At 34.1% G+C, this 57,671-nt stretch carries 58 protein-coding genes and 1 riboswitch (2 of these 59 cut by a window edge); of the genes, 24 read left to right on the top strand and 34 right to left on the bottom strand.

Annotated elements, in window-relative coordinates; all coding sequences use genetic code 11:
* From JHL15_RS09085 to JHL15_RS09075, 3 genes are all read right to left on the bottom strand, one after another.
* Positions 1–587 carry the 5' portion of an HlyD family secretion protein gene (locus JHL15_RS09085; protein ID WP_200245208.1) on the bottom strand. Its footprint begins 529 nt before the window's first position, so 587 of the gene's 1,116 nt are visible here — the first part of the coding sequence; it begins with the start codon at positions 585–587; its stop codon lies beyond the left edge, outside the window.
* Positions 588–611: 24 nt separating this feature from the next.
* Entirely contained in the window at positions 612–1,922 is a 1,311-nt protein-coding gene (locus JHL15_RS09080; RefSeq protein WP_200245207.1) for a TolC family protein, read from the bottom strand.
* An 89-nt stretch (positions 1,923–2,011) separates the two neighbouring features.
* On the bottom strand, positions 2,012–2,857 hold the full coding sequence (locus JHL15_RS09075) for a helix-turn-helix domain-containing protein (protein ID WP_200245206.1): 846 nt from the start codon (positions 2,855–2,857) through the stop codon (positions 2,012–2,014).
* A gap of 71 nt (positions 2,858–2,928) precedes the next feature.
* On the opposite strand from JHL15_RS09075, the gene JHL15_RS09070 reads away from it, so the two are divergent.
* Together JHL15_RS09070 and JHL15_RS09065 are read left to right on the top strand one after the other, a co-directional pair.
* Positions 2,929–3,402: an Mpo1 family 2-hydroxy fatty acid dioxygenase gene (locus JHL15_RS09070; protein ID WP_200245204.1), complete on the top strand. Its 474-nt coding sequence runs from the start codon at positions 2,929–2,931 to the stop codon at positions 3,400–3,402.
* Positions 3,403–3,458: 56 nt separating this feature from the next.
* Positions 3,459–4,310, top strand: a complete 852-nt coding sequence (locus JHL15_RS09065) for a DUF4349 domain-containing protein (RefSeq protein WP_200245202.1) — start codon at positions 3,459–3,461, stop codon at positions 4,308–4,310.
* 96 nt (positions 4,311–4,406) lie between these two features.
* Here the strand turns inward: JHL15_RS09065 and JHL15_RS09060 are convergent, their stop codons facing one another.
* The 4 genes from JHL15_RS09060 to dnaA all read right to left on the bottom strand — a co-directional run bounded on the left by JHL15_RS09060 (position 4,407) and on the right by dnaA (position 7,616).
* Positions 4,407–5,105: an SAM-dependent methyltransferase gene (locus JHL15_RS09060; RefSeq protein WP_200245200.1), complete on the bottom strand. Its 699-nt coding sequence runs from the start codon at positions 5,103–5,105 to the stop codon at positions 4,407–4,409.
* A gap of 5 nt (positions 5,106–5,110) precedes the next feature.
* Positions 5,111–5,611: a nuclear transport factor 2 family protein gene (locus tag JHL15_RS09055; RefSeq protein ID WP_200245199.1), complete on the bottom strand. Its 501-nt coding sequence runs from the start codon at positions 5,609–5,611 to the stop codon at positions 5,111–5,113.
* A 1-nt stretch (position 5,612) separates the two neighbouring features.
* On the bottom strand, positions 5,613–6,062 hold the full coding sequence (locus JHL15_RS09050) for a low molecular weight protein-tyrosine-phosphatase (RefSeq protein ID WP_200245198.1): 450 nt from the start codon (positions 6,060–6,062) through the stop codon (positions 5,613–5,615).
* 99 nt (positions 6,063–6,161) lie between these two features.
* Positions 6,162–7,616, bottom strand: a complete 1,455-nt coding sequence (gene dnaA, locus JHL15_RS09045) for a chromosomal replication initiator protein DnaA (RefSeq protein WP_172277724.1) — start codon at positions 7,614–7,616, stop codon at positions 6,162–6,164.
* A 137-nt stretch (positions 7,617–7,753) separates the two neighbouring features.
* Here dnaA and JHL15_RS09040 point away from each other — a divergent pair, with 137 nt between their 5' ends.
* From JHL15_RS09040 to JHL15_RS09020, 5 genes are all read left to right on the top strand, one after another.
* A complete protein-coding gene (locus JHL15_RS09040; protein ID WP_200245431.1) occupies positions 7,754–8,179 on the top strand; it encodes an acyl-CoA thioesterase in 426 nt (141 codons plus the stop codon).
* 71 nt (positions 8,180–8,250) lie between these two features.
* Positions 8,251–9,099: a prephenate dehydratase gene (gene pheA, locus JHL15_RS09035; RefSeq protein ID WP_200245197.1), complete on the top strand. Its 849-nt coding sequence runs from the start codon at positions 8,251–8,253 to the stop codon at positions 9,097–9,099.
* A gap of 348 nt (positions 9,100–9,447) precedes the next feature.
* Complete coding sequence (locus tag JHL15_RS09030) at positions 9,448–10,155, top strand: hypothetical protein (protein WP_200245196.1); 708 nt, start codon at positions 9,448–9,450, stop codon at positions 10,153–10,155.
* 232 nt (positions 10,156–10,387) lie between these two features.
* Positions 10,388–12,508: a DUF2339 domain-containing protein gene (locus tag JHL15_RS09025; protein ID WP_234047725.1), complete on the top strand. Its 2,121-nt coding sequence runs from the start codon at positions 10,388–10,390 to the stop codon at positions 12,506–12,508.
* Positions 12,509–12,618: 110 nt separating this feature from the next.
* Positions 12,619–13,059, top strand: a complete 441-nt coding sequence (locus JHL15_RS09020; protein WP_200245194.1) for a hypothetical protein — start codon at positions 12,619–12,621, stop codon at positions 13,057–13,059.
* A gap of 50 nt (positions 13,060–13,109) precedes the next feature.
* Here JHL15_RS09020 and JHL15_RS09015 read toward each other — a convergent pair whose 3' ends face one another.
* Positions 13,110–14,387: a replication-associated recombination protein A gene (locus JHL15_RS09015; protein ID WP_200245192.1), complete on the bottom strand. Its 1,278-nt coding sequence runs from the start codon at positions 14,385–14,387 to the stop codon at positions 13,110–13,112.
* A 124-nt stretch (positions 14,388–14,511) separates the two neighbouring features.
* Between JHL15_RS09015 and yidD the strand changes: the two genes are divergently transcribed.
* The gene (yidD, locus tag JHL15_RS09010) at positions 14,512–14,730 is read left to right on the top strand and encodes a membrane protein insertion efficiency factor YidD (RefSeq protein ID WP_394369182.1); all 219 of its coding nucleotides are present in this window, start codon (positions 14,512–14,514) and stop codon (positions 14,728–14,730) included.
* Positions 14,731–15,162: 432 nt separating this feature from the next.
* The gene (lgt, locus tag JHL15_RS21200) at positions 15,163–16,029 is read left to right on the top strand and encodes a prolipoprotein diacylglyceryl transferase (RefSeq protein WP_262895625.1); all 867 of its coding nucleotides are present in this window, start codon (positions 15,163–15,165) and stop codon (positions 16,027–16,029) included.
* An 89-nt stretch (positions 16,030–16,118) separates the two neighbouring features.
* Here the strand turns inward: lgt and JHL15_RS09000 are convergent, their stop codons facing one another.
* Positions 16,119–17,636 (bottom strand): NAD(P)H-hydrate dehydratase, encoded by a 1,518-nt coding sequence (locus JHL15_RS09000; protein ID WP_200245186.1) that lies wholly within the window; start codon positions 17,634–17,636, stop codon positions 16,119–16,121.
* A 164-nt stretch (positions 17,637–17,800) separates the two neighbouring features.
* Here JHL15_RS09000 and mscL point away from each other — a divergent pair, with 164 nt between their 5' ends.
* Positions 17,801–18,181, top strand: coding sequence for a large conductance mechanosensitive channel protein MscL (mscL, locus tag JHL15_RS08995; protein ID WP_200245184.1), 381 nt, complete (start codon positions 17,801–17,803; stop codon positions 18,179–18,181).
* Between the two features lie 67 nt (positions 18,182–18,248).
* Here mscL and JHL15_RS08990 read toward each other — a convergent pair whose 3' ends face one another.
* The 3 genes from JHL15_RS08990 to JHL15_RS08980 all read right to left on the bottom strand — a co-directional run bounded on the left by JHL15_RS08990 (position 18,249) and on the right by JHL15_RS08980 (position 20,390).
* Positions 18,249–19,208, bottom strand: a complete 960-nt coding sequence (locus tag JHL15_RS08990) for a D-2-hydroxyacid dehydrogenase (protein ID WP_200245182.1) — start codon at positions 19,206–19,208, stop codon at positions 18,249–18,251.
* Between the two features lie 94 nt (positions 19,209–19,302).
* A complete protein-coding gene (locus JHL15_RS08985; protein WP_200245430.1) occupies positions 19,303–19,707 on the bottom strand; it encodes an LNS2 domain-containing protein in 405 nt (134 codons plus the stop codon).
* A 266-nt stretch (positions 19,708–19,973) separates the two neighbouring features.
* Positions 19,974–20,390, bottom strand: coding sequence for a carboxymuconolactone decarboxylase family protein (locus tag JHL15_RS08980; protein ID WP_200245180.1), 417 nt, complete (start codon positions 20,388–20,390; stop codon positions 19,974–19,976).
* A gap of 61 nt (positions 20,391–20,451) precedes the next feature.
* On the opposite strand from JHL15_RS08980, the gene JHL15_RS08975 reads away from it, so the two are divergent.
* The 4 genes from JHL15_RS08975 to gcvT all read left to right on the top strand — a co-directional run bounded on the left by JHL15_RS08975 (position 20,452) and on the right by gcvT (position 23,509).
* Complete coding sequence (locus JHL15_RS08975) at positions 20,452–21,327, top strand: AraC family transcriptional regulator (RefSeq protein ID WP_200245179.1); 876 nt, start codon at positions 20,452–20,454, stop codon at positions 21,325–21,327.
* A 113-nt stretch (positions 21,328–21,440) separates the two neighbouring features.
* Positions 21,441–21,950 (top strand): isopentenyl-diphosphate Delta-isomerase, encoded by a 510-nt coding sequence (idi, locus tag JHL15_RS08970; protein ID WP_200245178.1) that lies wholly within the window; start codon positions 21,441–21,443, stop codon positions 21,948–21,950.
* Positions 21,951–22,421, top strand: a complete 471-nt coding sequence (locus JHL15_RS08965) for a hypothetical protein (protein ID WP_200245177.1) — start codon at positions 21,951–21,953, stop codon at positions 22,419–22,421.
* Between the two features lie 11 nt (positions 22,422–22,432).
* The gene (gene gcvT / locus JHL15_RS08960; RefSeq protein WP_200245176.1) at positions 22,433–23,509 is read left to right on the top strand and encodes a glycine cleavage system aminomethyltransferase GcvT; all 1,077 of its coding nucleotides are present in this window, start codon (positions 22,433–22,435) and stop codon (positions 23,507–23,509) included.
* Between the two features lie 90 nt (positions 23,510–23,599).
* On the opposite strand, the gene JHL15_RS08955 is transcribed toward gcvT, so the two are convergent.
* The 5 genes from JHL15_RS08955 to JHL15_RS08935 all read right to left on the bottom strand — a co-directional run bounded on the left by JHL15_RS08955 (position 23,600) and on the right by JHL15_RS08935 (position 26,540).
* Positions 23,600–24,076, bottom strand: coding sequence for a DoxX family protein (locus tag JHL15_RS08955; protein ID WP_200245175.1), 477 nt, complete (start codon positions 24,074–24,076; stop codon positions 23,600–23,602).
* Positions 24,077–24,128: 52 nt separating this feature from the next.
* Positions 24,129–24,653, bottom strand: coding sequence for a Crp/Fnr family transcriptional regulator (locus tag JHL15_RS08950; RefSeq protein WP_449508518.1), 525 nt, complete (start codon positions 24,651–24,653; stop codon positions 24,129–24,131).
* Between the two features lie 169 nt (positions 24,654–24,822).
* A complete protein-coding gene (locus JHL15_RS08945) occupies positions 24,823–25,008 on the bottom strand; it encodes a hypothetical protein (RefSeq protein WP_200245173.1) in 186 nt (61 codons plus the stop codon).
* Positions 25,009–25,165: 157 nt separating this feature from the next.
* Positions 25,166–25,891: a hypothetical protein gene (locus tag JHL15_RS08940; protein WP_200245172.1), complete on the bottom strand. Its 726-nt coding sequence runs from the start codon at positions 25,889–25,891 to the stop codon at positions 25,166–25,168.
* A 295-nt stretch (positions 25,892–26,186) separates the two neighbouring features.
* Positions 26,187–26,540, bottom strand: a complete 354-nt coding sequence (locus JHL15_RS08935; RefSeq protein WP_200245171.1) for an arsenate reductase family protein — start codon at positions 26,538–26,540, stop codon at positions 26,187–26,189.
* Between the two features lie 116 nt (positions 26,541–26,656).
* Between JHL15_RS08935 and JHL15_RS08930 the strand changes: the two genes are divergently transcribed.
* The 5 genes from JHL15_RS08930 to JHL15_RS08910 all read left to right on the top strand — a co-directional run bounded on the left by JHL15_RS08930 (position 26,657) and on the right by JHL15_RS08910 (position 31,713).
* The gene (locus tag JHL15_RS08930) at positions 26,657–27,124 is read left to right on the top strand and encodes an acyl-CoA thioesterase (RefSeq protein ID WP_200245170.1); all 468 of its coding nucleotides are present in this window, start codon (positions 26,657–26,659) and stop codon (positions 27,122–27,124) included.
* A gap of 119 nt (positions 27,125–27,243) precedes the next feature.
* Positions 27,244–28,077: a GLPGLI family protein gene (locus JHL15_RS08925; protein ID WP_200245169.1), complete on the top strand. Its 834-nt coding sequence runs from the start codon at positions 27,244–27,246 to the stop codon at positions 28,075–28,077.
* A 20-nt stretch (positions 28,078–28,097) separates the two neighbouring features.
* A riboswitch (Fluoride riboswitch) is annotated at positions 28,098–28,165 on the top strand.
* 30 nt (positions 28,166–28,195) lie between these two features.
* Positions 28,196–29,500 (top strand): voltage-gated chloride channel family protein, encoded by a 1,305-nt coding sequence (locus JHL15_RS08920; RefSeq protein WP_200245168.1) that lies wholly within the window; start codon positions 28,196–28,198, stop codon positions 29,498–29,500.
* A gap of 64 nt (positions 29,501–29,564) precedes the next feature.
* Positions 29,565–30,443, top strand: coding sequence for a LysR family transcriptional regulator (locus JHL15_RS08915; RefSeq protein WP_200245167.1), 879 nt, complete (start codon positions 29,565–29,567; stop codon positions 30,441–30,443).
* A gap of 313 nt (positions 30,444–30,756) precedes the next feature.
* Complete coding sequence (locus tag JHL15_RS08910; RefSeq protein WP_200245165.1) at positions 30,757–31,713, top strand: YeiH family protein; 957 nt, start codon at positions 30,757–30,759, stop codon at positions 31,711–31,713.
* Between the two features lie 80 nt (positions 31,714–31,793).
* Here JHL15_RS08910 and JHL15_RS08905 read toward each other — a convergent pair whose 3' ends face one another.
* The 8 genes from JHL15_RS08905 to JHL15_RS08870 form a co-directional block, all read right to left on the bottom strand.
* Positions 31,794–31,982 carry a hypothetical protein gene (locus JHL15_RS08905; protein WP_200245164.1) on the bottom strand — a complete coding sequence of 63 codons (189 nt, stop codon included), beginning with the start codon at positions 31,980–31,982 and terminating at the stop codon, positions 31,794–31,796.
* Between the two features lie 168 nt (positions 31,983–32,150).
* Positions 32,151–33,395 (bottom strand): MFS transporter, encoded by a 1,245-nt coding sequence (locus tag JHL15_RS08900; RefSeq protein ID WP_200245163.1) that lies wholly within the window; start codon positions 33,393–33,395, stop codon positions 32,151–32,153.
* A 73-nt stretch (positions 33,396–33,468) separates the two neighbouring features.
* Complete coding sequence (gene rny / locus JHL15_RS08895) at positions 33,469–35,037, bottom strand: ribonuclease Y (RefSeq protein ID WP_200245162.1); 1,569 nt, start codon at positions 35,035–35,037, stop codon at positions 33,469–33,471.
* A 225-nt stretch (positions 35,038–35,262) separates the two neighbouring features.
* A complete protein-coding gene (locus tag JHL15_RS08890) occupies positions 35,263–35,550 on the bottom strand; it encodes a cell division protein ZapA (protein ID WP_089029699.1) in 288 nt (95 codons plus the stop codon).
* Entirely contained in the window at positions 35,550–35,852 is a 303-nt protein-coding gene (locus JHL15_RS08885; RefSeq protein WP_200245161.1) for a hypothetical protein, read from the bottom strand. Before JHL15_RS08885 ends, JHL15_RS08890 begins: the two co-directional genes overlap by 1 nt.
* 137 nt (positions 35,853–35,989) lie before the next feature.
* Positions 35,990–36,772, bottom strand: a complete 783-nt coding sequence (gene porT, locus JHL15_RS08880) for a type IX secretion/gliding motility protein PorT/SprT (protein WP_200245160.1) — start codon at positions 36,770–36,772, stop codon at positions 35,990–35,992.
* Between the two features lie 3 nt (positions 36,773–36,775).
* Positions 36,776–37,507 carry a bifunctional demethylmenaquinone methyltransferase/2-methoxy-6-polyprenyl-1,4-benzoquinol methylase UbiE gene (ubiE, locus tag JHL15_RS08875; protein WP_200245159.1) on the bottom strand — a complete coding sequence of 244 codons (732 nt, stop codon included), beginning with the start codon at positions 37,505–37,507 and terminating at the stop codon, positions 36,776–36,778.
* A complete protein-coding gene (locus JHL15_RS08870; protein WP_200245158.1) occupies positions 37,504–38,073 on the bottom strand; it encodes a hypothetical protein in 570 nt (189 codons plus the stop codon). Before JHL15_RS08870 ends, ubiE begins: the two co-directional genes overlap by 4 nt.
* 100 nt (positions 38,074–38,173) lie before the next feature.
* Here JHL15_RS08870 and JHL15_RS08865 point away from each other — a divergent pair, with 100 nt between their 5' ends.
* The 3 genes from JHL15_RS08865 (at position 38,174) to JHL15_RS08855 (ending at position 41,383) form a co-directional block, all read left to right on the top strand.
* Entirely contained in the window at positions 38,174–39,241 is a 1,068-nt protein-coding gene (locus JHL15_RS08865) for a 3-oxoacyl-ACP synthase III family protein (protein WP_200245156.1), read from the top strand.
* Between the two features lie 69 nt (positions 39,242–39,310).
* Positions 39,311–40,516: a metallophosphoesterase gene (locus JHL15_RS08860; protein WP_200245154.1), complete on the top strand. Its 1,206-nt coding sequence runs from the start codon at positions 39,311–39,313 to the stop codon at positions 40,514–40,516.
* 39 nt (positions 40,517–40,555) lie between these two features.
* Positions 40,556–41,383, top strand: coding sequence for a class I SAM-dependent methyltransferase (locus JHL15_RS08855; RefSeq protein WP_317193025.1), 828 nt, complete (start codon positions 40,556–40,558; stop codon positions 41,381–41,383).
* 2 nt (positions 41,384–41,385) lie between these two features.
* On the opposite strand, the gene JHL15_RS08850 is transcribed toward JHL15_RS08855, so the two are convergent.
* From JHL15_RS08850 to JHL15_RS08840, 3 genes are all read right to left on the bottom strand, one after another.
* Positions 41,386–42,138 carry a polysaccharide deacetylase family protein gene (locus JHL15_RS08850; RefSeq protein WP_200245151.1) on the bottom strand — a complete coding sequence of 251 codons (753 nt, stop codon included), beginning with the start codon at positions 42,136–42,138 and terminating at the stop codon, positions 41,386–41,388.
* An 84-nt stretch (positions 42,139–42,222) separates the two neighbouring features.
* Positions 42,223–43,188, bottom strand: coding sequence for an NAD-dependent epimerase/dehydratase family protein (locus JHL15_RS08845; protein ID WP_089029690.1), 966 nt, complete (start codon positions 43,186–43,188; stop codon positions 42,223–42,225).
* Positions 43,189–43,293: 105 nt separating this feature from the next.
* Positions 43,294–46,140, bottom strand: coding sequence for a TonB-dependent receptor plug domain-containing protein (locus JHL15_RS08840; protein WP_200245150.1), 2,847 nt, complete (start codon positions 46,138–46,140; stop codon positions 43,294–43,296).
* 215 nt (positions 46,141–46,355) lie between these two features.
* Here JHL15_RS08840 and ggt point away from each other — a divergent pair, with 215 nt between their 5' ends.
* Together ggt and JHL15_RS08830 are read left to right on the top strand one after the other, a co-directional pair.
* Positions 46,356–48,044: a gamma-glutamyltransferase gene (gene ggt, locus JHL15_RS08835; RefSeq protein WP_200245149.1), complete on the top strand. Its 1,689-nt coding sequence runs from the start codon at positions 46,356–46,358 to the stop codon at positions 48,042–48,044.
* A 146-nt stretch (positions 48,045–48,190) separates the two neighbouring features.
* On the top strand, positions 48,191–49,471 hold the full coding sequence (locus JHL15_RS08830; RefSeq protein ID WP_200245148.1) for a dicarboxylate/amino acid:cation symporter: 1,281 nt from the start codon (positions 48,191–48,193) through the stop codon (positions 49,469–49,471).
* A gap of 120 nt (positions 49,472–49,591) precedes the next feature.
* Here JHL15_RS08830 and JHL15_RS08825 read toward each other — a convergent pair whose 3' ends face one another.
* The 6 genes from JHL15_RS08825 to gyrB all read right to left on the bottom strand — a co-directional run.
* On the bottom strand, positions 49,592–50,443 hold the full coding sequence (locus JHL15_RS08825) for a diacylglycerol/lipid kinase family protein (RefSeq protein WP_200245429.1): 852 nt from the start codon (positions 50,441–50,443) through the stop codon (positions 49,592–49,594).
* A 45-nt stretch (positions 50,444–50,488) separates the two neighbouring features.
* On the bottom strand, positions 50,489–51,310 hold the full coding sequence (locus JHL15_RS08820) for an RsiV family protein (RefSeq protein WP_200245147.1): 822 nt from the start codon (positions 51,308–51,310) through the stop codon (positions 50,489–50,491).
* A gap of 74 nt (positions 51,311–51,384) precedes the next feature.
* Positions 51,385–51,798 carry a DUF5684 domain-containing protein gene (locus tag JHL15_RS08815; RefSeq protein ID WP_200245146.1) on the bottom strand — a complete coding sequence of 138 codons (414 nt, stop codon included), beginning with the start codon at positions 51,796–51,798 and terminating at the stop codon, positions 51,385–51,387.
* 66 nt (positions 51,799–51,864) lie between these two features.
* The gene (locus JHL15_RS08810) at positions 51,865–53,793 is read right to left on the bottom strand and encodes a transglutaminase-like domain-containing protein (RefSeq protein WP_200245144.1); all 1,929 of its coding nucleotides are present in this window, start codon (positions 53,791–53,793) and stop codon (positions 51,865–51,867) included.
* 2 nt (positions 53,794–53,795) lie between these two features.
* Positions 53,796–55,688, bottom strand: a complete 1,893-nt coding sequence (locus JHL15_RS08805) for a DUF3857 domain-containing protein (protein ID WP_200245143.1) — start codon at positions 55,686–55,688, stop codon at positions 53,796–53,798.
* Between the two features lie 116 nt (positions 55,689–55,804).
* A protein-coding gene (gyrB, locus tag JHL15_RS08800) for a DNA topoisomerase (ATP-hydrolyzing) subunit B (RefSeq protein ID WP_200245142.1) crosses the window boundary here: on the bottom strand, positions 55,805–57,671 show its 3' portion. It continues 68 nt past the right edge of the window; the window shows 1,867 of its 1,935 coding nt (coding positions 69–1,935); its start codon lies beyond the right edge, outside the window; the stop codon is at positions 55,805–55,807.

Raw genomic sequence — 57,671 nt, 5'->3', positions numbered from 1 at the left:
ACTAATGTTTCATAAGCCGCTTTTTGGGCATCATATTCTGTTTTTACCTGATCATATTGTTGTCTGGTCACAGCTTCAGAAGTCAAAAGATTTTTATACCGGTTTAAATTTTGTTCAGCATTCCACAATCTTGCTTTTGCACCTGCAATATTAGACTCCATTACATTGACATTATTGGAAACTGTATTTACGGATGAACTGGTAGCAGAACGTTGAGCCAGGGCATTCTGATAAGCAGCTTCCGCCTGTCCTAACTGTGTTATAATTTCATTCTTGTCAAGGATCACTAATGTATCCCCTTTTTTTACCTGTTGATGTTCTATAAATTTTATTTCTTTGATGTATGCAGAAACTCTCGTATTGATTGGGTTAATAAATTCCTCCACCTGAGCGGCTTCTGTATAGCTTTTATCACCAATATGAAAATACTCACGAACCAGCCAGAATAGTCCAAATCCTATCACCAGAAAAACAATAATATTAGAAATAATTGCTCTTATTTTATTTTTTCTAGATTCCTTTTTCTTAGCAACCACGCTTGATTCTGTGGGTGTTGTTTGTGTATTTTGTTCTTCCTTGTTTTCCATTATCTTGATTTTCAGTTTTAAGAATTAAAGTGTTCCTGTAGATTTCAAAAGATTATAATACTGATACAAAACATTGATTTCAGCATTTGCAAAGTCTAATTCAGATTGTAACTTTTGATTCTGAGCATCGATCATTTCTGCTTGTACAGCCAATTGGTTTAAGTATTTGGCTTCGGTGATCTTGTAGTTTTCTTCTGCCAATTGTTTAGCGTCATTAAGAATATCAGCCTGCTGAATGGACTCCTGGTATTTTACATAAGCAGCATTCACTCCCATATCTACATTTTGTTGAATTAAAGTCCTGGTATCATCTGCCTGTATTTTTTGTATTTCGCCAAATTTAATTTTTTCTTTGGTTTTATAAAGGTTATCAATATTATAACTTAAAGAAACACCTGTCTGCCAACCTCCGGAATACATATCCAAAACAGGGTTCCTTGTAGTAATAGGCCGCTGTAACATATAACCACCAAATCCTGATAATGTTGGGAGCTGATCTGTTTTTATAATTTCTATATTCTTAGCTGCCACATCAATACTGGTCTTTGCAGATTTTAATTGTGGATTACTGTTATGTGCCAGATCCATATAATAATCCATCCCGATACCTGCTTCTTTATCTGCAAGACTTTCAATAGGAACAATTTCAGTATTATTCGGTAATCCTAATGCAATACTCAAATTGTAATTGAGAATTTTTCTGTTATTTACTAAGGTTAAAATCCCCTGATCTAAATTTTTTATCGCCAGCTCACCACGGATCACTTCATTTCGGGTGACCATCCCCTGCTGATAGAATTTTTGAATGTTCTTCAAACGCTCCTGCGCTAGTTTTTTGTTATTCTGAAAAACTAATTCCTGATTAAGAATTTTATAGACATCCAGATAATTGGAAATAACCAATAGCTTAACATCCTGTTTATTCTTTTCTAAATCTAGTTCAGAAAGTTGTTCACGTAACCCAGCCAGTTCAATAGATTTGCTCACTAACCCTCCTTTGAAGATTAATTGAGTAGCCTGCACTGCGTAAGAACTCCCGTAATGAGGCATTTGAATAGTAGTGGAACTTGAAAAATCTTTATCGATTGCCACTGCATTCCCTAAATAAAACTGACTTGTGGAAGCCGTAATATTAGGCAGCTTTTGAAGTTTTGTAATATCTGTCTGTTGTTTAGCAATAGTAATATTGTGGGCAGAAACTTTTAGCTGCTGATGATTTTGAAGTGCCAGTTCGGCGACCTCATTCGCTGTCATCTGTCTGACCTCCTGCGAAAAAAACAGCGCAGGGAATATAGCTATCAGAAGTGATAGTGCTGTTTTTAAATGATGTATCATTTTACCTTGTTTTTACAAAGGCAAAGTTACGGTGGCCAAGCAATCAAACAAATGTTTGATTTTTGGAAAAAGATGTTCAAATGTAGGATTTAACCTTCAAATTGATTTCTATACTGACTGGGACTTAATTCCAAATGTTTCTTGAAAAAATGAGAAAACGAGTACTGATCACTAAATCCAAGAATACCTGCAATATCTGAAACAGTCCTTTTAGACGAGTTTAAAAGAACTTTAGCCTCATTCATAACAATCAATGCTATGATGTGGCTTGCGGACTTTCCTGTAACTGATTTTACGACTGATGAAAGATGTCTGGTTGTAATAGATTGCCGGGCGGCATAAAACTCAACCGTTCTATCTTTAAGATGATGGGCAGCGAGATCATTTAAAAATACAAAAACAATCTCTTCCTGCCTTGACATTTGCCCCATAGAATAACTGTCTTCCTTAGAAATAATTCCTGCCATCTGATAGCAAAAGATAGAAAACAAGTGTTCAACAATTTCTTTCTTATACATCATATCCGCTTCAAAATCTAATATATATTTAAGAAAATTGACACTTTTCCACACCATTTCCATTTCTTCCTCCTCAAAAGGCACCCCTTTATTCATTTGCTGTCTGAAATACCGGTACCCAATCAGGCGGTTAAACTTCAATGATAAAGCAGAAATAAACTCTCTTTTATAAGAAACCATTCGCGATTGAAAATCATCACTTACGGAAACCATCTCATAAACAGTTTGGGGATCGGTCACCATAAACATATTAGGAGTAAGCTCCAGATCACTAAAATGCTGACGGAGTTTTATCGTTCCGGTTTTCACAAAAATAAACGCCGGATTATCAGGACGAAATGGTTTTTCGGTCGAGATTCTCTCGAAAATATTATGTTGGGTGAAAATCTCAACTCCAAATTTTTCTAGGACAGACATATCGCAAAAGTATTCAATCTCTTGGCTGCATCCAAAATTTTATTAATTTAGTATAATCCAAATTCCATATTATGAGAAAGATAGACTTATTCTTCGCAGAATATTGTAAAAGTCACAAAAACAAAACCAACAAAATAATCCATTGGATTTGTGTTCCTCTGATCTTCTGGGCTATTTTAGGTTTTGTCTCTTTGATTCCATCGCCACACATGTGTTCTCCTTATTTTGGTTGTGTGAGTATAGTAAGTGTAATTGCCATCCTTCTGATTACTGTATTTTATTTGAGATTATCATTACTCATCAGCTTCATTATGCTCCTTATAATGATATTAATGGAAAAATCAGTCTATACTGTCAATATCCATTTTTGGAAAAACTCATGGATTATTTACCTTTCAATATTTGCCATCACATGGGTTTTAAGATTTCTGGGCCATAAAATAGAAGGCAAAAAACCATCTTTCATAAAGGATCTGCAGTTTCTTTTAATGGGACCTATCTGGCTTTTAACTTTTATTTTCAAAAAAACAGGAATAAGATATTAATCCCCTGATCTTTTAATTTAAGCATAGTTTTTGATAAGATTCATGAAAAAACATTCATGAAAAACTTAATTTTACTTTTAATATCCTTCACATTTATTCATTGCAGCAAATCCGATGGTATTGCTGAACAAAAAGTTAGCGCAGATCTTGTAGTATCAGATAAACTTGTCAATTTTTCCGAAAGCGAACCAGCTCCACCCCCACCACAAGAAGAGCCACAGCAGCGAACAACTAAAAGAATCGATACCATTTCTAAAAAAATTATTAAAAATGGAGATATGCGGATCCAGGTGGGAGATATTAAGAAATCCCAGGGTCAGGTGAACGAAATCTTAAAGAAAAACAATGCCTATATTCAGACTGAAGATTTCCGAAATTCCGATGCAGATGAAAATCTAAATCTTACTATCCGTGTCCCACATAAAAACTTTGATGCACTCATCAATTCCTTTTCAGATGGGATCGGTTCTGTTTTATCAAAAAATATATCATCAGAGGATGTAACAGAAGAATATACTGATGTTGCTATAAAACTTGCCAACAAGAAAATCTATCTTGAAAAGTATCGAGACTTGCTTAAAAGAGCGTCTAATACAAAAGATATGCTTGAAATTCAGGAGAAGATCCGCGGTCTTGAAGATGAAATAGACGTTGCTGAAGGCAAGCTTCGCTTTATCGATGACCGGGTAAATTACAGCACACTAAATTTAAGTTTATACAAAGAAAAAGTAAGAAGTTCTGCAACTTCAAAAATAGGTTTTGGAAGCAGGTTTGGGGATTCTCTTACCCAAGGTTGGAATAGCTTTATCAGTTTCATACTTGGAGTGATCTCTCTTTGGCCGTTTTTCTTAGCAATTCCGGTACTTATCTTCTTATGGAGAAAATGGAAAGGAAGAAGGAAAAAATAACATAAACCCGAATATGAATTTCATATTCGGGTTTTTATTGATGTAAAAACTATGCTTCGATTTGAGATTGCTTCGCCTTTCTGCTCGCAATGACGTTTATTTCCCAAGAACAAAAACAGCAGGAATCTTATGAAGTTCCGGTTTTTGTTTTTGCCAATCCTTGATCGTTTTTGTCTGAATAAACTCGTGTTCCGGATCGTTAATATTAGCAGCTATACAAAGCTTTGTACTGGGAGATAAGAACTTACACAAGTCTTCAAAAAGAGCATTATTTCTATACGGTGTTTCCATGAAAATTTGAGAATAACCTGTTTTCTGCACCAGACTTTCTAAGTGCAAAATCTGTCGTTTTTTCTCCCCTTTATCAATCGGAAGGTATCCATTAAATGAAAATTCCTGTCCATTAAATCCACTGGAAATTAATGCTAAAATTATTGATGAAGGCCCTGAAATAGGCACTACTCTTATATTTTTCTCATGACACCATTTCACTATTAAATTTCCCGGATCTGCAATACATGGTAATCCAGCTTCAGAAAGCAATCCAAAATCCTGACCTTTCAGCATCAGTTCCTGAGCCTCTTTGATATCTGCATTCTGGGTATATTTATCTAATAAAAACAGTTTAAGATCTGCCTGCTTTTTTTCAGGAGCAAAAAATTTAATGACCTTTCGGGCTGTCTTTTCATTCTCCACAAAAAAATAATCGGTTTGCATGATATAATCATTCATCACCGGTGAAAAGTGACTAATAGGTGTATTTTCTGATAAAAAAGCTGGAAGTAAAAAAAGCATTCTTTTTATTTTTGGGTTCTTTCTTTTAACGAAGGTTGAGCAAAATATTTAGTGAAATCCATTGAAAACGTAACAGAAGTAATTTTCCAGGCACCGTTAATTTTCATTAAGGTCCAGATTTCTTTCCCCCAATTACTCATTTTTCCATCATACCAGAAACTATAGTCGAAGTTCGCTGACGCTATTGATCCGTCTTCAATAATCTTAATATTATCGAACTTCTCCTCAGATTTATCATCCTTAAAGCCTTTGATGAAAGTCTTGTAATCATCTACAAAATGGCTATCTGCTTTAGGATTTTTTTCAAGACGTTTAACCTGTGTCCGATCAACATAAACTCCTGTCCACTGGACTGGATCTTGAAATAAGGAAAGATACTTGACCTCATCTCCTGTTTTAATGCAACTCATAAAATCGTCCATTACTTTTCGGATAGCAACCTCATCTTTACTTTGAGCAAAAAACAGGTTGGAGCTTATGAAAAATAGTAAAAATAAATATCTCATATCAAATTACAATTTGGTTACGAATGATATTGCATGCATTATCTAAAAGCTGATACACATCTTCAAAATCATTCATATCACCCCAATATGGATCAGGAACTTCAGCATTTTCGTGATTTCCTGCTGCTTCTAAAAATAGAAAAACTTTCTGCCTTTCTTCTTCACTGTGGGTTTTTGATACAACATCTCCATAGATATCGATATCCATACAATAAATGAGATCGAAGTTTTCAAAGTCTTTTCTGGTAATGGGTCTGGATCGCTGTTTTGAGATATCGATTCCATGGTTGGCAGCGGTTTTTATTGCTCTTTTATCAGGATGCTCTCCTTCGTGCATTGAAATAGTTCCCGCAGAATCTACAAAAAATCCGGAAGGAAGTTTTGTTTTCATAATTCCCTCCGCTAAAGGGCTTCTGCATATATTTCCTAAACATACCATCAATATTTTCATCCTAAAATCGTATCATTTTTTGAGTAATCCAACAAAATTAAATAAAAAAATGAAGAATAATTTCTATCCTTCATTTTCTTTATATCAAATTAAATTATTTTAATGTTTTATTCTCTCAGTAAGTTCTTTGACATACTTCTTAACTTCCTTGTCAATCTTTGAAACATCTTTTATCGTTTCACAAGCATACATTACTGTCGAGTGGTCTTTTCCTCCCATTTCCTCACCAATTTTCGTAAAAGTAGCATTGGTAAATTCCTTAGCAAAATACATGGCTAACTGTCTTGGAAGTGCAATTTCTCTTTTTCTTGTTTTAGAAAGCAATTGTTCTCTCTTAATCCCAAAATAATCACACACTATCTCCTGAATATAAGGGATATTGATTATTTTCTTCTGGTTGGCAGCAATCTTATTGATCGTATCTTTCAATAATTCCAGACTAAGATCAGATTTATAGATCGTGGAATAAGCAATTACTGAATTGATCACCCCAATAAGCTCTCTTACATTGGTTTTTGCCTCAGCAGCAAGGAAATCAAGCATATCTTCTGTTAAAACAATTCCATCTCTGCTTAATTTATCAACAATAATTTTTCTTCTGGTCTCTAAGTCAGGAGACTTGATCTCTGCAGAAAGTCCCCATTTGAAACGGGAAACAATTCTGTCCTGAATATCCATAATATCAACCGGAGCCTTATCAGAAGTAAGAATAATCTGTTTTCCATTTTGATGTAAATAATCAAAAATATGGAAGAAACTATCCTGAGTAGCTGATTTACCGGAAAGAAACTGAATATCATCTATAATTAAAACGTCTACCATTTGGTAAAAGTTAGCGAATTCAGTTTGTTTATGAGCTTTTGCAGCTGATATAAACTGTTGAATAAATTTTTCAGAAGATAAATAAAGAACCACTTTGTCTGGAAATTGGCTTTTAACTTCTAATCCTACCGCTTGTCCTAAGTGGGTTTTCCCTACTCCATATCCACCATATAAAAATAATGGATTAAAAGCAGTTGCTCCTGGTCTTTTTGCAATAGATCTTGCTACAGTTGCAGCAAATTTGTTGCTCTCTCCTTCTACATAATTATCAAAAGAAAAGTCTGACTTTAAATTGGAATCTATATTTACTTTCTTAATTCCAGGAACGACAAAAGGATTCACGATATTAGATGAAAAACCTTGAGGCATTGTTTCCTGAACTTTAGGAGTCGGAACACTTTTTCCTTTCATATTCATAGTAACAGGTTTTTCTAAACCGTTTGGTTTATTTTCCATTACTGAATACCATAATTTTACTCCTTTTCCTATATTTTTCTTCAGGGCAGCAGAAAGAAGAGACAAGTAATTATCCTCAATATATTCTTTGTAAAAATCACTCGGAACCATTAAAGTAAGATTGTTATCAACCAAAGAAATTGGTTGCACTTTGTCAAACAATAAGTCGAAAGATTTTTCAAGCTTTTTCAAATCAGAATTATCTTCAGCTGCGTTAAGATTATCACGCATAAACTGAAGGCACTTCTGCCATATCATCATTAAATTTTCATCCATATTTATGCCCTGATTAATTCTTTTGTTAGTACTGTGTTTAGAAGGAAGACAAAGGTCTAATTTTTTATTTTCAAAAAAAAATATTGCAGGTATTGATTATTTAAAAATATATTTGTATGTATAATTTAAGAGCAAAAATGATACACTCAATACACTCAATACGAGTACGTTACGCAGAAACAGACCCTATGAAATATGTATACTATGGTAACTATGCAACGTACTTTGAAATTGGCAGAGTTGAACTACTTCGAACCATAGGAATGCCATATGATGAAATTGAAAACCAAGGAATTTGGCTCCCTGTTTCTGACTATAAAATTAAGTATTTGAAGCCAGCTTTGTATGATCAAAAATTAGAAATTCATACATACCTAAAAAAGATACCAGGAGTAAGAATAGAATTTGAATATGAAATTTACAATGAAGAAGGTATAAAAATTACAGAAGCCTCCACCTCTCTATTCTTCTTAGACTCAAAAACCGGTAAGATTATAAAATGTCCGGATTATTTGCTCAAACTTATACACGAAAATTGGAAATCAGATGACAAATCCATATAATTACCTGTAGGATTTTTTTTACCATAAACAATTCCTTTCCTTTGCTAAACTTTTTTAATTATAAATGATATATGAAGATTGCATTTCTAGGTCCACATGCTAGTTTTACCCAACTCGCAACTACCCAACTTTTTCCCAATGAAGAACTTTTGCCTCAGGCTAATATTTTAGACTGCTTTGCTGCAGTTGAAAGAGGAGAAGTCGATAAGGCTGTTGTTCCTTTAGAAAATTCAATTGAGGGGACAGTCTCTATGACATTGGATTATTTATATAAAACACCTTCTATAAAAATTGAAGCGGAAGCTGTAATGCCTATAGCTCATCATTTAATGATCCACCCTGATAATAAGATCGAGGATGTAGAGAGAATTTACTCTCACCCACAAGCCTTGGCTCAGAGCTTTCATTTCCTGGATACTCATTATAAAAATATTCAAAGGCAGGATTTTTCTTCAACTGCCGCTGCCGCTAAGTTCGTATCTGAAAATCCAGATCAAAGAATAGCTGCTGTAGCCAATCAGTTTGCAGCCAATCTTTATGGATTAAAAATTACCAATCGTAATATTCAGGATTTCGAACAGAATCATACAAGATTCATTGTTATTTCTAAAGAAGGACATTTTTACAAAAATAAAAACCTTGAGGCCCTGGGTGAAAAATCCGGACTTCTCATTACACTTCCGGAAGATCATGCCGGAGGATTACATCAGGTGTTATCTGTTTTTGCTTGGCGAAAAATGAACTTGAGTAAAATAGAGTCAAGAACATTAAAAACAGGACTTGGCAATTATTTTTTCTTTATCAATGTGGCTGGAGAATGGAATCCTGTCTTACACCAAAATGCATTACAGGAATTAGAATCGATACATGCGAGTGTAGATTTCCTAGGAAATTATAAAGAATTTTTATTAGAGGCCTAAAAACATGGTTTGATAAAACACAAAATAACGCCATTATGATGCATAAATAGCATTGTTTTAAAATAAAGCTGTCATATTTCATGACAGCTTTATTTTTATGTTAACAAAAAATTATTCATTTAAAAGGGATTTATTTAATTTTTTTTATATATCTTTATTCTCAAAAAAAAATTTAGTATATTTACCTATAGTATAAATACGTAGCATTATATTAATTAATAATCGTAAATTGTTAAAATATTTTTAACAAATAATAGATTTATTTTAAATAATATTCATCTACAGGCATAATATTTGCTGTATTTTTACGAAACTAACTAAAACCATAACAATTTAAACTTTTATAACATGAAAACTAAAATTTCCATTCTAACTCTATCTTTGATAGCAACTCAGGCCTTTTCACAGGTAGGAATCAACACAACAACACCAGCAGCTACTTTAGACGTAAATGGGGACGTAAAAGTTAGAACAGTTCCAACAACAGCGACTACAACCGGATACAATGTCTTGATGTATAACTCAGCTACATCTGAAGTTGAGCAAGCAAACCCTGCATTATTAGCAACTGCAGGTGCTACGAATACTACTTTATATGCTGCTAAAAAAACAGCAGGGATCAGTTTATTAAGCTTAGGTCTATTTCCAAGTGGATTTAGAGCTGTTAACTTTTTAAACGCAGAAAGAACAATAGGTAGTGCTGCATTATTTTCAGATACTGATAACACGTATACAATTCCATCAGACGGAGTTTATGCTATAGGATTTACATTCCGTTATGGTACTGGACTACAGGCTTCTATTTTGGCTAACTCTCCTGGTGTAGGGATCGTAAGAACAAGAGCTGGGGTAGCTACAACGATTGATAGCCGTGCTTTTAGCGGTGCTAACTTAATTCTATTAAGCTTAACCATTTCAGAATCTAGTATAAGTTCAATATATTCTGCACAGGCTGGAGACAAAATTTCATTCGGACTTGTAGGATCTTCTCTTCTAGATGTAGGATTATTAGGATCAAGTGTTGCTTCATTCTATATTTACAAGGTATCTAACTAAGATATTTATTTAATTTAATCACTATACACCGTTAATCCATCATATTTCCATATGATGGATTAATTGTTTAAGACCTAGGGTAAGTGACTATACCAAACATTTAATTATATTTGATCAAGCAAATGAAACTATGCCTGAAAATCTCCTGATTATTCTGTTAATTTTTTTGATTGTATTTATTTACAACAACTTAAACAATAAAATACGAAAGCTTGAAAATAAAATTTCAGACTTGCAAAAAAATTCCGCAGAACCTCTAACAACATCAAAACCTAAAGACGAACCTGAAGTAACAACCGAGGTATTGCCTTCATCTGAAATTCATCAGGAAAAACAAGCAGCTTTTATCAAAGAAGAAACTCCTTTAATACATCAAACAGATTGGCTTAATCCAATTTTCTCTTTTTTGAAACAAAATATTTTAGCGGTAATAGGAATTTTCACTTTGGTTCTGGGAATTGGTTACTTCGTCAAGTACGCTATTGATAAAAACTGGATTGGTGAAACAGCCCGAGCAGCGATTGGATTTTCTATTGGTTCTCTCATCATTATTGTAGGTCATTTTCTAAGGAAAAACTATACTGTTTTTTCGTCCATCATTCTGGGAGGTGGAATAGCCATTCTATATTTCACCACAACGATTGCGTTTCGGGAGTATCATCTATTTGCTCAAAACACAGCTTTTATAATTACTTGTTGTATAACCTTATTATCCATTATACTTTCTTATTATTATAAAAGTGAAATACTTATTATCTTTTCTCTATTCGGCGGATTCCTCGCTCCACTGATAATAAGTACAGGACAGAGTAATTATTTATTCCTATTTACTTATATCTCTGTCTTGAATATCGGAATGTTTATCATCACTTTTTTGAAGCAATGGAAAAGTGTAGGCGGAATTGCATTCTTTTTCACTCACCTATATTTGTTATACTGGACAGCTGAGAAACCGGAAATACTAAGTATATATTTCTATCTTATTAATTATGTCATCTTCTATGCATTTGCATTGCTCAATTATATCAAGAAAAATACCCTCTCCCCTTTTGACACATTATTATTAGTACTTATTAATTTTTTCAGTACATTAAGCTTAATTTACATTTTCAATAAACTGGGATACGAACCTGTTATTATATTTCCGCTTGTTTTTGCAGCCATTAACAGTTATCTGCTTTTTAAAGAATATCAGAAGAAAGACTTTGGAAGTAACTATTCTATTTTTGCGGGAATTACTATAAGCCTGATTACAATTGCCATAGCATTACAGTTTAAGACTCATTTAATCACCAGCATATGGGCTATTGAAGCCACACTTCTGCTTTTTATCTGGAAGAAAACAAAACTCAATATTTTTAAAATATTCTTTTACATCCTATTCCCATTAGTGATCATAGCACAAATGAGCACATGGTCACAATACTTTAACACAAAAGAGCTCACCGTGATTTTAAATCCTGTGTTTTTAACGAGCTTTATAACAATTATCACAACACTCGTTAATTTATTCCTACTTAAAAAACTGCCAGAGCAAAATACCTCTGAAAACAATTTCTTTGAAATCATTTTCAGAATAGTAAGCTATGCTATTATTTATTTTGCTTTGTTGTTTGAACTGACATATCAAATTTCCGAAAGGCCATTTGCGATAGTCCTTAGTTCAGGGCTCTTATTTAGCCTGTATTACATTTTTGTTTTATTGTTATTGAATAAGAAACTGGAAATAGGTAAAGACTTTGAAAAAGGACTAATTTATATTTTCCTTTTACTCATTCTAATTTATATTTCATTCAGTGCATCAGAACTTATTGATTCAATTCTTTTAAAAGAAGTTTCGATTGCCTTTTATGCCATTTACTTACTGTATCTTATTCCTTTCATCTATATATATTGGAGAATATTACCTACACAGAATGCAGGACAAGTCAAGTTTTTATATTGGCCAGCTGCTTTTGTACTGGTTTCTGTGATTAGCTGTGAACTTTATCATCTATATATTTTAGGAAATGCAGAAAACATATCTATGCTTTATAAACTGCAAAAGCACTTCAGTATCTTGTATCTCCCAATTATCTGGGCCATTCTTGCAAGTATTTTTATTTATGCAGGATTAAAAAAAGACAATACGGAGTTTAGTAAAATCGGTTTTATCCTTATCGGGATAGTAATTGTAAAACTATACGCATATGATGTATGGCAAATGGATAATATTTCACGAATCACAGCATTCATCTTATTAGGTGTTATACTATTGTTAAGTTCATTCATGTTCCAGCGATTGAAAAACATGATTAAAAATCTGGTTGATAAAAAGGACGAGATGAATGAAAATGAAAATTTTAAATCTTAATAAAACGTATTATTTATGTATAATATGTAATTTATCATAAAATCCTATTTTAATTTTATAAATAATACTTATATTTAACAAGTTTTTAATAGTTACTTATTCTATAGATTATGAAAAAAATACTTTATTCTTTTTTACTCGTTTCTTCTGCTTTTCTATTTGGACAGAAGAATCCTGCAACTAAATTTGTAGTAGCAAATGATATTGTTGGAACAGCAGATATGTTCAACAATAAAAAAGATTTTGTTCAAAGTATGCATGTTTATAAAACCCCTGCAAACTTACCACAGAACCTTAAAAAGTTCGGCTATATAGCAGAAAATGGTTTTGCAGAGATTATCATTAAAAAAGGATATGAGAATCTGGATAGAATAACGGTTGCCCAACTTAATGAACAAAGCAATCTGCCTAAAGAAACTCCGATAATCATTGATGGTTATGAGTTTAATAATCCTGACACAAAGATTTATGCTGATATTTTGGCTAAATCTGAAGTAAAAGATTACAATGGTAAGAAATCATTATTTATTTCAACTTCGAAGAAATACTAATTGATCTTTAGATTATAAAATAAAAAGGATACTCAAAAGAGTATCCTTTTCTAATATTTATGATTCCATTTTTTCTTCAGTTCTTCGTAAATCTTTTTTTCCGTAGCATTATCTCCCGGTTGATATAATTTCATATCCTTAATTTCCTCAGGAAGGAAATCCTGTTCTACGAAGTTTCCTTCATAGGAATGAGCGTATTTATAATCTTTTCCATAGTTAAGATCTTTCATGAGCTTCGTAGGTGCATTTCTAAGATGAAGAGGTACTGGCAGATTTCCTGTTTGCTTCACTAAGGCCAATGCTTCATTGATCGCCATATATGTTGAATTACTTTTTGGGGAAACTGCCAGATAAACTGCTGTTTCACTCAAAATGATCCGGGATTCAGGATTACCGATCACATTAACTGCCTGAAAACAGTTATTAGCAATTACCAATGCATTTGGATTTGCCAGCCCAATATCTTCTGCTGCAAGAATAAGCATCCTTCTCGCAATAAACTTAATATCTTCACCTCCGGCAATCATTCTTGCTAACCAATATACAGCTCCATTAGGGTCACCACCCCGCATTGATTTTATGAATGCGGAAATAATATCGTAGTGCTGTTCTCCATTTTTATCATATAAAGCCATTGTTTCCTGCAGTACAGCAAGAACATCTTCATTTGAAATCTCCTTTATTTCAGAGTTTTTGTATTGGTTAAGAACAAGCTCTACGGAATTGATCAATTTTCTGCCATCCCCTCCGGAATATTGAATAAATGCTCCTTTCTCTTTTATTTTCAATTCGGTATTTTCCTCTTGATTGTATTTCTTTAAAGCAATATCAACAAGCTCTTCTAATTTTTCATAGGTTAAAGCTTTGAGAATATAAACCTGGCTTCTGGAAAGCAAAGCGGAAACCACTTCAAAACTTGGATTTTCCGTTGTAGCCCCAATTAACACGATCCATCCTTTTTCTACGGCATGCAGTAATGAGTCTTGCTGGGATTTATTGAAACGGTGAATTTCATCAATAAATAAGATAGGCGATTTTCCAGAAAATAAATTCTGTTTTTTAGCTTCATCAATAACATCCCGTACATCTTTTACACCAGAGGAAACCGCCGAGAGTTTATAAAATTTTCGCCCGGATTTTTCAGAGATAATTTCCGCTAATGTGGTCTTCCCTGTTCCTGGCGGCCCCCATAAAATAAGAGAATTCAATGTATCATTCTCTATCATTTTTCTTATGGTTCCTTTATCACCAGTAAGATGCTCTTGCCCAAGGACTTCATCCAGGGTCTTAGGTCTTAATTTTTCAGCTAAAGGGATATTTTGATTCAAGATATTTAGAATTTTTGTTTGAATGTTTCAGTTTTACAGCGCTGAAACTTATAACAAATTTAAACTAATTTTCATTTTTTTACCCTATTTTTGCATTGTTTTGAAATTAACAATCAACAAAATCATTACTTTTCCTTTGGTAATTTTAATTAAATTTTACCAATGGTTTATCTCGCCCTTACTACCTAAAAACTGCCGTTACGAACCTACATGTTCACATTATATGGTTGAATCATTACAGGTTCATGGTATTTTTAAAGGTTTTTGGCTGGGTATAAAAAGAATTTCAAAATGTCATCCCTGGGGAGGAAGCGGATATGATCCTGTTCCCCCAAAGAAATAAAAAATTCAATATAAACTATCAAAAAAAATAGAAATGAGTAATATTTTTTTCAGAATGTACCTTGTAGTATTTGCCTTGGTTACCCAATGTCTTTTTGCACAGGAGTATCCAGGCGGTCTTTCAGATGGAACTCTAAAAGTAAATGCTACTGAAATTCCCGTAAAAATCTATTCAACAACTGAAGTAGTAAATCTGGATTCGTTTGTTGACAGACCATTAAACAATGTCCTGGTAATTCTGAATAAATCCAACTTTGAAGGTAATTATTATGATTCAGGTTCTTTGATTTTAGGTAAATACAAAAATGCTAAATATCAATTTTTTGATAAACATTTCAAATTGATTGAAACCGCAGTTACTAAAGAAAATATTGAAACTTTTAAATATGCCGTAAAATCAGAGAAACTGATTACCGCCTCTGATAAAGTTGAATTGGAAACCCCGTTTAAAATATGGGATCCTTCAAACGGAATTAAATTAGGTCCGATCACATTACATTTTTATAGTTTAATGTTCATTTTTGCTTTTGGATTAGGCTATATCATCATGGCTAGAATCTTCAAAATAGACAATGTTAACATTAAATATTTAGAGCCCCTTTTCACGTGGACATTGATCGGAACCATTCTTGGTGCGAGATTGGGACACGTTATTTTCTATCAGCCGGAACTATTCAAAGAAGATTTCTGGAGTGTATTTTTACCAATCAGTACTAAAAACGGGTTGAAGTTTACAGGTTTCTCGGGACTTGCAAGTCACGGTGCTACCATTGCTTTGATCTTCACTACCCTTTATTATTCATTTAAGATCATTAAAAAGAACCCTTTCTGGGTATATGACAGAATCGGAATCGTGGTTGCTTTAGGAGGAGCATTTGTAAGAATGGGTAACTTTTTCAATTCTGAGATCGTAGGAAAGCCTGTTGATCCTAATTCACCATTTGCTTTACTTTTCCCACAACAAAGCAGTGAATATGGAATTACAGTTCCACGTTATCCAACACAATTATTTGAAGCATTCGGATATGTTTGTTTGTTCCTATTGCTTTGGATTTTATACAAAAAAACAGATAAAAAATACCAGCAGGGATGGTTATTCGGATTGTTCTTTATTATTCTTTGGGCTGTAAGATTCTTTGTAGAGTTTTTAAAAGAGCCTCAGGGAGACGAATTCATCCAAATTGGAGGATTGAATACCGGACAGGTGCTTTCCATTCCTTTTATGATCGCAGGGGTAGTAATTATGATAATTTCTAAGAAATTCAAAATCACTCCTGAACAAAATGAAAAACCAGACTAAACTGATCCTTTTAATATATAAAAAGCCACAATTGAATTGTGGCTTTTTTTTTGTGTCTGAACTTAATTCAGAAGTATAGTTCCTGTCGGTTATAGTTTAACAATAACCTTTCGATTCAATTTTTCAAATACGCTGCCTAATTCATCAATAAGATCGGTTGGAAGCATTGATTCCTTTGAGTATTTTTCAGCGGCATGATCACCCGCTTTTCCATGAAGCCACACTCCAAAAACAGCCGCCTCTTCTTCTGAATATCCCTGTGCCAATAATGACGTTAAAATTCCTGTCAGAGCATCTCCACTTCCCCCTTTTGCCAGGCCGGCATTTCCTGTAGTATTGTAATATACCTTTCCTTCAGGCGTTATTACCTGTGTATGATGATCTTTCAAGATAATGTAGATCTGATATTCACGAGCTTTTTCACGAGCCAATTCTAATCTTGTAAAAGAATTCTCTGTTGCTCCAAATAATCTTTCAAATTCTTTTGGATGTGGAGTAATAATCGTCTTTTCAGGAATAAGTTTTATATTCTTCTTATTATCTGAAATCATATTTAAAGCATCCGCATCCAAAACCAATTGTTTTGAATAGTCTTTTAAAAATTGAAAAACAACTTTCTGCGTTTCAGGATTCGTTCCCAATCCCGGACCTATACCATATACCGAGCTTTCATCAATCTCTAAATGATTTACATATTGATCTCCACCTTTTATAAACATTGCTTCCGGACATGAAGCCTGGAGAATAGTATAACCACATTCCGGAGAAAGGCTAAAGGTAAGACCTGCACCTGTCTTTAATGCAGCTTTTGTTGAAAGAACTGCTGCTCCTATTTTTCCATAACTACCGGCAACAATAGTCACTTTACCATAAGTTCCTTTATGAGAAAAATCTTCTCTTGGTTTAAATATTTTCCTGATTAATTCATCATCAGTAGTGAAATAAGAGGTTTCGGTGGTAGCGATAAACTCCTTATTTAAATCAATATCTAAAATTTCAACTTTTCCGGTAAACTTTCCACTTTCAGGATGTAGAAAGCTTTTCTTCCAAAACTGAAAACTCAATGTATAATCTGCTTTAAAAATAGCTGCTTGATCATCAGTGATCTGATCTGCAAATAGCCCGGAAGGTACATCTATGGAGATCTTAACGGCATCAATAGCATTCAAATATTCAATAACATTCTTATGTTCTCCATCAAGAACTCTTGATAATCCTATCCCGAAAAGCGCATCAATGATGACCGTATCATGATCAAAGCTATATTGATCCACTTCATTGAATTTATAAATTGAAATTCCGGATACCACTTCTATTCTTTCGAAATTGATCTGTGCATCGTCTGAAAATTTTGATTTTGGACTACTGACAAAGACATCTACATCAAACCCTTCTGTATGCAGTAGTCTTGCGATGGCAAATCCATCACCACCATTATTCCCAGTACCACAAAAAACAACAAACTTTCGATGATTTTTACAATGTTCTGATATCCAGTGTACACATGATTGAGCGGCACGCTCCATTAGTTTTATAGAAGAAATCTGATCATTCGATATGGTGTATTGATCACATTCTTTTATTTGCTCCTTCGTAAATATTTTCATTTCATATTAGTATTCGACTAATTTATAATATTTTTTACTAACGCAAAGAGCGTTATGCAACATTCATTTTATTTAAAAAGAATATAAATAAATCTCCCACAAGGGCGAAAAAAATAACAATTTTAGTTATATTTGTGTAATACACAACATTAAAAAAATAAATTATGGGGTTTTTAAAAGAATTTAAAGAATTCGCAGTCAAAGGCAATGTCATTGATCTTGCAGTAGGGGTAATCATTGGAGCAGCTTTTGGAAAGATTGTTTCATCATTTGTAGAAGATGTTATTACACCACTTTTACTTAATCCTGCTTTAAAAGCTGCAGGGGCAGAAAATATCAAAACGTTAGTCTGGAATGGTGTTACTTATGGTAACTTTTTAGCTGCGGTAATTAACTTTTTATGTATTGCCCTGGTTTTATTTATGATGATAAAAGGGATTAACAAAGTATCTAAAGCAAAAGAAGAACCAGCTCCGGCAGGGCCAACTGATGACCAGAAATTATTAATGGAAATCAGAGATTTGCTAAAAAGTAAAAATATCTAAGCATACTATATTACTAAAAACCACCTCAATTGAGGTGGTTTTTTTATTTTAATATTTGCTCAGTATATTAGTGAATCTGTAATATACTTGAAATTTGTTCTGCTAATGAAAGACCAATTCTATCCTGAGCTTCCAATGTAGACGCTCCAGTATGTGGAGTCAACGAAATCTTCGAGTGACTAAGGATTTCTTTGGAAGGAGCCGGCTCATTAATGAAAACATCCAATCCAGCAAATCTTACTTTTCCGGCATCTAATGCTTCAATTAAAGCAGCTTCATCAATCACACCTCCTCTTGAACAGTTTACGATTGCAACTCCATCTTTCATGATTTCGAATTCATTCTTTCCAATCATGTATCCTTCTTTTTGAGCAGGAACGTGAAGTGTTATAAAGTCTGAATGTTTCAAAACTTCCTGTAAAGGTTCAGTTTCTATATCTACATTGATAAACTGGTTATTGTAGAATTTAACCTTAATACTTGCTCTTCCTACATTATTATCTGCAGCAACTACTCTCATCCCAAGACCTAAAGCAATTCTTGCTACCTCCTGCCCGATTCTTCCCATCCCAACGATTCCGATGGTTTTACCTCTTAATTCTATTCCTTTTGCATATGCTTTTTTAAGACCTGCAAATTCAGTGTCACCTACTAAAGGCATCTTTCTGTTAGAATCCTGTAAAAATCTAGCTCCCGAAAACAAATGTGCAAATACCAATTCAGCAACTGATTCCGAAGAAGCAGAAGGAGTATTGATCACATGAATTCCTTTTTCCCTTGCATAATCTACGTCAATATTATCCATACCAACTCCACCCCTACCAATAATTTCGATGGATGGGCAGTTATCGATAATATCTTTCCTTACCTGCGTAGCACTACGAACAAGTAAAGTGCGGATCTTATGCTCATTAATGTAATCTACTAAAAATTCCTGTGGAACTTTTGCTGTGATTACCTCAAACCCCTTTTCAGTCAATGCATCAATTCCAGATTGATCCAGACCGTCATTTGCTAAAATTTTCATAAATACAGTATATATTTAAAAATTAAAAGATTTAAAAATTAAAAATCCAGTGTAGCACTTTCATTGTTTAATCTTTAAATCCTTGAATTATGTTTTAATCTTCTTTGAAAACTTCGATGGTAACTTGTTTCTCTACCAAATCTGTAAATTTCCCCTTATATCTTGTAGCTCGTACCAGGTGGTTATCAATCCAGTGATAATTTCCACCTCTTGGCTTTCCACACAAAACACTGTGGTATTTAAACCCGTGCTTATCCAGCCAATCTATTGTAATCTGTTTTAAATTTTCAGTTCGTGAAGTGAAAAAACAAATCTGATGCCCTTCATCGTACCATTTGTTTATTGTTTCCAAAGCATCCGGGTAAGGTTCACAGGTAACCATTCTTTCAGGCTCTTCGTTCGGAACATCATCTGTAATTGTTCCATCAATATCTATTAAGTAGTTTTTTACTCCGTCCTTAAGTATTGGACTTATGTGCTCGATATATTCTAACTCCATCATAAAAATTTGAATTGCAAAGTTACGATTTTTGGAGCGAAAGGAGTTGTTAAACTTCGTTTATGTTAAAAATTTACTATTAAAAACTATAATTCATTAATAAATTAAATAATTAATTCATCAGTTTTACAATTATGATTGAAAATTTTCCGTTTTAATTCCATTTAATTATTAAAATTCATTTCATGGTTATATTAAATTCTGATAAACTACCGAAAGATGTATGTTATCAATAATCTGCTACTTCATAATTTTTAAAAATTGTTTCAGAACTTCTCACCCAAACTAATTCGCAACCGATTTAAAGCATTCATAAGGGAAATACTGGAAGTAAGTTCTACAATTTCTCTTTCCGAAAATTCTGATTGTAGTTCCTCAAGCAAATCATCAATGTCTTCCGTCAAATTTGTGATAGCATCAGCCCATTTTAAAACCAGAACCTGTTTATCATTAAATGATACAGAATGTTTATATCCGGGAATTTTATCAATTAAAGATTGCTCTAATCCCATATCTCTTAACTCCTGTGAGTGAAAACTACAACAATATGCACATCCATTTAATTGAGATATTCTCAACTCAGCCAATGCAATAAGCTGATTATCGATCCCTGATTTTCTAATGCTTGAATGGGCCTGATATAAATACCCTACTGTCTGTTTTGCTATACTTTTATAATCCATCTTTTTTTTTGACAAAATTATATTGTACCCAGTGATTGCAAAGAGTATAAAAAAAGGAACATTGAGTATAAATAAAAGATTTACTTTTGTAATATCTAATGAGGTTGAGATGGATCATATACGTGAGCTTATTGAGATAGAAATAACAGAATTATCAGAATGGAAAGACAGGTTTCGTAAAAACAGTTTTTTCGAGCTCGTATTTATCCTCAATGGAAAAGGCATACAGAGCGTAGAATATAGGACACAAAATTATGAACCCAACGATTTCTTTCTCTTACCTTATTCAAAATGTCACGCCTATGAAATCATAGAACCTACAAAGTTTCTGTTCATAAGATTTACAGAACACTATTTTAAAAACCTTAAAAACACGAATATTAATTATTCCCAGTGGTACAGTAAACTCAATTACATTATCGGTTTTTATGATTTCACCACAGGATTTGTATTTCATAATCATAAAGAAAAAGATCAGGTAAGAAGATTACTAGAAATCATTCTAAATGAAAAAGATCAGAGCGAAGTGTATTCAGAAATGTTAATTGCTAATGCATTATCCTCAATACTCACCATTATCAGTTCAAAGCTTATCAATACAAAAGAAAAGGGTGATAACAAGTTTCCTGAAATCATTCAACATATCAATCAGAACATTGTAAATGAGGACCAGCTATCTATCGCTTATCTTTCTGAAAAATTTAATATTTCCAATAGTTATTTTAGTGAATACTTTAGACGAAATTCAGATGAACCACTAAAAGAATATATTCAGAAAACAAAATTGCAAATAGCAATCAACAGAATACAATATACCCAGGCTCCTTTGCAGGAAATCGCCTGGAGTTTAGGTTTTACGGATGGAAGCCATTTGAATAAAACGTTGAAAAAGTATTTCGCACTCTCCTCATCTGCATTAAGAAAAGAGAAAAAGTGACACCTACAAAATAAAACCATCTCTATTTCAATGTTTTACATTTCCAATGAACATCTATATGATGTTTTACCAAAAATTTCCAAAATACATTTATTAGACTTACATTTGTAGGAATGGAAGAATTGGTAGTCTTAGTAAATCCCGAAGATGATGTTTTAGGTTTGATGGAAAAACAGCAGGCACACATAAATGGCTTGTTACATCGTGCTTTTTCCATATTTTTATTTAATGACGAAGGTAAAATGCTTTTGCAAAAAAGAGCATCAGAAAAATACCATTCTCCCAGCCAGTGGACCAATGCAGTCTGCTCACATCCAAGAAATGGTGAAAGCTATCTGGATGGCGCGAAACGAAGATTAAAGGAAGAATTGGGAATAGAAACTGAGCTTTCAGAAAAATTCAATTTTATATATAAAGCTGATGTAGGAGGCGGACTCTGGGAACACGAATTGGATCATGTATTTGTAGGAAGCTATGATGCAGATTTCAATTTAAATAAAGAAGAAGTTGAAGAAGTAAGATATATTTCCATGGAGGATCTGGATAAAGAGATCTCAGAAAACCCTTCAAATTTCACAGAATGGTTTAAGATCATTCTGGAAGAATACAAACACCATTTTTAGATGAAAAAGAATCTGATAGCAGTATTAACATTTTTACTAGGCTTTTTCCCATTTGCTCAGAAAGCAAAAATCTATGAAAGCGCTAACTACTCAATCAATGTTCCCGAAGGATGGAAATCTACCAATGATGAAGATATTGTAAATATTTTCCCAAGCAACGAAATTGGAGCCATTACCATTTCAGAGTACCATGACCTGAATCTTCCAAAAGAAGAAACAAAAAAATTCATCCTCGCTCTTTACAAATCCAATGAAGAGGAAGCTAAGGTAAAATCAAGTAAAGGCAAGAAAGGATACACGGAATACTTTTACGAGTATTTTGATGAACATGATAAACTTTTCTGGATTACCAAAGTTTATCAAAAGGAAAAGAACCTGTTCATTATCTCCATCAATTGTGGACAAAAATACTGGAACGGTAACTATATGAACCTTTTCAACGAAACTTTTAATAGTTTTAAAATAAAGTAATAGAAATAAATATGAAGAAAACAGCCTTGTACGACAAACACGTTTCTTTGGGAGCGAAAATAGTACCATTCGCAGGCTTTGAAATGCCTGTACAATATTCCGGAGTTACGGAAGAACATTTTGCAGTAAGAGAAAAAGCAGGATTATTCGACGTTTCTCACATGGGACAATTTTTCATTGAAGGTCCCGGATCTAAAGAGCTTTTACAATTTGTTACAACGAACAATGTAGATGCTTTAGAAAAAGGAAAAGCTCAATACTCTTGTCTTCCTAACGAAAACGGAGGGATTGTAGATGACCTTATCGTTTATCAAATGGATGATGAAAAATATTTCGTGGTTGTAAATGCCTCAAATATTGAGAAGGACTGGAATCATATTTCAAAATACAACACTTTTGGTGCTAAAATGACGAATGCTTCTGACGACATGTCTCTTTTAGCAATTCAGGGTCCGAATGCTACAGCAATTCTTCAAAAGTTAACTGACGTAAATCTATCTGAGATTCCTTATTATAACTTTACAGTAGGATCTGTAGCAGGAATTAATGACGTTATTATATCTAATACAGGATACACTGGAAGTGGAGGATTTGAAATCTATTTCAAGAATGAAAATGCAGTAGTACTTTGGGATGCAATAATCGCAGCTGGAGAGGCGGAAGGTATCATACCTTGTGGATTAGCTGCAAGAGATACTTTAAGACTTGAAAAAGGATTCTGCCTGTACGGAAATGATATTGACGATACGACATCTCCTATTGAAGCTGGATTAGGATGGATTACAAAATTTGATAAAGATTTCGTTTCTAAAGATACTTTTGCTAAACAAAAAGAAGAAGGAGTTACCAGAAAACTGGTTGCTTTCGAACTTCAGGATAAAGGAGTACCAAGACACGATTATCCAGTGGTAGATGCTGAAGGAAATGTAATCGGAAAAGTAACTTCCGGAACACAGTCGCCTATGAAAAAGATCGGATTAGGATTAGCTTATGTAGCTAAGCCTCACTTCAAACTGGGTTCTGAAATTTTTATTCAGGTTAGAAATAAAAATATTCCTGCAAAAGTGGTGAAAGCTCCTTTTGTATAATAAAAATATCATATACATGAAAAAGGTTGTCTATTCGACAACCTTTTTTCTTACTCACAAGCGTGGCAAAGTGTTATGATCACACCAACTTTAGTATTGCTTCAAATCTTTTTTGATATAAGTTTTAATACAGGAAAAATAAACCCACAAAATAAATACAATTTGCAGTGGTATTCTGTACCAGAGGTAATTGATTCCATTTCCATCATACGTAGCATTCTTTAGATTTAGACCTTTCGAGGCAGCAAGTATATTGGCAGGTAATATCAGGATAAAAAATACAATCAACAGCCACCCTATGGTCTTTTGATATTTCGGTATTAATATTCCTATTGCTGCAAGCATTTCTAAAACTCCCGTTCCATAGACAATTTCCTCTTTATAGGGTATAAAATCAGGAAGCATAAGACTCATTCCTTTACAAAAAACAAAATGAGCAATTCCTGCAGTGATCAGCATGATTGACATGGCAATCCGCGCAGAGATAGCATATTGGTATTCTCTGTCTTTTATTTTAAAAATAATAAGGGAGAGAATAGATACAATTGGTAAAACAGCTTCTGGCATTTCTTTTTTTACAAAGTTCCAATATCAGCTGTTGCCAAACAATGAACCTATGTTAAAAAATTTGACGTCGAATCCTGCTTAATGCCTGAGGAGTAATTCCAATATAAGAGGCTATGTACTTCAACGGAATCTGCTTTACAATATGAGGCTGTTCCGAAAATAAATTCAGATACCTTTGTTCCGCAGTCTCTGTTAACAGTGAGATTTCCCGTTTCAGATTTTCCAGATAAAGCCCTTCGCTTGCTAATCTTCCAATGGTATTCCCTATTTCAGTTTCAGCATAAATAGTGCGTAAGTCTTCATGAGATATTCTCCAAAGGATAGTTTCTTCCAGTGCCTGGATATTATAAATACAGGGTTTTCTGGTAAGAAAAGAATCATAAGCGCTTACAAACTCTCCGGCAAATGAAAAGGAAAAGGTGAAATCATCATCCCTATCAAGAAAGAAACGTACAGTTCCTTTTTCTATAAAAGAAAGATAATTTTCGGTCTCTCTACTTTTGATAAGAAATTGTTTTTTAGAAAACTTTTGCCTTATCAGCTTTTCAGAAAAAAGCTCCCAATCTCTGTCTGACATTGAAACTGATTTTTCAAAATATTTCCGGATTTCTTCCATGATTCACCATTCTTTACTTTATACAATATTTAGAATTTAATTTATAAGTGATAAATATAAATTCTCTTGAGCGATATACTAAATAATGTACAAATATTACTAAAATATTTTGTTTTCTCTTTTTCTTTTCTTATAAGCAAATACAGCAGAGTCTTCGATCTGGTGTACAAACATCACCTACTCCTGGGGTGTTTGAAACTACCCCGCCAGCTCCGCCACATAAAAAATTACAATTAACAATTGGTCTGGCTCCGCCATTCACTTGTTTTAAGTCTGTCCTGCTTAGGCTTCTCATTTTTTGAAGATTTTTAATCATAATATTAGTTTTTGGTATCAACAAATATAGAAATTTCTGATACACCAAATCACAATTATCAAAAAAACATTCACCATAAACAACTGGAATAAAGATACTTAATACACAACATCAATGATCTCAACACCAATAAAACAGTTTAATCTGAAGACTATATTTAAGTGGGGCTACCTTCCATCCATCTTCTCATCTGCACTCTATGAGCCGGTGTTTCCTCTACACCTCCTGCCAGAACATCCAGGACTTTATCCCACAAGCTTTTTTTCTTAGATTGAGATTCTTTCAATTCATTATAAGCCTGCAGGTATTCTTTTTCATATTGATAAGCTTCATCGTCCGAATAATTCCAGGGAATATGCTTCAGAATATCCATTGTCAGCATATCAATCTCTTCAGGCTTTAAAGCTTCCATCATCGCTAATTTCAGCTTATACGTTTCAGCTATTGATAGAATTTTATTGACATGTAAGGAAATAATCTGCCAGATATCCTCCCACTTTTGAAGGTTTTCTGAAACAAAAATTGTATTTCCTATCTTTTTCAATTCTAGTAAGCTATTCATCACGATATTCTTGTAGTGACTATGGGTCTCCCACATTTCTGAAAGGTTTGAGCAATCTTTATTTTTGAATTTTTCTTCGAGACTTTGCAGAATTCCAAGCAAAACAGTGGTGTTTTCCATTACTTCAGCCTTTTCATTGACCCATAAATTAATGATAAGGTTATCATTAGAAGCAATAATCAGTTTTCCCGCTTCAGCGATCTGCTGAGTTGCTTTTTCGTTGCATTCTTTAATTTCCAGATTGGTCGCTTTAATATCTGTACTTAATTTTCTTAAGCTTTGGACAGCCTTTATCACTGGATTAAAATCTTTTTCCATCATAATTTTGTTTTTATTATCTATCGTATATGTGTTTTTATTAACTATGGATGAAAAATCTATATTGAATTCTTTGGAAATTTGGGAATTAAGAAAACAAGGACTTTCTTCATCATTGCTAACATACAAAAAAATCAAAAATCAAAATTTTAATTAAAATTCTACTAGAAATAAAATATCCGGTAAAACCTACCGGATATTTAAAGTTCACATTCAATTTATATCTTAAGATAATTCTATATCATGATATAAATCTATCTTCATTTGAAATTTTTAAGTCCCTATTTTTTCGAAAGAATTAATCTATTCCAAAGAACTTCTTCAGATGATCAACATTATTTTTATCATTACCAACGAAAATTTCTTTATCTGTAATAAAAACCGGACGTTTTAAAAAAGTATAATGATCTAATAATAAATTTTTGAAATCTTCTTCCTTAAGTGATTTCACATCCAAACCTCTTAACTTGATCTGTGTTGATTTTTTGCTGAATAATGCTTCATAAGATTTTGTCTTTTTATACATTTCAGCCAACTCTTTTTCTGTAATCGGTTCTTTTTTAATCTCACGGAGTTCCCAACCTGTAAGGTCAAACTGTGCTAATATTTTTCTGCATGTATCACAGGTATTGAGATGGAATACTTTTTTCATCTTTCATTATCATTTTAAGTTATTCTAAAAGCTTCTTGTAAGCTTTCATCCTCCAAAATTATGATTTAATCTATGATTTTGAAAATTATTAAATATCTTTATTCAAATTTTATACAATGCAGAATAAGCCAATTACGTTTCAGTTTATCTCGGAACCGTCGGATGTTAATTATGGAGGAAATGTTCACGGAGGAAGCGTGATGAAATGGATAGACCAGGCAGGCTATGCTTGTGCAACTACCTGGAGTGGAAATTATTCAGTGACTGTGTATGTCGGGGGAATTCGATTTTATGAGCCCATTAAAATAGGGGAAATCGTAAAAGTAGAGGCACAGGTAATCTATACAGGCTCTTCCAGTATGCATATTTCAATCAATGTATTTTCCAGGAATCTTAAACAACCTACTTTTGATAAGAAAACACATTGTATCATTGTTTTTGTAGCCGTGGATGAAAATGGAAAAAAACTTCCGGTTCCAAAATGGATTCCTGAGACTGAAGAAGAAAAACAGCAGGAACAGTATGCAAAAAGACTGATGGAACTGAGAACTCAAATTGAAGATGAGATGAAGCCTTTTTTATAGAATGTGGTTTGAGGTTCGGGGTTTGAGATGTCAGATTCGCTATATCAAGATGAAAGACAGATGTAAATATTTGACATAAATAGACAACCAACATAGAACAAAAATATATATCCAATGCTATGAAAAGTATCTTTACAATAACCGCTTTGTTTACCATTTGTTTATTTCACTCGCAAACCCATCGTTTCATTTATGAATTGCAATATAAAATGGATTCTACTGAAACAGGGTATCAGAAGCAAAACATGATTCTGGATATCAATCCAAAAGAGGTTAAATTCTATGGTCAGGATCTGGCGATCACAGACTCTTTAAATAAGAAATTTGGTCAAAATTCCAGCTATACCGATATGTCCGGGCAGGTTGTAAAACGAAAAGTCAATTCCTTTGATAACGAGAATTTCATTAATATAAAAGCTGGATATTACTCATTTAAAACTACAGATAAGATCAATTGGAACATTTCTAATGAAGTAAAAAAGGTTGAGAATTATACATTGCAAAAAGCTACCACAAGATTTGGCGGAAGAAATTGGACCGCGTGGTTTTCTAAAGATATCCCTCTTAATGAAGGACCATTCAAGTTTCGTGGGCTGCCCGGTTTAGTTTTTGAACTGTCAGATGCAGGTAATAATTTTATTTATCATCTGGTAAAAAGTCAAAAACTGAAGGAAACCTACCCTACACAAGACTTTCTGGAGTCTAACTTTGGAAACAAAGCAGTACCTATTAATGAAAAGCAAAAGCAAAAACTGATGATGGAATTTTATAATGATCCTTTTGCTTTTGAAAGAAATACCATCAGTAAAACAGCCACCAATCTTAATATCAATATCAACGGAAAGGAAATCCGCACAGTGGATGAGCTCAATACGCAGACAAAAAGTATGCAGGAGGTCATAAAAAAATACAATAATCCTGTTGAGATCGATAAAGCAATGCGTTACAATTAACAAATATTATTTATCTTTGTAATCGAAAAGGAAATGGTGTTCTTCCTTACCCAACCGCTTTACATAAGCTGATGACGCCTGATTAATAGATTATCAACTGTAATTAATCAGGATTATTATGTCAAAAAATTCACGATCAATAGGCAAAAAAGTAGCATTTCAGTTAAGATTTTTCTTTAGAAAATTTCCGGCTGTTCCTTATATTTTAAAGTGGCTTTGCATCAGCATTATCATTGGAGGATTAGTGGGAAGCGCCTCTGCTGGATTTTTACTGTCTTTAGAATGGGCCACCAACTTCAGGGAAAATCACATCTGGCTGATTGCTTTTCTTCCGGTGGCAGGATTTTTAATCGGACTCCTCTACCATTATTTTGGAAAAAATGTTGAAGCAGGCAATAACTTGCTGATTGATAATATCCACGATCCACAGGAAACCATTCCATTTAAAATGGCTCCTTTTGTATATATTGGTACTGTAGTTACTCATTTTTTCGGTGGCTCTGCAGGCCGTGAAGGAACAGCAATACAAATGGCCGGGGCTATTTCAGATCAATTGAGTAAGCCATTTCGATTAGATAAAACTGAAAGGAAAATCTTAATCATCTCTGCTATTGCTGCGGGATTCGGTTCTGTTTTCGGAACTCCTTTAGCAGGTGCGTTATTTGGTTTAGAAGTTTTTTTAATAGGAAGGATACGCTATAATGCTATATTTCCCGCATTTGCATCAGCCATTCTTGCCGAATGGGCTACCAATTTATGGAACGTTAAACACACTCATTACCATATTGATCTTATTCCTAAACTTGAACTTCCATCCATTCTCTATAGTATTTTAGCCGGAATTGCTTTTGGAATATGTGCTGCTGCATTCAGTAAAATGATGCATTGGGCTGGAAGTATTTTTAAATCAAAAATTACATTTCCTCCATTCCGTCCTATTATTGGAGGTACTATTGTGGCTATTGCCGTATTTGCGTTAGGCACTACAAGATACATCGGATTAGGGATTCCTGTTATTCTGGAATCCTTTGAAACTCAACTTCCGCTTTATGATTTTGCTCTAAAAATGATTTTTACCATCATTACTTTATCCGCTGGATTTAAAGGTGGTGAAGTCACTCCGCTGTTCTTTATTGGAGCTACACTCGGAAGTGCCTTATCTCTTTTTATTCCACTCCCTTTTGGACTTTTGGCTGGAATGGGTTTTGTAGCAGTTTTTGCAGGAGCAACCAATACACCTTTAGCCTGTATGCTGATGGGTATAGAGCTTTTTGGAGCTGAATCCGGAATATACATCGCTATAGCCTGTATTGTTTCTTATTTGTTATCAGGACGGAATAGTATTTACACTAAGCAAAGAATTGGGGATTCAAAGCATCGCAGATATGAAAGTGACCAGGATAAAAGTTTTTCAGATCTCTGAGATTAAGATCAGTTCTTGTTTCCAATTTAATTAGATTTGTGTATCCTAAAATTAACATAACAATATGTTTGATTACAGACTCAAAGTTTTCCATACGGTTGCCTCAAGGCTTAGCTTCACAAAAGCTTCTGAAGAGCTGAATATTTCGCAGCCTGCTGTTACAAAACATATTAAAGAAATAGAAAATCAGCTCAATACTAAGCTTTTTGACAGAAAAGGTACTTCTATTCAATTAACCCGAAGTGGTGTGATACTTTATGAGTATGCTGAAAAAATACGCAATATTTACAGGGATCTTGAATTTGAAATTCATCAACTGAACTCAGAGCATAAAGGGAAATTGATTATTGGTGCCAGTACTACGGTGGCTCAATATATTCTTCCGGAGATTCTGGCAAAATTTCATTCATATTATCACGATATTAAAATTGAACTGCTAACCTATAACACGGAAACAATCTCAACACTATTAAAAGAAGGTAAAATTGATTTGGGACTGATAGAAGGGGAATCTCAATCCTCTTATTTTGACTATGAAATCTTTAAAGCAGATGAGATTGTATTGGTAGCCAAAGCCAGTCATCCATTAGTAAACAGAACCTTAAATCTGAAAGATTTATATGCGATCGATCTGATTTTCCGTGAACAGGGTTCAGGAACACAGGAGTTCATTCAAAACCGGATTATAGAAAAAGGCATTGACATTGCCAACCTGAATGTAATCATGCAGCTCGGAAGTAGTGAAAGTATTAAAAACTATCTGCTGCATTCAGAATGCATGGCTTTCCTATCAGTAAGCACTGTTTTAAATGAATTGAAAAATAACACATTAAGCATCATCGATATTAAGAATTTCAGCATTGAAAGAAACTTTCACTATATTCTTCCAAAAGGTGAGCAATCCGAACTGATTAAACTTTTCCTAAGGTTTAGTAATAGTTGAAAATTGAAAGTTGAAAATGGAAAGTTGCGAGGTTCAGGGTTTGAGATGCAGGGTGCGGGTTACGAGGTGCAGGTTGATGGTTGTGGGTTTTAAGATTTGATATTCAGATTAAGATTCACCTACAAGGTTAAGAAATAGAGGATTGTTGTTATTGACCTGTATAAAAGCAATTTCGCAATTCAGCAATTTTGCGTTTTTGCCTTATAACTCCCAATACAAATTACAAAGCCCCCTATTCCAGTTATAACCAAAAGTTATCCAATATAACAAAATACAATTTACTTTGTAATGATTAATTGTAGAATTTTGAAACATGAATTCAAGACTTTACAACATCAATGGTTTCATTCAAAATGAAAGAACAAAAAAGTTAATTTTCCTTGCATTAGGCATTATTACACTGACTCCATGGGTTTCATCCCCAATTGCTTTAGCATTAGGATTTTTATTGGTTATTTTTATAGGCAATCCTTTTGAAAAATATCTGCATCAATATATTCATTTGCTTCTACAAATCTCAATTGTCGGATTGGGTTTCGGATTAAAGCTTAATGAAGCATTACAGGCCGGAAAAACAGGCTTGATTTTAACAGTAATTAGCATTTCAACAGTAATGCTCCTTGGTTACTTTTTAGGAAAGATATTTAAACTCGACAAACCATTATGTTATTTAATTTCGGTAGGAACTGCAATTTGTGGCGGAAGTGCTATAGCTGCAACCTCTCCTATTATTAAGCCTAGTACTAAGCAGATTTCACTGGCACTGGCCATTGTTTTCACCTTAAATTCAATTGCATTATTCGTTTATCCTGCGATTGGTCATGCATTGCATCTTTCTCAGGAACAATTTGGATTATGGTGTGCTATAGGTATTCATGATACCAGTTCAGTTGTGGGAGCGGCAAGTAAATTTGGGGATGATGCTTTAAAAATAGCTACTACGGTTAAACTAGCCCGTGCTTTATGGATTATTCCGGTTTCGATTATAACCATGTTTATTTTTAAAAATAAGGAATCAAAAATTAAAATCCCCTGGTTTATCGGCTATTTCATCCTTGCTATATTATTAAATACTTATATCCCTTTATTCGATAGTTTTAGTTCAATCATTACTGCTGTCTCAAAATCAGGATTAAACCTAACACTATTCCTAATAGGATCGACCCTTTCCATACAAACTCTAAAAACAATAGGTTTAAAACCCTTAGCTGTAGCAATATTATTATGGATTACGATAAGTGTAGGAAGCCTGTTGTACATCATTCACTAAAAAGCACAAAAGCCCTTTGGATAACCAAAAGGCTTTTGCATATTAAATGTGGAAATGTTTATTTCTTGTTGAAATAGAGCTTAGATCGCTGATTGATCACAAGTATATACCTGTGGGCAAGCAATGTACTGAATGCAATATTTCGGACCTGTTACAGAACCTGAACAGCTGCATCCGCATAAAGATAAATCAGGATTACCAATACCACCTACGATATTTTTAAGTTCTCCTTTGTTTAATTTCTTAGCGTTTTTAAAAATGTTTAACATGTGATTTGATTTTGAGATTGAACAATATAGTTTAGTAATTCCAAATTTAAACAAATAATTAATATTCAGAGCATAGTTTAATAAAAAAATTCATAATTTATTTACACTGCAATAGTTATTCGTTCTACGCGACAAAAAATGATGCAATAATTTATTAAACACCTCACTCTATTCTGTAAATTCAAGGTCCTTATTATGAGTCTCCGATATGGTAAATGCCGAATAAAATGCCAGTCCAAAAACAATCAATCCTACAATGGCAGCGCTTATAATTACGGTAAAATTATGTTTAAGAAGATCAAAAGCAAGGATCATTACCGGAACCAGTCCTCTTACCATATTCGGAACCGTAGTCGTTGCTGTATTTCTGATATTGGTTCCGAACTGCTCTGCAGCCAATGTAACGAACATAGCCCAGTAACCGGTTCCCAATCCTAACCAGACGCAGAAAATATAGTATTTGGTCTCGGTATTTGTATTTCCAAATAGCATAATGACAACTCCCAATAAAGTAAAAGCAAGCATATAAAAAATAGCCATCTTCCTGGATTTTAAAAGATGCGATATAAACCCACTCATCAGGTCACCAATAGAGATGCCCACATAACCCCACATAATTGCTTTTCCCGGGTTTATTTCTTTAATCCCCATCTCTGGCGCAAATTGGTTAGCTAAAACGGCAAGAATACCTATACAGTACCAGGTGGGAAGTCCAACAGCAATACACTTCATATACCGGATGAAACGATCTTTATTGGTAAAAAAAGATAGGAAGTTGCCTTTGGAAACAGTAGTCTTATGTTCAATATTTTTATAGATCCCCGATTCGGAAACACTGATTCTTAAAAATAAAAGCATAATACCCAAAACACCACCAATGATATAGGAAATGTTCCAGCTCCCGGCAAGCTCAACCGTTAATTGTGCAACTACAGCACCCATTAATCCAAACCCGGCAACAACTGAGGTACCAATTGCTCTTAAACTTTTCGGAAGACTTTCAGAAACCAGGGTAATTCCCGCTCCTAACTCTCCAGCCAGTCCAATACCTGCAATAAATCTTAAACCTGCGTATTGGTATACCAAATGCTCTTTAGGAAAGTAAGGCAAGAACCCACACGCTATATTCGCTAACGAATACACTAAAATGGAACCAAAAAGAACCGATAAACGCCCTTTTTTATCTCCAAAGATGCCCCAAAAAACACCTCCGATCAGTAATCCTATCATCTGGCAATTCAAAATAAAAGTACCATCTACATCAGGGTTTAATCCCAGAGCTTTTAAACTGGGAATCCTTACAATACCAAATAAAAGAAGGTCATAAATATCAACGAAATAGCCAAGGGCGGAAATAATTACCGGAATAGAGAAAATGTACTTCAGTTTTGAAGACATGGTTAGTTCTTGCATTTTTAAATTTTGATAAAAATAAAAAACCTTTCAATTTCTTGAAAGGTTTTTATAGAATATATTTAATAAATTATTATCTCGCAATATTCACAGCTCTCGTCTCTCTGATTACTGTTACTTTTACTTGTCCAGGATATGTTAATTCATTCTGGATCTTTTCAGAAATATCGTAAGATAGCTGAGAGGCAATCTCATCATTTACTTTTCCACTTTCCACCATTACTCTTAGTTCTCTACCAGCCTGGATAGCATAAGCACTCGATACACCATCAAAGCTTAATGCAGCTGATTCAAGATCTTTCAATCTCTGAATATAAGACTCCAATACCTGGCGTCTTGCTCCCGGTCTTGCTCCTGAGATAGCATCCGCTACCTGAATGATCGGTGACAATAAAGACGTCATTTCTACTTCGTCGTGGTGAGCACCAATTGCATTGATTACTTCCGGGTTTTCACCGTATTTTTCTGCCCACTGCATTCCTAATAATGCGTGTGGAAGTTCTGATTCCTGTTCAGGAACTTTACCAATATCGTGTAAAAGACCTGCTCTCTTAGCTAGTTTTACATTTAATCCTAATTCAGCAGCCATCGTTGCAGCAATGTTAGCAACTTCTCTTGAGTGCTGTAATAGGTTTTGTCCATAAGAAGAACGGTATTTCATTCTTCCTACAATTTTGATCAATTCAGGGTGCAATCCATGAATTCCTAAATCTATAATTGTTCTTTTACCAACTTCAATAATCTCCTCTTCGATTTGTTTTCTTGTTTTTTCAACAACTTCTTCAATTCTTGCAGGGTGAATTCTCCCGTCAGTAACCAATCTGTGTAGGGATAATCTCGCGATTTCTCTTCTTACCGGATCGAAACATGAAAGTAAAATTGCTTCCGGAGTATCATCTACAATAATTTCCACTCCAGTTACCGCTTCTAAAGCACGGATATTTCTACCTTCTCTACCGATAATTCTACCTTTCACTTCATCAGATTCGATATTAAATACTGATACAGAATTTTCGATAGCTTGCTCGGTTCCAATTCTCTGAATAGTCTGAATAACTATTTTTCTCGCTTCCCCTTTAGCATTCAACTGAGCTTCTTCCATGATACTTTGAACATGAGCTTGTGCTCTGGTCTTTGCTTCAGCTTTCATGGATTCTACCAATTCAGCTTTTGCCTCTTCTGCGGTGTAGTTAGATATCTTTTCAAGGATCTCAACTTTCTTGGAAGTTACGGAATCCAATTCCTGTTGTTTTCTGTCTAAGATTTCATTTTTCTTGGCATAATCTGCAATCTGCTTATCAAGATCTTTTTCAAGTTTTCCTGTTTTACTAAGATCATCATTCAGCTTATGTTCCTTATCTTTTGTTCTCTTCTCTGCTTCCTGCATTTTCTTTTCACGAACCTGAATATCAGCATCATGTTGAGATTTCAATTCAAGGAATTTTTCTTTAGCTTGAAGATTCTTTTCTTTTTTTATGGATTCGGCTTGTACGTTAGCTTTTTCTATAAGGTTTTCAGCATTTTTCTTTGCATCATCTATAATAAATTTTCCCTTAGCATTAAGTGAGCTTTTAGAGAAAAGAATCCCTATTACCGCACCAATTACCAAGCAAATAACGCCGACTATAATGGCTGTTGTCATATATATTGAGTTTTAATTGTCTTTATAAATTAAATAAAAAAAGCCTACAATAATCCAGTGATATAGAGTAAACTCCTAATCAACACGATTTGAACTGATTTCCATTGTCTGTAATCCGGAGAACCGGCACGCCATTCAATGGACATTTGTTCGGTAATTGTTTAGCGTTGAGTTTACCTTTAATGTGTTAGAACTATTGTAGGCAGTTGTTTCAGGAAAAAAAATCTATTTCCCAATTTCATTCAGCGTTAGATTAATTTTTGCTAATCTTTCGTTGGTTGAATTTATATTTTTTTCGTAGTTGAGGGATACTACTTCCGCATTGGTTCCTAATTTAAGGGCACACATTGCTAAAGCATCTTGTTTATCTCTCACATCGAAGTTTTGTTCAAAATCTTTAATCATACTTTCAATCTGCTTCCCTACCTTACGCAAAGTCTCTTCCTCTGCGGCCGGTACGTTCAGCGGATACACTCTTCCTGCAATGTTTATGGTTATTCTTCTTACCTCCATTATAATCCACTGTTTTGAAGCTGAGCAATACAGAAATCAATTTCCTTCACCAATCGGTTGATATGGTTTTTCATTAATCTATTGTGTTCAGGATTTCCTGATATTGCTGAATAAAGTTTTATCTTTTTTTGTTCTTCTGCTAATACCTGACCTTTCTTTCTTTCTTCATCATACCTCTTCTTCAGGTCTTCATGCTCAGTATTTAATTCTGTAAATTTCTCGCTGAGATTCTGATAGTTTTTATGTAAATTCAAAATCTTTTTTTCCAGCTCTGAAAAATTGTTTTCTAAATCTTGAAGCATTTCAGGTTTTATATATTCTAACTTTAGCAAAAATATAAAAATATTGACATTAACAAAAATAAAAGACCCTATATTTTGACACGATAAACAAAAAAGGAGATGCTTTTGCATCTCCTCTATCTATTTTGAGTATATTTTTATTCAAATTTCAATACAAACATAATTGCTCTCGTTTGCAAAGTAGACATTGCAGCAGCCCAATAAGGTGGTGTATTGGCATTATCTGCAACCACTTCATTATTCATGATGAATGTTCCTCTGATTGCCGGAGTCAGTTTAAACTTGTTGAAATAAAACTGAATTCCCATTTCTGCAGACCAAGCAAAGTTATGTGTTGTCGATCTGAAAACCTGTTGTAGGTTATCATCCGTAGAAGTAGAATTAGATTGTAGGTTAACGATATAGTTTACCCCTGCAGCTACATATGGTCTGGAATTATACCATCTCTGTCCGTGAAGTTCCAGCATTACCGGAATATCTACCAAAGTAGATTTTACTTCTCTTACCTTATCCTTTTCACCCATAATAAATGGAGTAAAAGGAGGGTTTGTTAAAGTACCAGCTGCATACTGGTCATTGGATTGTGTATTAAAAGTAAGTTCCCTTTGAGCAAATTGCAAGCCTGGTTCTGCTCTTAAATCTAAATAATCGTTCAATCTCCATTTACCGATCAATCCGGCACCGAAGCTTGTACTGCTTTTAGATGTAACGAGATTCTGATTCCCATTCATACCGTATCTTGGGTTAAGTACAATACGGTAGTCTAGTATATTACCATTCAGATAAAAACCCCAACTGAATGTCTGTTGATCGAATTCCTCCAACTTATCCATTCTGTTTCGGGTTCTAAATTGCGCATCCGCAAAGATTGCAATATTTACTGAGGCTAAAACCAGTGCTTTTAATAAAAATTTATTCATAGGTTACTTTGTTGCTTTATAAATTGTGGCTATACCTAAACTTAGTTTTTTATATTCAACTTTTTTAAATCCTGTATCTAAAAGAATTTGTCTCATCTTTTCCCCGAAAGGAAAAGCATTTACAGAATCCGGAAGGTATGTGTATGCCCTATTATCTTTAGAAACCAACTTCCCTATGGCAGGTAATATGTTTTTAAAATAAAACATATAAAATGGTCCCAAGAACCCCTCAACCTTTGAAAACTCAAGTATAAAAACACTTTTGTTATCTTTAACTACTCTTCTTAACTCTGATAAACCTTTTGTAAGATTTTCAAAATTCCTTACTCCAAATGCAACGGAAACAGAGTCGAATCTATTGTCCTCGAAGGGTAAATTTTCTGCATCCCCCTTCTGCATGGAAATTTTGCCGTCTAAATTAAGTTTTTTTATTTTAATAACGCCAACATTTAACATTTGTTGCGATAAATCTAAACCAATTACTTTTGCATTGGTTCCTTTTTCGATAGTGATTGCCAGATCTCCCGTTCCAGTAGCCACATCCAGCACTTCCTGGGGGTTATCACTTTTCATCCATTTTACCAATTTATTTCTCCATATGATATCAATTTTCATTGATAAAACACGATTTAAAAGGTCATATTTTGGTGCAATATTGTCGAACATATCCTCTACCTGGCTTTTCTTTGTAGCCTCAGAATTGTAGGGAGTTACTTGGTTGATATCTTTTGTCAAAACTTGTAATATTCTTTATAGTAATTAAGGTAATCTTGTTTTCTGAAGATTTTTGAACGGGATTCTACTTTATCAATATTTTTGATGATTTTATCATAATCTTCATCTACATTATAATAAAAATCATCTGTAAAAAGTTTATTGAAGTGCTTCGCTCCGCCCAAATATTCTTTCCCGTCTATTACGGTCTTATTAAGCTCCAAAAGTAATGAATCTTTTTTAAGATTGTATCCGTAATATTGTTTGTTGATATAATAGTCCTGGTGAGCAATGTTCAAAAGCCCACGAATTTTATTCACCTGGAAAGCGGAATCGTAAAGTATTTTTTTGTTTTGATCGAAAACTTTAATAGAATTTTTTCCTTGATTAAGATCTACCGATACCGATTGCCCTGCTGAAATAATTCCCTCGGAACCATTATTAATTCTATAGTAATAGGTATTAGGAGTAGGGTTATCTACTAAGTAATAATTTTTCTTAGCTAAAAAAAGGAAATAAATCCCAAAGGCAATCATAAACGCCACTAGGGCAATAAGTAAACCTTTTAAGGATGGATTATTTTTCATAGACTGTAAAGTACAATTTTTGCAAATTTAATAATATTTTTAATTCTTTCTTATTAAGATTAATTATTAACTTTGCATTTTTAAAAAATCATTTAAACGAATGCCGAATACGATCATTATTGGTTCTGGATCATACCTTCCTAAAAGGATTATCGGAAGAGATTTCTTTCTTGGTTCAGAGTTTTATACAGAAGATGGGGTAAAGATTGACAAACCTACTGAAGAAACGATTGCAAAATTTGTAGAAATTACTGAAATAGAAAATAGAAGATTCATTGACGAAGGTCTTTCCAACTCTCAGATCGGGTATGAAGCTGCTAAACTTGCTATTGCAGATGCTAACATTGATGGTGAAGAACTGGATTATATTATTTATGCAAGTAATTTCGGAGAAGTTACTGTAAACGGATATGCAGACTTCATGCCTACAATGGCAGCCAGAGTAAAAAATAAACTAGGTATTACGAACAGAAAGTGTGTAACGTATGACATGCTTTTCGGATGTCCTGGATGGGTAGAAGCAATGATCCTTGCCAACAACCTTATTAAAGCTCATGCAGCAAAAACAATTCTGATCATTGGTGCTGAAACTTTGAGCCGTGTTACGGATCCTCATGACAGAAACAGGATGATTTTCGCAGATGGCGCCGGAGCAGTGGTTGTAAAGGCTACTGACGAAGAGAATGTAGGAATCATCGCTCACAATACTATTTGTGACAACGGAATTGAATTAAATTATCTGGCTAATGGCCCTTCAATCAATAAAGACTCAGATCAAACCCGTTTATTCGTAAGAATGCAGGGAAGAAAGATCTACGAATATGCATTGAAAAATGTACCTGCTGCCATTAAGGAAACTATTGACAGTGCCGGACTTTCTATCGAAGATATTGACAAAATATTAATCCACCAGGCTAATGCCAAAATGGATTATGCTATGATAGAAAGACTTCATAAGCTTTATGATGTTAAAGATTATGACCACAGCATCTCTCCAATGACGATTCAGGAGTTTGGAAATTCTTCTGTAGCAACCATTCCTACTATGTATGATTTAATAATTAAAGGAAAAATGGCAGGTCATTCGTTTAAAGAAAAAGGTAACGTTGTTATGACTTCGGTAGGTGCCGGAATGAACATCAATGCTATCGTTTACAAATTTCCTTAAGAATAAATAATTTAAAAAATATTAAAAGCACAAAGGGAATTTTCTTTTGTGCTTTTTTTAAACCTGATTATGCAAAAAAACTTTTTAATTATTGCTGCTATTTTCCTGTTTCTGGAAATCTATATCTATCAGGCAATAAGAACGTTGACAGACAATTCATGGGTGAAAATTGGTTATTGTGTGCTATCATTAGCCATTTATGGAATATTCGCTTATGAGGTCACTCATTTTCAGAAATCAGATAGGAGTTCGGTTAGGATTCAATGGATGATGTCTTTGTTTCTCATTTTCATTCTTCCAAAAATCTTCATCGTTTTATTTCTATTGATTGATGATATTTTCAGAACCGGGACTTATATTTTAGGTTTCAGAAACCCCGCAGAAAACTTTTTTCCGGAGAGAAGAAAGTTTTTGAGTCTAATGGGATTGGGCCTGGGAGGGGTACTATCCGCTCTTTTCATTGATGGGATTACTTTTGGAAAATACCGTCATAAAGTAAGAAAGGTTAAAGTAAAAATCGCGAATCTGCCTAAAGGCTTTAAAGGATATAAAGTCGTACAGATTTCCGATGTGCACAGCGGAAGTTTTGCAGATCCGAGCAAACTTGAACATGCTATTGAATTGATTAATGAGCAAAAACCTGATCTTGTCTTATTTACAGGAGATATGGTAAATAATGTTTCGGAAGAGTTCAGGCCATTCATCCCTTTATTTTCAAAAATAAAAGCTAAAGACGGGAAGTTAGCCGTATTGGGAAATCATGATTACGGAGACTATGTTACATGGGACTCTCCTGGTGCAAAGAAAAAGAATCTCGATACACTTATTGACTACGAAAGACAGGCAGGATTTGATATGCTACGAAATGAACATAGGGTCATTGAGAAAGACGGTGAGAAGCTTTATATTTTAGGTGTTGAAAACTGGGGATTGAAACCTTTTCCTCAATTCGGTGACATTGACAAAGCTCTTGCAGGCGTACCAGAATCGGCAGCAAAAATATTAATGAGTCATGACCCCACTCATTTTGATTCTATCGTTAAACAACACCCAGGAAACGTTCAGTTAACACTATCAGGCCACACCCACGGAATGCAGTTCGGATTGGATCTGAAAAACATAAAATGGTCACCGGTTCAATACCGATACCCAAAATGGGCAGACATTTATGAAAGTGAAGGAAAATTCCTTTATGTAAACCGAGGATTTGGGGTGCTTGGATATCCAGGGAGAGTGGGCGTATTACCGGAAATCACTCTTTTTGAGCTGAGTTAAATTGTCTATTTTAGCAGAAAAGAAATATTAATATAATCCATGAAGGACACGGGTGAAAGACATATATTAAACGAAAATTTCAACAATAAATCAGAGTTATATCTTCATTTGATGCATATTGCTACTTATGAATATGCTAAAAATTTTGTGAAAAATAAAAAAGTTCTTGACTTCGGATGTGGATCAGGTTATGGCACCCATATGTTATCAGAGAATGCGGATAGCATTACTGGTGTTGACATAAGTAGTGAAGCTATTGACTACGCGAAAAAAGAATTTAGTTCTTCTAATTTGAGATTTAAGACCATTTCTGAGCTGAAAAATGAAAAATTTGATGTCATAACATCTTTTCAAGTTATAGAACACGTCCCCGATGATCGTGAATACACCGCCAATTTGAAAAAGATGTTAAATCCCGGTGGAGTTCTGATTATTTCAACGCCGGATAAAAAGCACAGACTTTTTAAATACATACAGCAGCCTTGGAATATCTTCCACCTCAAAGAATACAATTTAGAAAGCTTACAAAATATGCTTTTAAAACATTTTAAGGATGTAGAAGTTTTGAAAATAGGTTCTGAGTCTGACTTGGTTTTGGAGGAAATTAAACGAACAAAAAAGCAAAGAATAATTGTACTACCATCAACTCTATTTTTTTATCCATATTCTGTAAGGGTTTCCTTATTAAAGCTTCAGAAAAATATATTTGATTTTATAAAAAAGCCAAAATCCGGCAACCCAAAAAATGCTGTACAAAGTACTGCTAAAAATGATTTTTTATCAGAATACTCCTATAAGGATATTATTTTCAAAAAAGAGATGCAATACTCCACAGATTTATTGGCAATCTGTAAAAATGAGGAATAGAATTAAAAGATATAATCTTTCATACGGGAGGTAGCCATTTCTTTCTCGTTAATCCAGGTAAGGAGGTCATTTAATTTGTCCTCCATTTTTTTTCCTGAAGAAAAGCTCCTGTAAAATGGGATATCAAAAGGATAGGTCTTAAAATCGGTAAATTGCCAGGAATTAAGATAGATCAAAACAAACTCATCATTCTTCAAGGTTTCGAAAACCATATTCTGATAGTACTTCATTGGGAGTATTTGAAACACAAAATCATTATACGGTAACTGACTGTAGGGAGATATACTTTCCGGGACAATACTCAATCCATCCTCTTCCGTAATTTCGGTATCTCTTTTTAGTCTTTTAAAGGGAAAAAGAATATTGGCATTATCAATATTCGAAACATAATTGAACTCCAATAATTTCAAACTCTCTTGGGGAAGTTTTAAATCTTTTTGACGAATTCCCCGGATCTGTTTTCCGAAACATTCCTGTATATTTTTCTTTACTTCTTCAATTTCATGAAGGGAAGAATTTTTATTATAAAAAGCAATTTCATGACCTCGGCCAGAAATTGCTTTTATAAGATTGTGTAATTTTTCAACGATTGAAACCTCAATAAAAAAAGTAGCTTTCGTATCGTGAATATCTAAAATTCTGAGAATAGCTTTTGTATTATCAACTGTTATTTTTAATCTGTCATCATCCGAGATCTGAGCACTATTTTTAGCTTTTGCTTCAATATCGAGGATGTTAAAAGTCAATAATATCATTTAAACTTAATTTTATATAAAATTTACAATCAATTAAAAATGAGACGTTAAAAACACTTTTAATTAAAGTTATACTTTAGATAATTAATTTTTACCTAATTTCACTTTCAAATTCTTGATCATATCCTTAGTCATTTCGGAAATTCCAAAATCATAAGTTAATCCCCAGTCTTTTTTTGCTATTGAATCGTCAATTGATGCCGGCCACGAATCAGCAATTTGCTGTCTGAAATCAGGTTTATAATCGATCGTAAATTCTGGAATTTCTTTCTTAATTTCTTCAGCCAGTTCTTTCGGAGTAAAAGACATTCCACCCAAATTATAAGAAGAACGAATCGTTAAACTTTCTTTCGGAGCCTCCATTAATTTCAAGGTTGCGTTGATCGCATCATCCATGTACAACATCGGCATTCCAGTATTTTCAGAAATAAAACTTGTATACTTTCCTTCTTCTATCGCTTCATAAAAAATCTCCACAGCGTAATCAGTAGTTCCACCACCTGCCGGAGTTTTCCATGAGATCAATCCAGGATAACGGATACTTCTGACATCTACTCCATGCTTGTCAAAATAGTATTCACACCATTTTTCGCCAGCCATTTTAGAAATACCATACACCGTAGTTGGATTCAATACTACATCCTGTTCTACATTTTCTTTAGGAATTCCTTTTCCGAAAACAGCAATTGAACTCGGCCAGAAGATCTTTTTAAGCAGTCCTTCTTTTGCCATTTCACAGAAATGAAGAAGAGGCTCAAGATTTAGTTTCCAGGCAAAAATAGGCTGCTTTTCAGAAGTTCCGGAAAGTAACGATGCCAGGTGATACACTGTAGTAATATCATAATCTTTGATGATCTGTCTTACAAGTTGAGTATTGGTAACATCCATTCTCTCATAATATCCGGCAGAAGTAATTCCTTTCTGCCATCTGTCTAATCCAGATGCAACTACGTTTTCAGCTCCGTGAATCTCAACAAGTCTGTTGGTCAGTTCAGTGCCTATCTGGCCTAAAGCCCCAGTGATAAGTATTTTTTCCGTATAGGATTCCATTTTTATTTCTTTTAGATTTTGAATCTTACAAAAGTAAAAAAATCATGCTTATCATAATAAAAAAAGGTGTGTAAAAACACACCTTCAGAACATTGATAAGATTTATTAGAAATTAAAATTCAGTCTGGTAAAAAGGAACCTACCATTCATCCCAAACTGGGAGACATTTCTTGAGTATACAAACTGATTCTGGTTAGAAAGATCAATCGTAGCAGGCGAATACACAACATTCCCGGATGAATCCATAGAAGGTCTTTGAACATCAGTTCGACCATAATTTTTATCCGGATAAATATCAAACAGGTTATTGGCCCCAATAGTCAGGATAAAGTTTTTATTAAATTTATATCCGACAGAAAGATCTGTTATTATTTTTGCCCCCCAAACAGGATGCTCGGTCTCAACAACACTGCCATTAATTATTTCATATCCAACTTTGCCATCACCGTTTACGTCCATCGTGTTAGGATCTGTCACTTTTCCAAAATATACATTTCTAACTAAAATACTAAACTTGTCGATTTCCAAACCGTTATTAAGAGAAGCTTTAAACCTGGGAACCGCTTCTTCTACATAAACACGACTTGTTTCAGAATAGTATCGATTGATCTGTCCGGCATTTATTAAAAGGTCGGAACCATGAATCTCTCCTACCCTATTTGTTTTAGAAACCGTAACTGCCAAATCGGAATTCAATGAGACTCTTGTAGAGAACTTAGCTCTGTGGGAAACCACGCCCTCTAATCCTTTGGTCTGGGTATCGATAGCGTTAGCAAAAAAAGTGGCTGCATTGGCATTAGCTTTATCAAATTCTCTTTGAAGTTTATACAATGGACTTCCTTCCGGATATGTTCCATTTGGTCTCAAAAACTGGTCAGTAAGAACAACCCTGTTTTTAATTTTAATATAATAACCATCTACTGTAAAAGTAAGATTGGCAGTGGGAATTTTAGCAGTAAATCCGGCTGAATAGCTTACAGACTCTTCTTGTTTCAATTGTGGAATTCCCAAATTCTTTGCTATTTCTGAATCATTTGAGAATGTACCCACCTCATATGCTACCCCACCCACAAATTGCGTAGACGTTGCATTATAATAAATCTGCTGCAAAGAAGGGGCACGAAATCCAGTAGAATGTGCTGCTCTGAGGTTAATCTGATCAGTAAGCTTATATCTTGTTGCGATTTTATAATTAAATGTGGATCCAAAGTCAGAGTAATTTTCAAATCTGACAGCCCCGCTTATCAGCCATTTATCCGTAACATCAAGTTCTGTATCTACATATCCGGCTACAGAGCTCCTTCCTTTATTTAAACTATTCGCAGGTCTGAATCCAGGAAAAACCTGTGCCCCACCAGGTCTTGTAAATCCAAAGAAATCAGTTGGCTTTAGATTTCCTGGAGTTGAAGCATCCTGGACATTACCATTAATATCATAAAGAGCCCATGAATCCTGTTCTCCATTTGTAATTTTATATCTTTCAAATCTGGCCTCACCTCCAAAAGCTATATTAAAACCTTTAAGCCAATCCAATTTTGTATCAAAATCTGCATTAATGGTATTTTGTGAGAAGCTTAAACCTCCTGCATCAAATTCCGTTTTGCTGGGAAATGGCATGGAAGCATTAGCCGTGTTTTTTATGGTATAATCAAATGTATTTCGACCATACGTGTTACTGATATCATAATTAATATTCCCTATTTTTCCTTTGAAGCCAGCTGCGAAAGAAAGGTCAATAACATCCGATGCAATTTCCGGAAGGAACCCATTAGAATAAATTGAAGTAGACGTTCTTACGTCATTCGGTCTACGATAAAAACCGCCCGCATTACCACTTCTGTATGAAATACCCCCAAATGCATACCCTTGTACAGATGATGATAAATCAAATTGAGAATTCATAAAAAACTGTCCCGAAGTCAACCTGGACTGCCCAACTCTCATGTTTAAATCATTTCTGGTAAGCCCTCTGTAAGACAACTCATTTTCTGTAAAATCTGTGCGTAAAAGTCCTTGCAAAGCTGTAATTGTATTTGCATTTTGAATTTGCGTCTGAAAAGAAGGATTGAAGTAACTCACATTCTGTGCATATTGATGAATATAATCAACAATTTGCTGTGAGTTGGGTGTATTACCAATATTACTAAAAAGAGAAGAGATATTAACTCCATTTTCCAAAGCTCTGCGTTCAATAGCGTTGTAGGCATTAAAAATATCTCCGGTAGCTGCGTTGGCTCTTCGTGTATCATCTCTCTTCATTAAACTTGCTGTAAAATTGATGAATCCTTTCTTTCCTATAGCTGTACCATAATTAAGGTCTAATTGATATTTACCACCATCCCATCCTCCGTCATGATTATTTGACCCTTTAGAATTGAATCCTCCCGCCGTGATAGCAGCCGTAAAGGCATTGGTGTTTTTTTTCATGATCACATTAATAACACCCGCGATAGCATCAGAACCATACTGCGCTGAAGCTCCATCTCTTAATACTTCCAATCGCTCAATTGCAAAGGCAGGAAGAGCATTTAAATCCGTTCCTACAGATCCTCTTCCGGGAGAACCATTTACATTTACTAAAGATGAAGTATGTCTTCTTTTACCGTTTAATAAGACCAATACCTGATCAGGTCCTAGCCCTCTTAATTGAGCAGGATCAATATGGTCAGTCCCATCCGCAACGGTGGTTGAGTTAGATGTAAATGAAGGAGCGGCGTAGTTTAAAATCTGGTTCAAATCCATTTGTGGCGTCATAACCGATTGTGAGCTGATATTGATCACATCCACAGGTACAGGTGTATCTGTTGCCACCCTTGCTTTGTTTCTGGATCCCAGTGTAATTTTTATTTCCTCAATATTTTTTGTTTTTGTAGAATCTGTCTGGGCATGCGCGTATACGGAAACTAAAAACAATGCAGCGAGAGAAGTAGCCTTTTGGTAATTTTTTATCATATGCTTTTTTTCCAAAAGTAATGAATTATCTTTTAAAAACAATTTAATCTTAAAAAAAAGCAAATTTTATTACATAATAACTATTTAAAATCAATAAAAATTAAATATAAACTAACACCTGTTCGTTTTTAATACAAACAAAATAATTACACTTTTCAAAAGAAAGATTTTCATCAAAAATCTATACTTTTGTTTCTAAGAAAAACGGAAATGATATGAAAAGATTATTTTTTGCTGTGCTGGTAGTAAGCACAAATCTTTATTGGAGTCAGTTTACTGACATTACTATTGTAAAAGAGGTCAAAGTAAAAAATAAAGGGGTTGTAGTGTCGGCACATCCACTCGCAAGTGAGGCCGGGGCGAAAATGCTGAAATTGGGAGGTAATGCTTACGATGCTATTGTTGCTACTCAATATGCTTTAGCTGTTGTTTATCCTCAAGCCGGAAATATTGGTGGTGGCGGCTTTTTAGTTGGTGTAAAAAATACTGGTGAGAAATTCACTTTGGATTATAGGGAAACTGCCCCTAAACTGGCTTCCAAGGACATGTATCTTGACAAAAATGGAAAAGCCAATACTGACTGGTCTCAAAATGGAAGATTAGCAGTAGGAATTCCTGGAAGCATTGCCGGATTTTTTGCTACTTTACCATATTGTAAGCTTCCAATGGATAAAATCATTCAGCCAGCTATTGATTTAGCCGAAAAAGGTTTTGCAATTACGGAAAAGGAAGCAGATATGCTTAATACTCACAAAGAAAGTTTTCAGAAGCATAATAAATCCACTATTTTATTTGTAAAAGAAACGAAGTGGAAAGCAGGAGATCTTCTTATCCAGAAAGACCTTGCTGAAACACTGAAACGTATTCAAAAATTAGGAGCCAAAGGTTTTTATGAGGGAAAAACAGCTGATTTTATTATCTCCGAAATGAAAAGAGGAAATGGTATTATCACCTATGAAGATTTAAAAAATTATAAGGTCGCCGAAAGAAAAGCACTTGAATTTGATTATAAAGGAAACAATGTTGTCTCTATGCCATTACCGTCCAGCGGTGGGGTTTTATTGGCTCAGATGTTAAAAATGGCCAGTTATGAAAATCTGGAAAAATATCAAATCAACTCCACTCCTGCTGTTCAGATCATGGTAGAAGCAGAACGAAGAGCATACGCTGATCGTGCGGAATACATGGGGGATCCTGACTTTATAGAAGACAAAACCAGTTATTTGATTTCCGATAATTATCTTAAAAACAGATGGAAAAATTTCAGTTTTTCTAAAGCAACTCCGAGTTCAGAAGTTGGAAAAATCATACCACAACCCAAGGAGTCTACGCAAACAACACACATTTCAGTAATCGACAAGGATGGAAATGCAGCATCGGTTACTACCACACTCAATGGATATTATGGAAGCAAAGTTCTTGTATCAGGTGGAGGATTCTTTTTAAATAATGAAATGGACGATTTCTCCATAAAACCAGGAGTTCCCAATATGTTTGGTGCTGTAGGTGGTGAAGCTAATTCCATCCAGCCTAATAAACGAATGCTTTCTTCAATGACTCCTACTATATTATTAAAAAATGGCAAACCTTTTATGGTAGTAGGTACTCCTGGTGGAACAACGATCGCTACGTCTGTTTATCAAACGATTGTAGATGTAGTCGATTTTAAACTGGATGCCAACATTTCTGTAAATTCACCAAAATTCCATCATCAGTGGCTTCCCGAAACTGTATCTGTGGAAAATAATTTCCCGGAATCTACTATTTCTGACCTTAAAGCTAAAAATTACGTTATCGAAAAAGTAAAGCAACTTGGAAAGATGGAAGTGATTGTGATTGATGCCAATGGAAATATTCATGCTGTCGCTGACGGGCGAGGTGATGATTCTGTAGCTATAGAATAATTATACTTTTAGAATAATAGATAAATATCTTCAATATGTACTTTATTTTGCCAAAGTTGCATATTGAAGATATTTTTATTGAAACATCTATCATATTTCACAATATTTTTCCCTTATTTTACATTTTTAAAAATTAAAACACCTTAATGAAAGCAAAAAAATTCTATCAGCAACTTTATTTTCAAGTGATTATTGCCATTATTGCAGGTATCCTTCTCGGCAGATTTTATCCCGAATTAGGAGAAAAGATGAAACCTTTAGGTGATGGCTTTATTAAACTGGTTAAAATGATCATTGCACCAGTTATCTTCATTACACTTACATTAGGAATCGCTCACATGACCGATCTTAAAAAAGTTGGTAGAATTGCTGTAAAAGCAATGATCTATTTCTTTACTTTTTCAACATTAGCATTAATTATTGGCTTGATCGTTGGAAATATTCTGCAACCCGGTTCCGGATTAAACATTGATCCCGCTACACTCTCAGGTGATGTTTCCCAGTATCAGCAAAAGGCACACGATTCTACCCTTACAGGATTTATGATGAATATAATTCCTGAAACACTCTTCAGTCCATTAGTAGGCGAAAATATTCTTCAGGTTTTACTTGTAGCCATTTTAATGGGGGTCGCCCTGGTTTTAACCAAAGAAAAAAGTCAGAAAGTAACCAGCTTCCTGCAAGATCTGGCAACTCCTGTTTTTAAAATAGTCCATATGCTTATGAAGCTCGCTCCTATTGGAGCTTTTGGAGCAATGGCATTTACAATCGGAAAGTATGGTCTTCATTCTGTTCTCAATCTATTATTTTTGGTAGGTACATTTTATATTACTTCTATATTATTTGTTGTTTTAATATTGGGTGCCGTTGCGTGGTACAATGGTTTTAGCATTTTTAAACTGATGTTCTATCTTAAAGAAGAACTTCTTTTGGTACTAGGAACCAGTTCTTCAGAATCTGCATTACCGGGAATTATGGAAAAGCTGGAAAACGCAGGGTGTTCTAAAGCAATTGTTGGTTTGGTAGTACCAACAGGCTATTCCTTCAATCTTGATGGTACCAATATCTATATGACACTGGCCTCATTATTTATAGCACAGGCTCTTAATATTCATTTGCCACTTGAAAAACAATTGATGCTGCTACTTGTCGCAATGTTAAGTTCAAAAGGTGCTGCCGGAGTCACCGGAGCTGGTTTTGTAACATTAGCAGCTACATTAGCTGTTGTCCCTGAAATTCCCATCGCCGGAATGACATTGATATTAGGAATAGACAAATTTATGAGCGAATGCCGGGCACTGACTAATGTTATTGGGAATTCTGTAGCTACTGTAGTAGTAGCCAATTGGGAAAAACAATTGGATAAGGATCAGCTGCAATACTCTTTAAATCATCCCCACGAGATTGAAAAGAAATTAGAAGTCTGACAGGAAAATATTCTGCTAAACTGTAGCCTGGTAAAAGATTTTGTTTATTTTTCTCGTTAAAGGTTCTCGATACATTTTTTTTCGCTTCGCTCAGAAAAATACTCGAACTGACGGTGGTATTTAGATTAAGATTGTTAAGCTCGCTGGAAGCACTTTAACATGAATAGGAGATTTTATCTTGTTAAATTCGCCATCCAGGTGCCAGTTTTTAGTATTGACACTAAATTCAATCTCTGAAACCGGAAGATAGGTGACATAATCATCATCTTTCAACTTCTTGGTAAACATCCTATAAGCAAATAATGCTGAATAGGTCAGTGGGAACTTTTTAACCAAAACCATATCAACCAATCCATCGCTTTTACTCGCATTAGGAGCAATGTATGCGTTGTTCCCAAACTGGCGGGTATTGGCGATATTCAACATTAAATATCTTCCGTTGTACTGTTGATAGGCTTCATCTACGAACTTAACTTTAATCGGCTTATAATTAAAGAATGTTTTCAGAGAAACTTTAATATAGTTTTTAAAACCACGATCCGTTTTTTCAAATTCTTTCACAACCTTTCCGTCAAACCCTGTTCCTGAAACATTAATTGAAAGACGCTCATTCACCGTGAAAGTATCTATTTTTCTGGATTTTTTACTTTTTATCTTCGTAAGTAGTTCATCCAGATTTTTGCTAAATTGGGTTTCGTTGGAAAAACCATTGCCGGAACCTGCCGGAAAAATAGCCAAAATCTTAGTAGTGTTGATTAGTTTTCTGGCCACTGTTGAAATCGTTCCATCACCTCCTATCGCAACGAAAATATCAGTTTCATTGAAATATTTTTCAATAAAATCATCTGTTCCCTGAATAGATTCCGAAATGTAGTATAAGGGATTTTCTACCTTTTTTTTCAGCTCATTGAGAAATGGCTGATAATTTTTTTTGGCAGAAAACGGGTTGATGATAAAAGCTACTTTTTCCATTGTGGCAAAATTAAAAAATGCTTCCTGATTTGGAAGCATTTTTTATTATTTAATTTTCATTCTTTCTTTAAACTCAGGTTTTAATGTACCTTTAAGATCTTCCCACGAAACAGGAATTGTAATATCTCCTGCAGCAAAGGCAGCAATTTCATAAGGACTGTAATGGAAATACAGGTTTTTATCGTCAAAATAGAAATTATTGGTCGCAGGGATTACATCTACTAAAAGCATATCTGAGTTTTTCACTTCTCCTTTTTCGTCCATTGTTCCGCTATGAACCTTGTTAATATTTTTCTTAAGGATCCCTTCAATCTGTTTTTTAGGCATAGTGGTTATCTCTTCCAGTTCAAGCTTTTTATTATTTTTCAAATCAAACACACGTTCTGCAAATCCATAATTATCATGAGCTCCACCCTGATAAGCACTTGAAACATATTCAATATGCATATAATCATTGGTTGTAGATTTCCAATTCATATATAAGCTGGTGTACCAGTCTTGCGGAAATGATACCCCTAGATCTTTAGCTTCTTTTTTCATAGAATTGAAATAGTCCTTTTTCTCATTTTCCAGATAAGACTGAACTCCATTCTTAGAAAAATCTTTAAGTCCTTTATTATAAAAATAAATGCTATCTAAAAGTTTCTGATCTTTTATTGATGGAAACACCAGAAATCTGGAAGTATACTTTACACCTAAGGAATCACTGATCTTTATAGAATCATTAACTTTAACTGAATCAATCACAAATTTTTCAGTTTGATTGTTTTCTGTTTTTTCTGCAGGTACATTTTTATTTTCAGATTTTTTACATGCAGAGAAAACGAAGAATGAGGAAAGTGCTAAAGCAGCTATTATGTTTTTCATAATTTAAATTTTTCTTATCAATACAAAAACCATTCAAAAGATGAATGGTTTTAAAATTATTTCTTATTTTTTTTCTAAGTTGTTGGAATTCTCTGTCCATCAAATTTATCATCGTTAAATGCCAATACAGGAATAAAGATAAATCCAAGGAAGAATAATAGAATGGTATATAAAGGTGTTTCTTTACCAAAGCCTTTCGCCAGTCCATCGTTTACCATCCAGGATGCGAATAAATTAACAAATGGAATGAAAAATAAAATAATCCACCACACTGGCTTTTTAACAATATCAAGAAGAACGATTATATTGTAAATAGGAATAAATGCAGCCCAGGCATCTTGACGTCCTGCTTTCTGAAATATTTTATACATACAATATCCATAAAATAGATATATAATTAAATAAAAAATCATCATTCCAATTCCGATTCCAGCTGCAGCAGCGGAATCCATCCCATCATAAGGATCTGTTTGTAAAATAGTTAACATATTATTAATTTTTATTGGTTTGATCAAATATAAAAAAAAGCTTCTATAATCTAGAAGCTTTTTCAGTTATTTTTTAATTAAACTTATGACCTGGTTCTCACTTTTTGAAACGACTCCCCAAATCTGTTTAAATGCCGGATAATATTCCTTGGGATAATCAGGGCTGCTTACTTTAGTCGTAGAAGTTACTTCTAATTTATTCCCATTTTGTACTGCTATATAACTATACTCAATTTCTTTGTCATCCGTGACAATCTTTTTATTCTTAGGCATCTCCTCAATAACATAACCATTTGGGATTTCAAAGATCACTTTCTTAGTTCTGGTATATGCTGAAAAAAATTCAATTGGATACAGTCTTGCTTCGGTTTGGTCAAACTCGTTAGAGTTCTTATTGAGAAACAACATTGGATTGATGATCATCTTCTTTCCTATTTTGTCGATCAGGTTATCAGATGAAAAATTCATTGTACTTTCAAAATCACCATTTTCAAGAACCTTAGAATCAATATTTGTAAAGTCCAACGCAAAGTTCTCTTTATACTGCTTTTTATACTTCTCCATATTCTCATCATAACTTTCTTTCGCAAACATAGCATAACTTCCGGTGTCTTTGTCAGAGTATGTACCTGAAATGCTTCCATCTTCATTTATTTTAGCCACCGCTGTAAGATTGGTAAAGCTTGGTTTTGCATTGATCATAGACAATTGCTGTACTTTGTCTTTGGATATTAAGATCCCAAACTGGTTCCAGTCTCTTGGGGGAAGCATATCCATTGAAGATTGTTTTGATGTAGCATCATACAAATGAAACTGATCATTAATTTTTACTGCTGCCAACACAAAATTGAAATTAGAAACATTCGGGGAAGCCAGGTTTATCATTCCGTGACCCACTGTAGAAATAGCTAAAGGATCAGTTTTTATTCCTGCTTCTCTTAACATCATAATCAAAAAAAGATTGATCTCAGCAGCATTCCCTGTTTTTGTTTCCAACATTTTTTTGATCCCTTCATCTGTCTTTACTCCGAATTCTTTATTCCAGGTGAATGTCTTTTGAACATATTTAAAAATAGCATCCGCTTTTTCAGTATCATTTAATCCGGAAATTCCTGCAGGCATATTTTCCTTGGCAAGTTTTGTCCTTTTCAATTCATCCCCAAAGTCTTCATTTTCATACAGCCTATCTTTGATCTTCTCCCATGAGGACGAGTATAATTTTAATTCTCTAAAATTAGTAGAATGCAGTTCTGCACTCACCTTAGTCCTGTAATTTCTGTCATTTTTTACAAACTTCTCAGTTTTAAAACCTTTAAGATTTTCAAAACCGAATCTATAGGTTCTATAATTGGTACCATATAACATCTTTTCCTCCACTTGTCTGTATTTAGGATTTAATGATCCTGTATAATTGATGTTATAGGAAATATTAGAAGGACTGTCTAGTACATATTCTGTATATAATGATGGGGTATCTGATTCTATTAATATTTCCGGTATAGCAAATAAAAATGGAGAGTTAACCTCATATTGATATTCAATAACAGATCCATTTTTGACATTGGGAAATGCAAACTTTGTTATTGATATATACTTATTTTCTTTACTCTTGTACTTTGAGCTTTTGTCTACTTTTGTTGCAACAGCAGCTCCGTTTTCAAGATTATAAGTAAAAGCTTTGATCTTAGATACACTTTCCTGATCGCTACCACTCTGATAAAGTGGAATTTCAAGATTCAACCAATCTTCTGCTTTTTCTTTATCATAGATCTTTACTCTGTAAAATGCTTTTTTTTGTAAAGTTCCTGTATTAGAATCGATGTTAAAATGTACTGATTTATATAAAATTTCAGCGGGAGCATTTTCATCAAGTAAGGATTTCTGCTTTGATAAGTCAGCATCATTAAACTTGGGCGGATTCAGAAACTCCTGCTTCTGAGCGCTTATGCTGATAATATTGACAGAACTAAAAATGATAAATATAATTTTTTTCATGCTTAGATTTTAGTAATTAAAATTTTAGAGTTATCCATGTTGATTGTTTTTTTTCTGAAATTAACATAATCGTTATATTTTTCTTTTGGAAAAAGACCTTTGTTAATTTTAATAGTTCTGCTTACTTTTAATTCTTCGCCATTTTTAACAAAACTCAATTTGTATGTTCCAAATTCCGAATTAAGAACAATATTTTCAGGAATTTCATCAATTTTAAAATTCTTAGGAATTGCAAAGTTAATTTCATACTCATCTTCAAAAGATTGTCTTAACTCAAAAGGTAATTCCCTGTTTGCTTCGGTTCTGTAAATAGTATTAGAATAAATGGGAACAGCTCTGAAAATCATGCTATTTCCAGCATTTTTTGAATAATTACTCGCTTTGAAATTAAGATCATATTTTGCAACGGCATTATCTCTATCATTAAGAAAATTCTTCATCTCAATTGTTTCAAAATGCAGAACATCCAAAAGATTTTTCACAGCTTCATTTCTTTCCTTAGGCGACATGGTAACCAAAGACAGATTGTTGTCATATTGAATTCCTGTGTAAGAAAAATTACCTTCCCCGGAAATACTGTTATCCTCATTAAGGTTGATTTTAAGCAATTGCTTCTCCTTACTTTGTTCAGCAGAATAAGAAGGAGTATCTACAACTTCAATTCCTTCTTTTTTAACCATAAGAACATTCCTATCTGTAGTAGTGTAACCTAAATGATTAAAAGCAATTTGCTGAGAGGTATTTTCCAACCAGATATTTCCTTTTTCAGTAGGAACCATTAAAATAATATGATTACCACCCATTTTCGGAAAGTCTTTATCAAAAGAAACCGGTGAAGAGCCAGAGTTAATTTTACAATAATATGATGGAATTCCAGCCTCATCAAGGAGTGTTTTCATATAATTAGACAACCCCTTACAATCACCATACCCCTTCTTTTGCACCTCATCCGGCATCATAGGCTGCCAACCTCCAATTCCAAGACCAACATAAATATACCTGGTTTTACTCTGCATATACTGGTAAAGTTTTTTCACCTTTTCTTCTGTTGTTCCTTTTAATTGGAGTGCTGCTACCTCAGCTTTTATAGATGGGGTGGAAACAGATACCGGTTGCAAAATATTGCTATAATACCATGATCCAAAATCTTTCCAGTTTGTTATATTCCCCTGTTTTCCTTCAAGGTTAAATTTAGCCAAAGCGAAACTCACTTTAGGTAAAATCTTTATTGGCTTTGGAAGCAAAAAAGCATCATCGATAGCAGGAACATTTTTATAGGAATATACTTTTCCTGTTCCATCATTACTTTCCGTAACGGATGTATAATTGTATGGAGATGGATATGTTTTTGTACGAAGCTCAATCCCGGAATTGTTGATGATCTTAAACTGACTTTCTTCTAATGAAATATTAGTATCAGTAAACGGTATAAAATCAGGAATAAAAATGGTATTCTGATCTGTTATCTGATATGAAAACTCAACAGTATAAGGATATTGCGTAGGTGTATAGGATAATGCTAAAAATCGGCTATCTGAATAAAACACTCCCTGAGAATTATTCGCAAAATCACCAAAGTCAGATTTCGAATAGGATTTTACTTTTTTACCTGATTCATCGTAAACTGTTACTTTAACATCTGAAACATGATCTCCCTTTTCATAAGGAATATACACCTGTGCTTCAGAGTCACCATCTTTATTCAAGACAGTCTTTACCATGTTGAACTGGTATTTGATTTCATCAATCTTATTAATTTGAATTGTTGTGAAATCTTTTCGAATAACAACATGAGCATCTTTTTTCAAATTTTCCGGAATTGCTGAAACAGGATAATTCTGAGCATAATAAAAAGAAGCTGCACATAGAGCGCCAATAGTTAGAATTTTCATCATTGCTTATTAAAATCGAGCAAAAGTAATAAAATCTTAACAAATGTTAAAATTTAATTTTAACACATAAAAAAAGACTCCATTTCTGAAGTCTTTTTTATTATTTATAAGATTAAATGTTAAGCATCAATCTTAGCATATTTTGCATTTTTCTCGATAAATTCTCTTCTTGGCGGAACTTCATCTCCCATCAACATAGAGAATACACTGTCTGCTTCTACAGCATTATCAATAGTTACCTGTTTTAAAATTCTATGTTCAGGATTTAATGTTGTTTCCCAAAGCTGCTCAGGATTCATTTCCCCAAGACCTTTGTAACGTTGTACCTCAACACCTTTTCCGTCTGGAGACATCTCCAATGTAAATTCTTCACGCTCTTTTTCGTTATAAGCATAAATCTTTTTATTTCCTTTCTTTAGTAGATACAAAGGTGGTTGAGCGATATAAATGTAACCATTTTCGATCAACTCTTTCATATATCTAAAGAAGAATGTCAGGATCAGAGTAGAAATGTGAGAACCATCAATATCAGCATCGGTCATGATTACGATCTTGTGATATCTCAATTTAACCATATTCAATGCTTTGCTATCTTCTTCTGTACCTACAGAAACTCCAAGAGCCGTATAGATATTTTTGATCTCTTCATTATCGTATACTTTATGAAGCATAGATTTTTCTACGTTCAAAATTTTACCTCTTAACGGAAGAATAGCTTGAAAATGTCTGTCTCTACCTTGTTTTGCTGTTCCACCTGCGGAATCTCCCTCTACTAAGAAAAGTTCAGATTCTTCAGGATCTTTTGATGAACAGTCAGATAGCTTCCCAGGAAGTCCGGAACCACCCATAGGTGATTTTCTCTGAACCATCTCACGAGCTTTCTTAGCTGCTTGTCTTGCTTTTGCTGCTAAAACTACCTTTTGAACGATAATTTTTGCCTCATTCGGATTTTCTTCCAGGAAGTTAGTAAGCATTTCCCCTACAATTTTATCAACAGCACCAGAAACTTCGGAGTTCCCTAATTTGGTTTTTGTCTGTCCTTCAAACTGAGGTTCCATCACTTTTACTGAAACTACTGCTGTAAGACCTTCACGGAAGTCATCCCCTGTAATTTCTACCTTTTCTTTCTGAGGAATTCCTAAATCATCAGCATATTTCTTCAAAGTTCTCGTTAATGCACGTCTGAAACCTGCAAGGTGAGTACCTCCCTCATGGGTATTGATATTATTTACATAAGAGTGAAGATTTTCGTTGAATGATGTATTATAACGCATCGCCACTTCTACTGGGATCTCGTCTCTTTCACCTTCCATGAAAATTACATTCTCCATGATAGATTCACGGTTCCCGTCGATGTAAGCAACAAATTCTTTTAACCCTCCTTCAGAATGAAAAATTTCTGTTTTGAAAGATCCGTCTTCCAATACTTCTCTTTCGTCGGTAAGTGTAATCGTAATTCCCTTATTAAGATAAGAAAGTTCTCTTAGTCTGCTTGCTAAGGTATCATAGTTATAAACCAATTCCGAAAAGATAGTATCGTCAGGCTGGAAAAACTGTTTAGTTCCTCTTTTGTCACTGTTCCCTATCTCTTCAACTTCAGTTTGTGCTTTTCCTTTGGAATATATCTGCTGATAAATGTTTCCGTCTCTGTAAACGGTAGTGATCATTTGGTTAGAAAGTGCATTCACACACGATACCCCTACACCATGCAGACCTCCGGAAACCTTGTAAGAATCTTTATCAAACTTACCACCTGCTCCAATTTTCGTCATTACAACTTCAAGAGCAGATTTTTGTTCTTTTTCGTGGAAGTCAACCGGAATACCTCTACCGTTATCCATCACCTCGATTCCGTTTCCTTCTTTAATGCTAACGAAAATAGTGTCGCAGTATCCTGCCAACGCTTCGTCAATAGAGTTATCTACTACTTCATAAACCAAATGATGAAGACCTCTTACTCCTACATCACCAATGTACATTGAAGGA

The sequence above is a fragment of the Chryseobacterium paridis genome (assembly GCF_016595215.1).
In the GTDB taxonomy this organism is placed as follows: Bacteria; Bacteroidota; Bacteroidia; order Flavobacteriales; family Weeksellaceae; genus Chryseobacterium; species Chryseobacterium paridis.
The sequence above is the reverse complement of the archived record's forward strand: the minus strand, read 5'-3'. Positions and strand labels throughout refer to the sequence as shown.

Excerpts from the sequence above, each read along its gene's own strand:
- JHL15_RS09080 (WP_200245207.1), bottom strand. The coding sequence starts at position 1,922 with ATGATACATCATTTAAAAACAGCACTATCACTTCTGATAGCTATATTC.
- JHL15_RS09075 (WP_200245206.1), bottom strand. The coding sequence starts at position 2,857 with ATGTCTGTCCTAGAAAAATTTGGAGTTGAGATTTTCACCCAACATAAT.
- JHL15_RS09070 (WP_200245204.1), top strand. The coding sequence starts at position 2,929 with ATGAGAAAGATAGACTTATTCTTCGCAGAATATTGTAAAAGTCACAAA.
- JHL15_RS09065 (WP_200245202.1), top strand. The coding sequence starts at position 3,459 with ATGAAAAACTTAATTTTACTTTTAATATCCTTCACATTTATTCATTGC.
- JHL15_RS09060 (WP_200245200.1), bottom strand. The coding sequence starts at position 5,105 with ATGCTTTTTTTACTTCCAGCTTTTTTATCAGAAAATACACCTATTAGT.
- JHL15_RS09055 (WP_200245199.1), bottom strand. The coding sequence starts at position 5,611 with ATGAGATATTTATTTTTACTATTTTTCATAAGCTCCAACCTGTTTTTT.
- JHL15_RS09050 (WP_200245198.1), bottom strand. The coding sequence starts at position 6,062 with ATGAAAATATTGATGGTATGTTTAGGAAATATATGCAGAAGCCCTTTA.
- dnaA (WP_172277724.1), bottom strand. The coding sequence starts at position 7,616 with ATGGATGAAAATTTAATGATGATATGGCAGAAGTGCCTTCAGTTTATG.
- JHL15_RS09040 (WP_200245431.1), top strand. The coding sequence starts at position 7,754 with ATGATACACTCAATACACTCAATACGAGTACGTTACGCAGAAACAGAC.
- pheA (WP_200245197.1), top strand. The coding sequence starts at position 8,251 with ATGAAGATTGCATTTCTAGGTCCACATGCTAGTTTTACCCAACTCGCA.
- JHL15_RS09030 (WP_200245196.1), top strand. The coding sequence starts at position 9,448 with ATGAAAACTAAAATTTCCATTCTAACTCTATCTTTGATAGCAACTCAG.
- JHL15_RS09020 (WP_200245194.1), top strand. The coding sequence starts at position 12,619 with ATGAAAAAAATACTTTATTCTTTTTTACTCGTTTCTTCTGCTTTTCTA.
- JHL15_RS09000 (WP_200245186.1), bottom strand. The coding sequence starts at position 17,636 with ATGAAAATATTTACGAAGGAGCAAATAAAAGAATGTGATCAATACACC.
- mscL (WP_200245184.1), top strand. The coding sequence starts at position 17,801 with ATGGGGTTTTTAAAAGAATTTAAAGAATTCGCAGTCAAAGGCAATGTC.
- JHL15_RS08990 (WP_200245182.1), bottom strand. The coding sequence starts at position 19,208 with ATGAAAATTTTAGCAAATGACGGTCTGGATCAATCTGGAATTGATGCA.
- JHL15_RS08985 (WP_200245430.1), bottom strand. The coding sequence starts at position 19,707 with ATGGAGTTAGAATATATCGAGCACATAAGTCCAATACTTAAGGACGGA.
- JHL15_RS08980 (WP_200245180.1), bottom strand. The coding sequence starts at position 20,390 with ATGGATTATAAAAGTATAGCAAAACAGACAGTAGGGTATTTATATCAG.
- idi (WP_200245178.1), top strand. The coding sequence starts at position 21,441 with ATGGAAGAATTGGTAGTCTTAGTAAATCCCGAAGATGATGTTTTAGGT.
- JHL15_RS08965 (WP_200245177.1), top strand. The coding sequence starts at position 21,951 with ATGAAAAAGAATCTGATAGCAGTATTAACATTTTTACTAGGCTTTTTC.
- gcvT (WP_200245176.1), top strand. The coding sequence starts at position 22,433 with ATGAAGAAAACAGCCTTGTACGACAAACACGTTTCTTTGGGAGCGAAA.
- JHL15_RS08955 (WP_200245175.1), bottom strand. The coding sequence starts at position 24,076 with ATGCCAGAAGCTGTTTTACCAATTGTATCTATTCTCTCCCTTATTATT.
- JHL15_RS08950 (WP_449508518.1), bottom strand. The coding sequence starts at position 24,653 with ATGTCAGACAGAGATTGGGAGCTTTTTTCTGAAAAGCTGATAAGGCAA.
- JHL15_RS08945 (WP_200245173.1), bottom strand. The coding sequence starts at position 25,008 with ATGATTAAAAATCTTCAAAAAATGAGAAGCCTAAGCAGGACAGACTTA.
- JHL15_RS08940 (WP_200245172.1), bottom strand. The coding sequence starts at position 25,891 with ATGATGGAAAAAGATTTTAATCCAGTGATAAAGGCTGTCCAAAGCTTA.
- JHL15_RS08935 (WP_200245171.1), bottom strand. The coding sequence starts at position 26,540 with ATGAAAAAAGTATTCCATCTCAATACCTGTGATACATGCAGAAAAATA.
- JHL15_RS08930 (WP_200245170.1), top strand. The coding sequence starts at position 26,657 with ATGCAGAATAAGCCAATTACGTTTCAGTTTATCTCGGAACCGTCGGAT.
- JHL15_RS08925 (WP_200245169.1), top strand. The coding sequence starts at position 27,244 with ATGAAAAGTATCTTTACAATAACCGCTTTGTTTACCATTTGTTTATTT.
- JHL15_RS08920 (WP_200245168.1), top strand. The coding sequence starts at position 28,196 with ATGTCAAAAAATTCACGATCAATAGGCAAAAAAGTAGCATTTCAGTTA.
- JHL15_RS08915 (WP_200245167.1), top strand. The coding sequence starts at position 29,565 with ATGTTTGATTACAGACTCAAAGTTTTCCATACGGTTGCCTCAAGGCTT.
- JHL15_RS08910 (WP_200245165.1), top strand. The coding sequence starts at position 30,757 with ATGAATTCAAGACTTTACAACATCAATGGTTTCATTCAAAATGAAAGA.
- JHL15_RS08905 (WP_200245164.1), bottom strand. The coding sequence starts at position 31,982 with ATGTTAAACATTTTTAAAAACGCTAAGAAATTAAACAAAGGAGAACTT.
- JHL15_RS08900 (WP_200245163.1), bottom strand. The coding sequence starts at position 33,395 with ATGCAAGAACTAACCATGTCTTCAAAACTGAAGTACATTTTCTCTATT.
- rny (WP_200245162.1), bottom strand. The coding sequence starts at position 35,037 with ATGACAACAGCCATTATAGTCGGCGTTATTTGCTTGGTAATTGGTGCG.
- JHL15_RS08890 (WP_089029699.1), bottom strand. The coding sequence starts at position 35,550 with ATGGAGGTAAGAAGAATAACCATAAACATTGCAGGAAGAGTGTATCCG.
- JHL15_RS08885 (WP_200245161.1), bottom strand. The coding sequence starts at position 35,852 with ATGCTTCAAGATTTAGAAAACAATTTTTCAGAGCTGGAAAAAAAGATT.
- porT (WP_200245160.1), bottom strand. The coding sequence starts at position 36,772 with ATGAATAAATTTTTATTAAAAGCACTGGTTTTAGCCTCAGTAAATATT.
- JHL15_RS08870 (WP_200245158.1), bottom strand. The coding sequence starts at position 38,073 with ATGAAAAATAATCCATCCTTAAAAGGTTTACTTATTGCCCTAGTGGCG.
- JHL15_RS08865 (WP_200245156.1), top strand. The coding sequence starts at position 38,174 with ATGCCGAATACGATCATTATTGGTTCTGGATCATACCTTCCTAAAAGG.
- JHL15_RS08860 (WP_200245154.1), top strand. The coding sequence starts at position 39,311 with ATGCAAAAAAACTTTTTAATTATTGCTGCTATTTTCCTGTTTCTGGAA.
- JHL15_RS08855 (WP_317193025.1), top strand. The coding sequence starts at position 40,556 with ATGAAGGACACGGGTGAAAGACATATATTAAACGAAAATTTCAACAAT.
- JHL15_RS08850 (WP_200245151.1), bottom strand. The coding sequence starts at position 42,138 with ATGATATTATTGACTTTTAACATCCTCGATATTGAAGCAAAAGCTAAA.
- JHL15_RS08845 (WP_089029690.1), bottom strand. The coding sequence starts at position 43,188 with ATGGAATCCTATACGGAAAAAATACTTATCACTGGGGCTTTAGGCCAG.
- JHL15_RS08840 (WP_200245150.1), bottom strand. The coding sequence starts at position 46,140 with ATGATAAAAAATTACCAAAAGGCTACTTCTCTCGCTGCATTGTTTTTA.
- ggt (WP_200245149.1), top strand. The coding sequence starts at position 46,356 with ATGAAAAGATTATTTTTTGCTGTGCTGGTAGTAAGCACAAATCTTTAT.
- JHL15_RS08830 (WP_200245148.1), top strand. The coding sequence starts at position 48,191 with ATGAAAGCAAAAAAATTCTATCAGCAACTTTATTTTCAAGTGATTATT.
- JHL15_RS08825 (WP_200245429.1), bottom strand. The coding sequence starts at position 50,443 with ATGGAAAAAGTAGCTTTTATCATCAACCCGTTTTCTGCCAAAAAAAAT.
- JHL15_RS08820 (WP_200245147.1), bottom strand. The coding sequence starts at position 51,310 with ATGAAAAACATAATAGCTGCTTTAGCACTTTCCTCATTCTTCGTTTTC.
- JHL15_RS08815 (WP_200245146.1), bottom strand. The coding sequence starts at position 51,798 with ATGTTAACTATTTTACAAACAGATCCTTATGATGGGATGGATTCCGCT.
- JHL15_RS08810 (WP_200245144.1), bottom strand. The coding sequence starts at position 53,793 with ATGAAAAAAATTATATTTATCATTTTTAGTTCTGTCAATATTATCAGC.
- JHL15_RS08805 (WP_200245143.1), bottom strand. The coding sequence starts at position 55,688 with ATGATGAAAATTCTAACTATTGGCGCTCTATGTGCAGCTTCTTTTTAT.